The following is a 57,671-nucleotide window of genomic DNA, read 5'->3' as shown; positions in this document are numbered from 1 at the left end:
GATCATAAACTTCCACGCCAATGAAAAGCCGTGCGAAAAGCAGGATCAGTTCTGGGTTATCTCGGCTTTTCTTTTCCTATGGAGTCCGCTGGAATTCCACCATTTTTCCTTCCGTTGTCCTGGCGGTAGGTGATTTTCCCCATTTATTGTGCCGAAAAAGGGAAAAAGTATGGCATCACAAAAAAAGTGAGTGCCGTTATGTTGAAAAGGAGTGGCATCACAAAAAGGGAAGGTTTTCATGATAAAAGACCCCTGCTATTCTAAGGTTGCAAACGACAATTGATAACTGAATGGGGGGATGGCTTTGCAGTCTGTATGGAAATATACTTCACGGAACCGCTTCTTGTATATGCTGCTGGTACCGGTTGTTATGTATTTAATTATTTTTAAATATGCCCCTATGGCGGGTGAAATTATCGCTTTCAAAAACTATCGTCTGGCCGATGGATTATGGGGAAGTCCCTGGGTGGGTTTGGAGCAGTTTGAGAAATTGTTCTTGAGCAGAGACTTTTATATTGTGCTGAAAAACACGCTGCTCTTGAATCTATTTACACTTATATTTGCTTTTCCTGCACCTATAATTCTGGCGTTAATGCTGAACGAAGTACGGGTGGAATGGTATAAACGAACGTTGCAAAATTTGTTGTATATTCCCCATTTCATCTCATGGATCGTACTTGGCAGCATCATTTATGCCTTGTTGTCCCCATCTACCGGTATTTTGAACTACGTGCTGAAAGGCATTGGCATCGAACCGATTTATTTTATGGCGGATAAGTTATGGTGGACCATTTCCTTTATTTTCTCGGGCATTTGGAAAGAAGCCGGATTCGGCACAATTCTTTATTTGGCGGCTATGGCATCGATTGATCCTACCTTATATGAAGCGGCCAAGATGGACGGTGCGGGCAAAATCAGGCAGATTTGGCATGTTACGCTCCCGGGCATTCGCAGTACGATTGCCATACTGCTTATCCTACAAGTTGGGAAGATGATGGATGTAGGGTTTGAACATGTGTATGCATTGAGCAATCCAACGGTCATCAGCGTTTCCGAGGTGATCAGTACTTACGTGTACAAGCACGGGATTGTCAATCTGCAATACAGCTATACGACGGCTCTGGGCTTATTGCAATCGGTTCTTGCTTTGATCCTCATGGTATCTGTGAATCGGTTCATTAAGGTGTTAGGAGAACGTGGATTATGGTAAAAACTTCTCGTTGGTTCAATTACTTATTATTGGCACTCTGTGCATATGTAACTTTATTTCCTTTTATTAATATATTTGCAGTTTCGATGAGCAGCACGAGAGCGATTACCGCAGGTGAAGTGTTCATGTGGCCGATTGAATTCAATCTGGATACGTATAGCAATTTGCTGCGTGACGGGCAGATGATAGTAGCCATGAAGAATACGATTGTCATTACCGTTGTAGGCACAACGCTCAATATGCTATTTACGATCATGGCGGCTTATCCGTTGTCCAAGTCTAGGCTCAAGGGGAGAAACATAATCCTGATGGCGATTCTGGTCACCATGCTGTTCAGTGGAGGTATTATCCCTAATTTTCTAGTGGTCAGTAGTTTGGGGTTAGTTAATACGTATTGGTCTTTATGGCTGCCGGCACTGATTAGCGCCTATAACATGTTTGTGATGAAATCATTTCTGGAGGGTCTGCCAGAGGAGTTGGAAGAGTCTGCGTCGATTGACGGCGCCAGTGAGTTAACGATTCTCATGAAGATCATCCTACCGCTTTCTAAGCCTGTAATCGCTGCATTGACGCTATTTTATGCAATCAGCTGGTGGAATTCTTACATGAACGTTCTAATTTATATTCGCAGTACGGATAAGATGTCATTAATGGTCAAGCTCTATCAGATGGTTCAATTGGTTAGTCCTGAGATGCTGCTCAGCGGAGAAGGCGTGACACAGACGATGGTAACACCGGAAGGGATTCGAGCGGCGGCGGTTATTCTAGCCATCATTCCGATTCTTTGTATCTATCCGTTTTTGCAAAAGCATTTCATAAAAGGTGTGTTACTAGGTTCAGTCAAGGGTTAACTCAGCTGGATATATGGAAGCGAACTCGCGAGCGCTTTTTTATAATATAATAGTACTATCATGGGAGGTTGTGTATGAAAGGCTTTGGTAGAATGAAGGGGAAAATGGTGCTCGTTTTAAGTATGATTATGGTATTGCTTGCTGCGGCGTGCTCTAATGAAGGCGCAACAGATCAGGCAAATGTAAAAAATCCTGCGGCTACTTCGGATGCTAACGCTGCTAAGGATCCTTACAGTAATCTTCCGAAAAAAGTTAGTATTTCCATGTTCGATAGAGGCAAAGTGTCCAGTGATGAAGGTACGTATGAGAAAAACCGCTGGGTGGATTATATTCGTAAGGAATCAGGAATTGATGTATCGATCGTCCCTGTGCCGCGCAATCAGTCTAAGGATAAATTAAATGTACTCATCGCTTCGAATCAGGCGCCTGATTTGATTTGGGAGTTCGATCGTTCATATATTGGCAAGTTAGTTACACAGGGAGCGCTCCAACCCATTAATGAGTATATTGATAAATATAGCACCTCATATAAGAAATACTTGAAAGAGAATCCAGATTTGCTCCCATATATTACGTTCGACGGCAAGATCTATGCGGCTGTTACGAAGCGTCCAATTACAGCTGTTGCGAATCATGGGATGTGGATTAGGCAAGATTGGCTGGATGAGTTGAACCTTAAGGCGCCTACGACGGTGGATGAATTAATTACTGTGGCGCAAGCTTTTAAGAACAAATATCCAGGAAGTACGCCTATCGTAGGGGCAAATGCCAGTGATATCTACGCTGCCTTGTATGGGGCTATGAATTCTCAGTGGTATGTGGAAGAGGGCAAACTGAAATACGGAGCAACGTTGGACCGCTTTGCTGATGTCATTAGTCTAGAGAAGAAACTGTTCAGTCTTGGACTTGTAGATCGTGAGTACTTCACAGATAATAATAACCAAAGAAGCAATCAGCTATGGACGACTGGCAAGGCGGGCATAATGCTTGGTCAGTGGCTTACTCCGCTAAATACAGACCTGCTCAAGAATGTTCCAACTGCTAACCCTGTACCCCTAGAAGCAGTATCCACCAAATACGGTAAGTATGGCGTGTACCAGGAAGCATCACCTTTTATTTATGTGGCCTTTAATAAAAGTATGAAAAATCCGAAGGCCGCCATAGAGTATCTGGACTGGATGGTCGATAAGGGATGGTTCCCTTTATTAAACGGAGAACAAGGCGTTCACTATGAGAATGTTAACGGAGTTGCCAAGCGTTTAAATATGGATAAGTACAATAAGGAAGTATCCTATGCAGCGGAGTATGCCGTATTGCGTCAAGAAGTTGTTAAGCCAGAGGATTTAATTCTTCAAGCGGCGGATACCCCGTTGGCGCAGCGTGTTGCCAAGCTTGATGCGAAAGCACTGGAAACGGCGCTCAAAGTTGATTTCAGACGCGATATTCCTTATCAGCCGAACTTTGACGAGATCAATGCCATTCGCGCCTCATTCGACACCTTCATTAAGGAAATCCGTGCTGAAGCAACAACGCAGGGAGAGAAGTATAGCGGTGAATGGGCACTTGGTGAAATTCGCAAGGAGTGGGCTCGTTTGGGCGGAGCCAAAGCAGAAGAAATCGCCAATAAGTGGTACCAAGACAATAAAGCCAGCTTGAAATAACAACTGAGAAGAGGGGGATGGGACGATGAAGTGGATTCAGAACAAACGGCTTACCAAAGCGGTTGGTATGTTGTCGATTCTTTTGTTCCTGCTTGTCTCGTCCTCTACTTTTTCAACATATACTTTCTTCAATAAGGAATTAAAGCGGCAGTTGACGGATACGAATATGGAATTGCTCAGACAATTGGATCATAAGCTGGAGCTTACGATGGAGAATATCGATAAGCTTACGATCCAGATGTTAAATAATAAAGATGTCACGCAGTTCTTCAATTATGAGTTAAATGAGCAGGAAAGTCATAGCAACTCCTTTCGGATATCGAATTATTTCGCCAGTGCGGTGAGCAGCAACGACTATATGTTTTCAATCGATTTATACGCCTACAACAAGCGTCAGCTGGTATCAGGTTCTGTGCTGAATGAACAGGAATTCATGCAGAACTATCAATGGGTGAATCAATTCGAGCGTTACGAGGGATATTCCAAATGGATGCCTACCCGTAAATTAATGCTGGATCAATCGAATTATCCGATTTATCGCAACGTAGTTACATTTGTCAGAACCTATCCGCTCATCTCTGATCCCAATGTGAGAAAAGGTGCTATTGCTGTCAACATTAAAGAAGAATTGCTGTACGACCTGATTAAGAAAACGTCGAATCAGGATGAGGGAGAGACGTTTGTTATCGATCCTAACGGAGTTATTGTCTTGCATCAAGACAAGAAAATTCTGGGCACAAATATTAACGGTTTGCCGTATATCGAATCGATTCTGAATAGCTCCCAATCAGAAGGACATTTCTCTAGTAACGTGGATCAAACGCCATCTTCCTTATTTTATGTCAATCAAAATTATACGGGCTGGAAGATCGTGCGCTTCATTCCTGAGGTCCAATTAAATCAAAGGTTGTCAGTCATTCGTTATGGATTTTTAGCGCTGGCGGTTGTGTTGTTCGTCATGTCCATGGTGTTGGTTGCCGTAGTTGGCGGTTGGACGTTCAAGCCGATTAACCGCTTCGTTCAGTCGATGACCGGACGGTTGACGGTTCATCCCAAAGGGCATCCGGTACCCAAATATTCAGATGAGTTTCAATATTTCGAATCAACCGTGGAGCATATCTTGCAAGACCGGGATCAACTGCACAAACAGGTCAACGAGAGTAAACCATTAATTAAATGGAAGCTGCTTACAGAGATATTGTCCAACCCCCCACAGAAATGGAGCTCATTGCAGACCTACATGGATAAGCTCGGTATCCGTTTGCAGAATGGCCAGTTCGTGGTCATGAGTGTCGAATTTGATAATAAGAACAAAATCGCGACTGCACGAGATCTGCATTTATATGCTTATGCGCTATGCAATGTAGCAGAAGAATTAATGAATGCGGAAAGTCAAGGCTTCGCGGTCGAAGCTGAGAACGGCAAATGTGCCGTCATTATGAATTTCGACGATCAGGAAACCGCAGAGTATAACGTGATGCGAGCGGTAGCGGTAGCTGATTTGATGCGGAATTTCGTCCGTGAATATTTCAATCAGACCATTACAGTTGGCATTGGAGATTCCGTAAGCTTTAACGACATCCATCTGTCCAACAAGCAATCAATTGAGGCGCTTCGCTATAAGTTGGTTATGGGTGGAAATTCCATTATTACAAATGAAGATATTACGAGTGGCCAATCTCCGCAGTTTCACCGCTTTTTTGCGATGACGGATGGGATTGTTGACTCCGTAAAAATGGTTGACAGCGATAAGCTGCGATATCAGGTAAGCAAATGGTTCGAATTATTCGCGGAGCAAAATGTTCCACCGGAGATGATCATGCAGCTGATTGTCCAGTGCCTGATGAAGGTTGCGACTGTCGCTGCGGAAATCGGTGTAGAAGTGGGGGAAATACTTCCCGGACACGAGATGTATGACATGCTGAATCAATATGAACAGCTAGAGCATCTGCAGCAATATACAAGGGAAGCCTTGGAACATATCATTGAACGAATTAAACAAAAACGAAACATACGGGAAAAAAATGATGTGATTGATAAAGTACTGCTGTATATTCAGCAGCATTACAAGCGTAATGATATGTCGCTGAACTTATTGGCCAGCGAGTTTCGTCTTAGCGTCTCTCATTTGAGCAAGCTGTTTAAAGAACAGATGGAATGTAATTTTATCGACTACTTAATGGATGTCCGAATGAACAAAGCGATGGAACAATTGGTTGGTACGGATGACATGATCCGCACGATCGCCGAGCAGGTAGGTTATTCGAATGTAAATAGCTTTGTGAGGATATTCAAGAAAATAACAGGTTTGACGCCAACTGAATATCGGGCAAAACACAAGGAGTGATCCGCTGGAATGATAATTGCACATTCTATCGGCCAGCTCTTTGAGGGTTGCCTATACCTCGATAATGTAAAATTTTAACATTAAAGGAATTAAAAGTTATATGAAAAACGATGAGCTGTACCACATGCTCTCTCAGGTATATTCCTATATGATCCAGGATCATCGTGGTGACTGGGGGATGGATATCCATCAATGGGACTGGGTACCGGGTGTTGGCATCATTGCGATTGCAGATTATGGAAGTAAGCTGAAGCAAGAAAGTGTCATTCGTTATGCGCTGGATTGGGTTGAGATGAACAAGGATAAGGCGGATGTGAAGAAGACGATTAATTCCATGGCTCCATTCGCTGTCTTCCCTGCCTTATATCGTGCAACGCAACAAAACTGGTTTCTGGAAAAGTCACGGGAAATCGTGAAATGGATGATCGAGGAAGCGCCTCGGACGCGCGAGGGAGCCTTCGAGCACACCGTTACAGAGAACGTTGAGTTTCAGGAGCAAGTATGGGCCGACACGATCTATATGGCTGTTCTATTCCTAGCTCGATATGCTGGCTTAACACAAGATCGGAAGGCTGCGGAGGAAGCTCTTCAGCAAACGATGCTTCATCTTCGATTATTGCAGAACCCTGATACTGGGATGTTGTACCACGGTTGGAATTGCGAGGCAGGAAATCATATGTCAGCTACCCAGTGGAATCGTGCCAATGCGTGGATCATGATCGCGGTACCGGAAATTGTTATGGAAATAAGATCCATTATTGAGATTCCAGATGAGCTCTATACACGCTATTCGAAGCTTGCAATAGCACTGTGTGAATGTCAAGCAGAAGATGGTTTGTGGCATACCGTTCTGGATAGACAGGATTTCTACAAGGAAACGTCTGGTAGTGCCGGCATTGCTTGCGGTCTTATCAAAGCGGTCAAAGCAGGCATGCTGGATGCTTCTTATTTAGTAGTGAGTCGATTGACGCTGGAAAGCGTACTTCCGTTAATTACTTCCAAGGGAGAAGTAAGCGGTGTATCCGGAGGGACGGCGGTTAAGCCGGCCATTGAAGATTACAACCGTGTTCGGATATGTCCAACACTCTATGGGCAAGGCTTAACGATGCAATTGTTAATAGAGTCGCTGATAGAGTAAGTCTACGCGATGTGAATAGGATACCTGAAAGGATGAACCCCTCATGCAACAACTAGATCAAAAGCAAATGCTGCTGAATGTTGTAAAATCCAGAAATGATGCGTACAATTCGGAGTTTCGCTTGCTAAGATCGCCATTCAGCAGCCCTGGTTATCACACCACGATTAAACAAGCCGATTATATTCATGCTACTCGTGAGTCTATGCGCTACGCGCTTGCCTTGTTGGACACAGAATTGAAGGAGTACGAGCAGCGAGCTTTCGACATCATTGAGAAGATTGTTTCTTTGCAGGATACCGACCGCAGCCGCAGCACCTTCGGTATCTGGTCTTGGTTCTATGAGGAGAGTCTCGACCAGATGTCCCCGCCAGATTGGAATTGGGCCGACTTCATTGGGAAGCAGCTTGTCCTCGCCATATCGCGACATGGGGATCGATTCCCGAATCAACTACGTGATACGGTCACCCAAGCGATATATAACGCTTGCGACGCTATCATCAAACGGGATGTAGGCCCGCATTATACGAATATTGCCATCATGGGCGCATTTGTAACACTAATTGCCGGAGAACGGTTCGGACGGAGCGATTATGCCGAATACGGGTTAAACCGTTTGGCGAAGCTCCATCGGTTTACGATGGAACGCGGAGCTTTCCAGGAATACAATAGCCCGCCTTACACGTACATTGCGATTTTGGAATTATCGAAGATTCGCAACGAAACAACGGGAGAGGAATCGAAGAGATTAAGCGATGAGCTTCTCCATCTTGCATGGAACTCAGTTGCCGAGCATTTTCATAGTGCCTCCAAACAGTGGTCTGGCCCGCACGCCCGCTGTTATCAGACTTTGCTCAGTGTGGAGAATCAAGCATTTCTGCAATTGGCGACGAATGGCGAATTGATGTTCTTCCCGTGGGAAGAGCTGCCTTATGAGGAGGAATGGTATGAGAGTGGGTTTTACTGTCCCGAGCCATTGGTGGCGTTATTCTTCTCTTCGCAGGAAAGGGAAATTCGGCAATTGTATGCCGTGAATGCAACCACGCAACTGGAGAGTTGGGCCACGACGTATATGACTAAGCAATACTCACTCGGCAGCCATAGCAGAGAGGTAATGTGGAATCAGAAACGTTCGCTATTGGCTTACGTTGATAACGGAGGTCAGGCGACATATCTACAATTGCGCTGTCTGCATGATGGTTATGATTATTGCTCGGCCGTGTTCAATGGTAAACAGGACCGTCAGCACGTTCTATTTGGTGTCGAGTTCATAACCAATGGGGGGGACACGCATCCGAGCTTAGATAAGACGGGCGGTGTGATCGAAGCCTCTGACCTTCGCTTGCGATTGGAAATAGGCGGGTGCCTTGACAATGTGAGCGGAGATTCTAGTGACAATGGTGCCCTAATTTCGATTGGTAAGCTCCAGATGTTGCTGCGGACATGGTATGCAGCTTTTACGGAAAATAACATTCCTCAAGCGCCACTGAAATGGGAAATTCAGGAGAACGGTCTGACGTTCAATGTAGATCTCATTCTATATTCGGGTGAACGGAGAAGTATCGATTTTCGATTAATAGAAGAAGCAGCCTTCCTGTTCTCGTTCGTGATGGACAGTGCTGAGGCACCTCAAGCACCAATGATCGATCATGACGACAATCGGTTAATCGTAAGAACTGGTAATAAAGATGAAGAAACAGCATTCATTTTACACAAGAGACCTGTAGAAGTGTAGTCAACAAATGATTCAAACAAATTGGGGGTTTCAACATGACATTACCGGTCATAGGTCTATTAACATCAAGCCAGGTTATCCGGCGCCATCCATTAAATCCGATCTTGGACGCTGAGAAAGTTCCCTATCCGACGGCACTTGTATTTAATGCTGGCGTAACGAAGTTCAACGGCAAGTATGTTATGGTCTTTCGAAATGATTACGGCTCTCTTCGTGAGCAAAGGCTGGAACCATTCTCAACGACGGACTTGGGAATCGCCTACAGTCAGGATGGCATCCATTGGGAGGTTGGTCCGAAGCCTTGTTTTAAAATGAACGATGAAGAAAATATCCGCGCCTACGATCCACGGCTAACGGTTATTGATGGACGATGCTATATGTGCTTTGCCGTCGATACCAAGCATGGCATTCGCGGTGGCATAGCGGTTACCGATGATTTTGAACATTTTGAAGTGTTGAGCCTGTCGACACCTGATCTTCGGAATATGGTCCTTTTTCCTGAAAAAATTGGCGGTAACTATGTTCGTTTGGAGCGCCCATTCACAGTCTATAGTCGAGGCGGCATAGACCGCTTCGATACATGGATTTCGGAGTCGCCAGATTTCGTTTACTGGGGAAATTCGAATTTGCTGCTGGCTGTGGAACAAGTACCTTTCGCTAATGATAAAATAGGCCCAGCGGCGCCACCCATCCGAACAGATAAGGGATGGCTAACGACATTCCATGCCGTAGATATCGACCCTTCTAGAGGCAAGAATGGGTGGGAGCCTGCTTGGAAAAAAAGATATACAGCCGGCCTCATGCTGCTGGATCTAGACAATCCCAAAAAGGTAATCGGTTTGTACCAAGATCCTTTGCTTGCTCCGGAAACCAGTTACGAAACGGATGGCGGGTTTCGGAATCATGTAATTTTCCCTGGTGGCATGATTCATGAGCCTACAGGAGAAGTCAAAATATACTATGGTTCTGCGGATGCGGTCGTCTGTCTTGCAACAGCACACGTGGATGATCTAGTTCAATTATGCTTGAAATAGCATGAAATGCTTATATTTGGCTGAAAAAGTGAAAAAGCATAGCGTCACAAAAAGAGAAGGTTTCCAAGGTAAGAGAACGCTGCCATGGTAAGGAGAAACAGCAATCGACCGGAGGTAGGAGAGTGGTTTTACCGCCCCGAGCGATTGCTGGAATCCTTCCTGATTTCGTAGGAAGAGAAATGGGGGAGATGAAATAGGACTCTCATCAAGGATTTATTCCAATTGTACGCCCTTATTAGCACGAGAAAACATATGGGTTGCCATCCATGTATTCATCTTCAACAACTTATTCTTTGAAAGCGGATACAACGGGAATTCCCGTCGTTGGCTATACCAGTGGTGCAAGAAACCTTTGTAAAAGCATTTCGTCATATCGACGAGTTAAGCGATGAGAACATCCAGCAAGCTTGGTTAGCAGTTACGTCCAGAAATGCGGCAATCGATGTGTACAGGAAACGTTATCGACGGTTGGAAATCATGGGCGATTGGACAGAATTGCAAACTGGAACGGCTAGAAGGGATATTGAAATGTTTGCGGAAAAGGAGTACATTCGTGAATTGCTTCTTCATATAAAGCCCTTGCACAGACAGGCCCTATTGCTTATTTATAAAAACGGCTTAACATATGAACAGCTTGCTTGTATTCAAAAGTCCTCTGTCAACACGGTGAAAGCAAGGACGCATCGGGCAAAACTAAAATTGAGATCCATGATTCAAGTAGAAATTGTTCGATAGGTGGGACAGCAAGCAGAACATTTTGCTGAAATATGGATCGCGGTCATTATTTCCCTCCATCAACATTTGATCGTTTTCGTTATAGAAATGGCAGTCCCGACGAGGGCTCTGTCATTTTTTTGGTAAGTAAGGGGAGTCATTGCCGTCCAAGTAATGTGAAGATCGTCAGATCCAGTGGACTGTAGAGTTGAAGGTGCGTTTGCCGTTATTTAGAAAGACTTTAAAGCAGGTTTTTTGAACATAATGTCCGTCAATGACTACAAATATATCAATAATGGATGCACGTTGAAAGTCTATAGTTTGAAGATATGTTTTGTCAGCTTGTGCGCGTAGCTAGGTCATTTGGCGCGTGTTAAGTGCTAATCAGTTTTGTTTATCAATCAAACCTATGGAAGCGTATTCAAAGTCACAATTGAACGTAGTCAATGATCAAACGTCTTGGACGCTTGAGAATGATGCGCTTTGTACGAAAATTGCGTACATGGATAATGGCAGTATACGCATGACAAGCTTCTATAATAAGGCAGCAGGTGTGGAGTATTTACCGCAGATTGCAGCGGACAATGACTCCACATTATTCCACTACAATTACTCGGGGGAGATCTGAATCGTTCCGCCTGTGGAAGGCCATGCGCCGTTGGATCTTCATCGCTCCTGCGGCTCCTTCACCAGTTTGTAGCCGAGCCCGCGTATGGTAAGCAGCAGCTTTGGGTTGCCGGGATCGATCTCGATCCGCTCCCGGATGCTCCGGATATGCACCATCACGGTCGAGTCATCGCCCAGTCCGTTAATCCCCCAAACCTTGTCATAGAGCTGTGTTTTGGAAAATACGATCCCGGGAAACTTGCAGAAGTGCAGCAGCAGCTGGAAGACCTGCGCTGGGCAAGGAATAGGCTGCCCAGCTACAATCAGTTCGCCCTCCGCCTCGTTGAGGGTGAAGCGGCCGAATCGGTAAACGCCTGGTTCGGCCCCCTTCAGCGGACAGGCTGCGGGGGCTTCCGGCTCCAGACGGCGAAACGCGCTTGAATTCTTGCGGCCACCTCCAGGGGATTGAAGGACTTCGTGATATAATCGTCCCCGCCCATGGCGAAGCCCCGCAGGACATCGAGATCGGAAGCTTTGGCTGTCAGAAACAAAATATGCGGATTCCCGTATTCGCGGAGCTTGGAGATGAGTTCCAGGCCGCTGCCGTCGGGAAGCATAATGTCGAGCAGGACGACATCGGGGGCCTCACGCTTCGCTAAATTAAGAGCTTCCGCGCAGGTGGAAGCCGAGTACAGTTTGATGAAACCCTTCCCTGCGAAGCACCATTTGCAGCATCATGATAATCGAAGGCTCGTCGTCGACGATTGCGATTCTAATATCAGATAGACTTGTCATCGTGTTCACCCTTTTCCATTTCCATAGTAGCATACTCACATGAACAGAACCTAAACGGCAGTAGCATAGTTAAGCTGATGTTTATTTATCCGTTTAGGTTCTGTTTCATTGGGGCTGGTAGGATAGGAAATGAGTGGTTTTTGAGAAGATTATCCCTCGCCGCCACCGCTCTGGTTGTACTCATCGTCATTTTCTTTCCCTGCTATTAGGATTCCGTATTGGGGAATAGTCCGTCCCACGGGTAACGGGGTTCAAGGAGGTTGAAGCAAAGTTCAAATTGGATAAATCAGAAATAGGTTTAGAACAACAGGCAACAACTCTATTTGTTTTTAGGAGGAAAACACTTGATTATTACAACAACTGCTATCGTTGAAGGTTCGTTCCCGCAGTATATCGGCGTTGCAACCGGTGAAGTCATCATGGGTTCTAATGTCGGGAGAGATATTCTCATTTAGAGATCTTATCGGAGGGCGTTCGAAAGCGGATGAAAACCAAGCTTAGGAACAGCAGTTATTATCTCAGCAGCCCCTTATTTGAGAATAATCGATTCATACAAGCGATAATAACTAAAAGCAATTTTGCGAAAATCGATCAACCTATTGATCGAGATGAGTGGAGAATGGCCGCAAATGTTGCTAATGCGTCTTATCAACCGCTGACAAACACGATTACGTTCCCTGCGGCGGCCCTTCAAGCGCCATTTTATGATAAGAATCAAAGCGCAAGTCGGAATTATGGTGGTATAGGTACAATTATTGCGCACGAAATCTCACACGCCTTTGATACAAATGGAGCAAAATATGATGAGGTTGGAAATATGGTAAATTGGTGGACAGCAGAAGACCATAAGAAATTTGAAGCAAAAGCAAAGGCTGTTGTTGACCAATACAATAAAGTTGAGTATCTGGGCAAAAAAATCAATGGACAAATGACAGTACCGGAAAATATTGCGGACATTAGTGGACTAAAGGGTGCGCTTGAAGCGACAAAAAAATTATCAGATGCAAATCTTGAAGAGTTCTACAAGTCATGGGCGACCATTTGGAGACAGAAAGCTCGTCCTGAATTGGAAGAGTTACTATTAACAATCGATGCTCATGCACCAAATAAAGTTAGGGTTAATGAAGTTGTTGCTAATACCGATGACTTCTACTCAACATTTCATGTAAAAGAAGGCGATGCTATGTACATAGCCCCAAAGGACAGAATTACTCTTTGGTAAATTGCTATATTAATCATCATGCATGCTCCAGTCGGTTTTCTTCAATAAATCAATCAATCAAACAAAACTTAAAACTTTCGAAGAATGAAGGGAACGAATGGAAATGAACATAAAAACTTCAACACAACCTAGCCAAGCACGGAGGCGGATTCTCTTATCTCTCTTGGCAGCTGCAGCGTGGCTCGTTGGAATCGTCTGGGTCAGTTCACAGATTGGGGTAGGCGGGATATTCGTCGGGCTGCCCGTGTCCGTGCTGGTCACTCTGCCAATGGTGGGCGTGTTCGTATGGCTCGGCCGATGGAAACAAGAACCGGCGCAGCGGCTGCTCCCCGCGTTTGTGTGGGGGGCGGCTGGCGCTACGTTTCTCTCGCTCGTATCCCAAGAAGGCCTTCTGTCCCTCCTGAATGCCAAGGTCGGCACCGACTTCACTTCGTGGTTTCAGCCTCTTGTAATCACCCCGGTCACCGAGGAAGTATTCAAAGGACTCTTCCTGATCTGGCTGCTGATCTACTGCCGCCGGCACATCATTGGGCTGCTTGATGGTGTCATCTATGGTGGATTTGTCGGCGCGGGTTTCGCATTCACCGAGCAGATCCTGTACTTCGGCAAGATAATCACCCAGTTCGCAGGCAGCAATCCGACTGATAGTGGTGCGGCCGGCTTGCTGATCGCCGGTCTCGCTCTCCGAGCGCTGTTTGTGCCATTCATGCATTCATTCCTGGTCGCGATCTTCGGACTCGGGATCGCTGCGGCCGCGGGCCAGCGCCATCGTAGCGCGCAAGTTGGTTTTGCTGGCGTTGGTCTGGTGTTCGCAGTCGCGCTGCACGGGGTGTGGGATTGGGCGGCACTCGCAGGCAAAGACCCGCTTATGCTCTACAAGATTTACGCCGCCGTGATGGTTCCGCTGTTCCTCTCGATGGTGATCCTTGCGCTTGTGCTTCGACGTCGTCAGGGGAGAGCCGTCGTCACCGCGATGCCGATTCTCGCCCGCGATGGGGAGATATTGGCTCATGAAGTTGTGTCACTCTCTTCACTGAAGCAGCGTCGGCAATTGCGCAGGAATACGCGTAGGCGTTATGGCCGACCCGCCGCCCGCGCAATTGGCCGTTACCAGGCAGAAGTGAGTGCGCTCGGGATCATGACCCTGCGCGCTGAGACGACGGGAAACCGTGATGGTCTCGCAGAACAGGCCAACGCTGTCGAAGATGCCAGATCGACGATGCCCGAGAGCGGGCTCAGACGCTGACGCCTAACGCTCACCGAGGTCCGCACACTTGTACCAGTTGTCGCGTGTATGAGTGGTGCAGCCGTCCATGCCATGCGGGTTTCGGCGGTACCGGTACCGCTAAGGATTGGAGGACGTGTCGTTGCGGCAAATGACGTTCAGTTCCCATGCGGTATTGCTTTCAGAACATTACGCGGTTTTAATGAGTTTATAATTTGCACTTTGATCATAAAATATTATTATCGGTCTGATGCGGTGGAAAGTGCGGCAGCACATATTCTCCAAGTTCTTGTATAACCTCGTTTGCGGGACGAAGGCTATCAAATAGGGCAAAGAAAAGATGATTCACACCAATATCCTGGTATGTTTTTAATAATTCAATTAATCGGTTCCGTCCAATTCGAAAACCAAGCCGAATGGGGGAGGCTTCTTCGTCGGGATTCTCCGCTAAATCGAGATGCATGGGCATGGAGAAAGGACGGAATGCATGCTTGTGTTGACGAGCTGCTGAATCTCGCCATGCGGTGATGGCTTCTAGCTGGCGCAGCGGCGTTTGTGGGTAATACATCCATCCATCGCCGTTCAGTCCGAGCCAATTGAGATCCTGCTGTGCAAAGCCAGTCACCATAGTCGGGATTTTCTGTTTCAGTTTTGGGACCAGTGTGGCTTGTTCGATCTTTCCATAGATGGAGTCGATGACAGGATAATGCTCATAGAGCGCCTTTTCGAGATAAGAAAGTGCTTCACGGAACTGTGTACCGCGGCTCGGATGATCGACGCCAAGACCTTTGCAGTCAGCCCTTCTATCTCCGGAGGATATCCCCATAATGAGCCGTTCCGGGAAAAGGGCTTCAATCGTTGCAACCTGCTTGGCCAGTCTCAATGGTTGGTGAAGAGGCAGAACCAGTGCAGATGTTCCAATGGCAATATGTGTTGTCTGACTGAGCAGGTGCGTGCCGTAAATCAGAATATCATAAATTTGGCCGACAGCAGGATCTCCGAAATTGGGATCCTCCAAGATAACATCTCTGAGCCATAGTGTAGTAAATCCGTAAGCTTCAGCTGCCTGAGCCATTTCGACTTGTTGAGCCATTGTTGGTCTATTCATTTGATAATTTTCTAATGGAATATGGAGACCAAGCGTTAATTCGCCTTCTCTATACATTCGTTGATAGGTATGATGATGATCAAACATGCGAATTACCCCCTTAGCTTATTTGCGTTCAAGTTTGGCAGAAATGCCGCTGAGTATGATGGCAATGACAACCATGAGAGCACCAATCCAAGGGGTATGAATAAGTCCAAGAGAGTCGATAACAACCGCGCCGATGATTGAACCAACCGCAATACCGACATTGAAAGCCGCAATATTGAGTGCGGAAGCTACATCGACTGCTGAAGGCACGTACTTCTCAGCGAGTTGAACGACGTACAGCTGAAGACCAGGCACATTCATGAAGGCTAGCAAGCCCATTAATAAGACGCCAATTACGCCAGCGATTTTAAATGGAACAAGGAATGTCAACAGAACGAGAACGGCCGCTTGAATAATAAACATCCAGAATAGCGCGCGAATCGGGTTTTTGTTGGCTAATTTACCTCCAACGGAATTACCAAACGCCACCGTAATACCATATGCGATCAATAGGATGTTAATAAATCCTTGGCTTAAGCCAGTCACATCGTGCAGCAGCGGTGTTAAATAAGTGAAGGCAACAAATGTTCCGCCGTAACCGAATGCTGTGATCAGAAAGCCGAGCAGCAGGCGACCATTTGTAAGAAGTTTGATCATATCCGATATTTTGGCAGGAGGAGATTGCTTCAAATTTTTGGGAATGAGTGCGGAGCTGGAAATGATTGCAATAACACCCAGCAAGGCAACTCCCCAGAACGTAGCTCTCCAGCCAAATGCCTGGCCGATAAATGTTCCGAGAGGAACACCAGTAACAATAGCGATAGTTAAACCTGTGAACATGAGGGCAATGGCACTGGCCTTCTTCTCAGGAGATACTAGCTGCACTGCGATGGTTGCTCCAATGGAGAAGAAGACACCATGCGAGAAGGCAGTGATGAAACGTGCTATAAGAAGTATTTCAAATGAAGGGGAGAGAGCGGCGACAGCATTTCCGATGATGAAGACAACCATCAGCAGCATGAGCAGTGACTTGCGGCTCATGCGATTTGTGAGAGCGGTTAGGATAGGAGCTCCGACTGCGACCCCGATGGCGTAGCCCGAGATAAGCAGACCAGCCAGTGTGATACCGATGTTTAAATCATCAGCGATGGAAGCAAGCAAACCTACGGGAACAAACTCTGTTGTTCCGATTCCGAATGCGCTGATCGCTAGGGCAAGAAGAGCCCACGTTCCTGACTTTGGCGCGACTTTATGGTTAGACGCTGATTGTGCAATAGATTGGCTCATAATAACCTCCTAATAGTGTATATTTAATAGAAGCAAGCTTTACTTCCTGTTCACGAGTGTTATTATATAACCATGAAGCACTTATTGATAAGTACGCACTTTTAAGGTATATAGGCACTTAAAAGTACTCTAAATGGAATAGGGAGGTGCTCTAATGGTATATAATATTCCCGTTGAAGCAACACTTGATGTTATCGGCGGTAAATGGAAAGTGGTTATCATGTGTCATTTAATCAAGGGAGAGAAACGTACTAGCGAGCTGAAAAAATTGATGTGTGGCATTACGCAAAAGATGCTTACCCAACAATTGCGTGAACTGGAACAGGACGGCGTTTTGCAACGAACAATTTATAACCAGATACCGCCCAAAGTGGTGTACTCTCTAACAGAATATGGATGGTCGCTTAGACCCATTCTCGATGCGATGTGTGCATGGGGGGAACTGCATGTTGAGCTAACTCAGAGTAGGAATGTACTCGTCGAGAAATGATGAAAGAAGTCTCTAGACAAATAAAAATATCTGTGATATCGTAATATCTAATCGATTAGATGAAAAGAATTAGAGCATTTTGATCATGGATGGTGGTGTTGAACGATGACGACAATTAAAGATATCGCTCACAAGTCAGGTGTTTCGGTTGCCACCGTATCCTACGTTCTCAATAATACGCGTTGGGTTCATGAAGAGAAACGCAAACGTGTTTTGGAAGCGATTTCTGAATTGAACTATGTGCCCAATGCGGTAGCCAGAGGTTTGCGGGTACAGAAGAGCAAGGCGATCAGTTTTGTTGTTTCGGATATTACGAACCCGTTCTATCCCGATTTGGCCAAGGCATGCGAGGATGTGGCTCAAACCAAAGGTTTCACCATCAATATTTTGAATACAGATGATAAACCTGACCGAACACAACTTGCGCTTAACCAAGTAAGAGAAGGGAAAGTGGATGGGATAATCGTCACTTCCGCTTTGGAACAGGATAGAGAACATTTTCTGAAATTTATGGAGCAAGGTTATGTGCTTGTGCTCGCAAACCGCTTTATAAAGGGGCTTCAAGTGGACTCCGTTGTGGCGGATAATTTCAATGGTGCTGTCATGGCTACAAATCATCTAAACCAGCTTGGACACCAAAAGATTGCTTTCATGCCCGGTATTACCGGATCTTCCATTACGGAGAGCAGAATGAATGGCTATGTGAAAGCGATGGCAGATGCTGGGTTAACGATCTATCCGGAATGGTTGACTTCGGGAGGGGCAAGATATTCAGGAAGCTACGATACAACGAAATTTCTACTAGGCCTTCCCGAAGAGAAGAGACCCACGGCTATCCTTAGCTTGACTGACATTGGTGCGCTGGGTGTGCTGGATGCAGCAACTGATCTTGGTGTATCAGTCCCGGGAGATTTGGCGGTTATTGGATTTGATGATTTGTTTATATCCGGGACACGCAGTATTCAATTAACGACAGTTAGTATTCCCAGGTACGAAATGGGGAACATGGCTACTACTTTGCTTTTGGATAGATTGGAAAAGACGGCAAAGCCAGAATTTCAGGAAATAGTGCTTCCTGTACAATTAATTGTTCGTAAAACCTGCGGTAAACAGAAATAAAAGGCATGTATGAAGGTTGTAACCAACTTCATGCACTTTATTTCAGTAATATCTAATCGATTAGATGATGAATATTTTTAGTGGAGGGCAATATGAAAGCGATAGTGAAAGAAAAATCGGGCTACGGAAATGTCGCGTTACTGAATGTTCAAGAACCTGTTTGTGATTCTGACTCTGTAAAAATTGAAATTAAGTACACGGGTATTTGCGGTACAGACTTGCATATTTATCACGACACTTATAAAAGCAATCCGCCTGTCATACTAGGCCATGAGTTCTCGGGAATCATTACGGAAGTAGGTAAAAACGTACAGCGTTTTCAGCTTGGCGATAAAGTGACAGCGCTTCCTTCGACGGCTGTAACCTGTGGAACCTGTATACATTGCCGGACTGGAAACTATATGTTTTGCTCGAAACGAAAATCCCTGGGATCAGGTGTAGATGGGGCTTTTACGAAATATGTGGTGGTTCGTGAAGATATGGTTTATCGAATTCCGGATCATATCTCGCTTGAGGAGGCCGCTTTAACCGAACCGCTGGCTTGTGCAGTCAAAGCAATTGAAGAATTAACGCCTATCCATGTAGGAGATTCCGTTTTGCTCTCAGGTCCTGGTCCTATTGGTCTGATCTGTTTAGCTTTGCTCGTTATGAAAGGGTGCAAGGTCATCGTGGCAGGGACGACCGCAGATGCTTCAAGACTTGAAATTGCCAAGGAACTTGGAGCTGACGTCATTGTCAATGTTAGCGAAGAAAACCTGCACGAAGTGATTGCAAGAGAAACGGAGTCCCAAGGGGTTGATGTTGCGGTGGAGTGTGCGGGAGCAGGGCCATCCGTATCAAGCTGTTTGCGGGCACTTAAGAAAAGAGGCGCCTACATTCAAGTTGGGATTGTGGGGAAAGAGATCACCATTGATTATGACACCATTCTGTTTAAACAACTACAATTAGTTGCTTCTTATGCGCATTCTATCGAAACATGGGAGCGTGTAATGAACATATGGAAACAAAACAAAATACGTTTGCAGCCGATCATTACGCATAAGCTTGCTTTAAGTCAGTGGAAGGAGGCGTTTGAAATCTGCGAGCAGAAAATCGGTGGAAAAGTGCTTTTATCATACGATGAATAATCATAAAAAATGGCAGGGAAGGGAGCAAATAAAATGAAAAGTTTGATTGTTGACAATAGTGGAACACTATCCGTTCGTGACATTGCTAAGCCCACATACGGTGAGTATCAAGCGTTGGTCAAAATGGTAAGTTGCGGAATTTGCCGCGGAACCGATATGAAGCTGATTTCCAGGGAATTTAAAGGCTTTGACACGTATCCTGCAGCTCTTGGACATGAGGGGGTTGGTCGTGTAGTGGAGAAGGGAGCGCAAGCTCGGCATCTGAATGTCGGCGATCTGGTTATCCTGCCCTTCTTGGAAGGTGAGATCGACGGAGTTTATTCCGGGTGGGGGGCTTTTTCCGAATACGCAGTCGTAGCGGATAGCAAGTCTTTGCTTGAGGATGGCAAAGGTCCAGGAGCTCCCGAGTTCTCCGAAGCCTACTATGCCCAGCAGGTACTTCCGAACGATATCGATATCGTGGCTGCGCCAATGATCGTGACATTCCGTGAAGTGTTAGGAGCTTGTAAGCGCTTTAACTTCCGACCTAATGCAAGTGTTGTTGTTTTTGGCGCAGGGCCCGTCGGATTGACCTTTATGAAGTTCGCTAAACTGCTCGGCATGGGGCCGGTGATTGCTTTGGTGACTAGCGACGCAAGGATAGATGAAGCTCTTGAGGCTGGAGCCGATTATGCTTTCAACAGCAAGAAGTGTGATCTGGTTGCCGAGGTAAGGAATGTTTGCAAGGATGGCGTGGATTTCGCCGTAGATGCCGTCGGTAAAAATGAAATTATTAATCAAAGCATGGAATTGCTAGCACCATACGGACATATTTGCGTCTACGGCATCTCACCCGAAACCGACATGCGATTAGATTGGAGCAAAGCGCCCTATAACTGGCATTTGGATTTCAATCAATGGCCATCGAAGCTGGATGAATCGGAAAGCCATCTGCAGGTGATGAACTGGATTGAATCTGGCGTTCTGAAGCCGGAAACATTCGTCTCGCATGTGTTTGGCTTCGATCGGATACTGGAAGCATTCGAGGTGATTAGCCAAAACAGCGGCTTGAAGAAAACCATTATTACATTTGAGTGATTAGGCGGGTTGATTAAACAATAAGGAGAGTTGAACGATGGACATGTATACGAATGGAAAATGGAGAGCTAGCAGAGATGGGAAAACGGTTGAGGTCTGCAATCCGACCACGAAACAAGTTATTGATACTGTACCTTTTGCAACAAGTGAAGATGTTCAAGATGCTCTGGAGGCAGCACAGTCGGCCAAAAAAGGATGGGCGCGCACACCGCTCTGGAAAAGGGGAGAGACGATGCTTCGTTTTTCGGAACTCATCCTTCAACATAAAGAAAGATTGTCTTCTTTGTTGAGCCAAGAGGTAGGCAAGCCTATCGGCCAATCGGAAAGCGAGATTGAAACAGTAGCACGACTATTCAATTCATTTGTCGGGCAAGCCAAAACGATGTACGGCCTGAATATCCCGCTTGATCAGCAAGCTGGCGTAGAAAATGATATCTATCTGACACGTAAAGAGCCGCTTGGCGTCATTGTCGGAGTAGTTCCCTTCAACTTTCCTGCGGAGTTGTTTTCCCAAAAGGTCGCTCCTGCCATCGTGACTGGCAATGTTGTCATTATCAAACCAGCGAATGTTGCGCCTCTTACCATTCTGGAGATGACCAAACTGCTGTATGAAGCGGGCTTACCGGATAATGTGCTACAAATCATCACGGGCGCGGGCAAAGTAGTTGGAGAAATGCTGACGCAAAGTCCTTTGGTCAATGCGATTAGCTTAACGGGGAGTACAGAAACAGGGATCAGAACCGCTATGAATGCTGCCAAAAACTTGAGTCGGTTGAAGCTTGAACTTGGCGGGAATGATCCGCTGATAGTATTCGAGGATGCGGATCTTGAACTGGCTGTGGAGCAGACGGTTTTCGGCAGAACATTAATGAATGGCCAGACTTGTTGTGCGAATAAGCGCATGATTGTTCATCGTTCAAAGGTTAATGACTTCACGGATCTTTTAACGGAGCGCTTGAAGCGAATTCAGGTTGGCGACCCGCTAAATCGTGGCATAGGCATGGGACCATTGATTGATGAAGAAGCGCTGCGAACCGTTCATAGCCAGGTGCAAACAACGATTGGTCAAGGCGCCAAAGTAGTTCTAGGCGCAGAGATTGTGGACAATACATGGTATTTGCCGACTGTATTAACGAATGTCGGGCCAACTTTCGAAGTGGCGCGTGATTTGGAAATTTTCGGTCCTGTGTTTCCTGTCATTTCTTTTAACACGGACGAAGAGGCTATTGAGATTGCCAATAGCTCCATTTACGGTTTGAATGCTTCCGTGTTCACAAGAGATATAAATCGCGCGATGAGTGTGTCTTATCAAATCGAATCGGGGATCGTAGCAGTAAATAATACAGGTACCTATCGACCAGATGCAGCTTTCTTCGGAGGGTATAAGATGAGCGGCCTCGGCAGAGAAGGACTCATTGGGGCATTGGAAGAAGTAACGCAAACCAAGAGTGTGGCCATTAGAAATTGCCTGAAATTTTATGAATAATGGAAATGGAGGAATCTCTTTGTTTACATGTTTCTTGCCCAAGGTGGAATTCGGCGCCGGCAAAGTAAATCATATTGCAGATTATGTGCAGGGAATGGGAACGAAGGCGGCAATCGCCATTGATCCTTATATGAATTCTATTGGCTTAGGGGATCAAATCGCAGCTCAATTGAAAAAGGTGTTTATTGAGAGCGTCATATTCGCTGATATTGAACCGAATCCCAGTTGCTTTAAAGTGGACGAAATGGCTCAGAAAGCTAAGGCTGAACGGTGTGATTTCGTAATCGCGATAGGCGGCGGAAGCGCAATCGATTTTGGAAAAGGATTGGCTGTCATGGTTAATGGTCAAGGATCTTCCTGGGAGTATACAGAACGCAACGACCATGACGTCCTGCGGCCTGGAAGTAATACGCTGCCGCTTGTTGCGATCCCGACTACTTCGGGAACAGGTTCGGAATCTACGCCTTTCTCTGTTTTGAATAACCCTGTATTGAAAGAGAAAAGCACGATTGTCAATGAGCGGATATTCCCGAGGCTTGCGATAGTGGATCCGGAATTGATGGTATCCATGCCTTCCAAAATTACCGCATCGACAGGATTTGATGCTTTTGCCCATGCGCTTGAATCTTTCATCAGCTTAAAGGCGAATCCCTATACGACAATGGTGAGCAGGGAAGCTATGAGCATTGTTGTTAGAAATCTTCCTGAGGCTGTGGCGAATGGTGGCAATGTGAAAGCCAGAGAGAGTCTGGCTTGGGCAAGTACGCTTGCCGGTTCTGCCATCGCTCATATTGGCGTGACTTTGCCGCATTCCTTAGCTCAGCCCGTGGGCGGCATGTTTGGGGTCCCGCATGGTGACAGCATCGCCGCATGTATGGTCAATGTGCTGGAAGTAAGCTGGCAGTCTGATTTGGAGAAATTCGCTGCTATTTCTACGCTTATGGACCCTTCAATAAGCTCGTTATCGCTGCGACAAAGAGCCGAGAAATGTCCAGATTTAGTGAGCAAATTGTTGTCGGATATCAATCTCCATGTCAAATTCTCAACCTTCGGCATGACGGAGAATGATATTGATAAAGCAACTTCGATCGCTCTGACAGGCTATTATTTCGATATTGAATGTCATCCCAAGAAAGTGACCAGAGAAGAGATTCGTCAAATTTATAAAGCTTGTTTATAAGTATGAAGACAGGGGGTGTAAGAAGTTCAAATGATAATCCCCTTTTTTTAATCACATATCTAATCGATTAGATGACGTGAAAACCTATAGAGGAGTGAAGAGAATGGAACATCTGACAAATGAAAATGTAGAGAAATTGAAGGTGCTCGCAGCAGAAATCCGCAGAAATGTGGTCAAGACGGTATATCACGCGGGAGCGGGGCACTTGGGCGGCCCTATGTCGGCTATTGACATCTTAACGGCGTTATACTTCGAAGTCATGACGATTGATCATGACAATCCAGCTTGGGAAGAAAGAGACCGGTTTGTATTATCCAAGGGGCATTCAGCGATAGCCTTATACAGCACACTAGCAGAAAGAGGCTACTTTCCAAAAGAGGAGCTTCATACGTTCGATGAAATCGATTCACGTTTGCAGGCGCACCCGGACATGAATTTGCTGCCAGGTCTGGATATGTCAACTGGCTCGCTGGGTCAGGGCATTTCAGCAGCTGTCGGCATGGCGCTTGGAGCCAAGCTTAAACAGCAGTCATTTCGCACCTATTGCATGATTGGCGACGGTGAATCCCAAGAGGGCCAAGTCTGGGAAGCCGCGGACATTGCCGTGAAGTATAACCTCGACAATTTAACGGTAATCCTGGATTATAACCATTTACAGCAATATGGATGGAAGGGGACGGAAGGAAGAACGAGGGAAATCCCTGTCTTCAGCCCAAGTTCCCGCTGGGGAGCGTTTGGCTTCCATGTTATTTCGATCGATGGACATGATTTCAAACAGATCGTCAAAGCCCTTCGTGACGCACAGCGAATTTCTGGAAAGCCAACGATTATTGTGGCGCATACCGTCAAAGGCAAGGGCGTTAACTATATGGAGAACAATTATTTGTGGCATTCCAAGATACCTACCGATCAGGAGCTGGCTCTTGCTTTAACTGAACTTCAAGGAGGCAACGTACAATGAGTCAAATGACAACTTCCCCTCAATTCGTTTCCATGCGCGACGTATTCGGCGACAAATTGCTCGAATTATCGAAGCGGGATCCGCGAGTATTCGCTTTGGATGGTGACTTAGCCAACTCAACCAAGCTGGATAAAGTGGCAGAAAATAATGAAAGCAAATTTCTGCAAATGGGCATTGCCGAGCAAAACATGCTGGGTGTCGCTGCAGGCTTGGCGTCCGTAGGGCTGCAGCCGTGGGTATGCTCGTTTGCAGCGTTTATCGTCAAACGCGCCTTTGATCAAATTGTGGTAAGCATTGCGCAGCCAAAGATGAATGTGAAGATGATTGGGGCCTATAGCGGTCTTCTGAATGGCTGTACAGGAAAGACTCACCAATCGCTCGAAGACTTGGCAATTATGCGTACACAACCTGGGATGGTCGTATTGGCGCCAGCCGATTCCGTCGAACTGCGGCAAATGATGGAATATGCCAATCAGTATGACGGCCCCGTCTATATTCGAGTGGCTCGCGATTCGTATCCCGATCTGTTTGATGAGCAAAGCTACCGATTTCAAGTTGGGAAAGGGGTTACCTTGGTTTCTGGAACGGACGTTACGATTATTTCGACCGGAACACAAACCAGTCGCTGCCTGGAAGCTGTTGAACTATTGAAGCAGGAGGGGATTTCAGCTGAGCTGCTTCACTTGCCATCCGTGAAACCATTAGATGCCGAAGCGATTATCGCCTCCGCAAGGAAAACCGGGGTCGTTGTGACTGCTGAAGAGCATAGTATTTATGGCGGATTAAGCAGCAGCGTGGCAGAGGTATTGGTGGAAAACTTCCCTGTTCCCATGGAGAGGATCGGCGTACAGGATAGAAATTCAGAATCGGGTTCCAACAGCGCATTGCTGAATAAGTACGGTCTGACTGCTGAACATGTGGCGGAGAAGGCAAGGAAAGTGATAGCAAGGAAGTGACAGCAAGTAAGAAGATGACCTAATAGATGCCAAGATGACTACAAAGGAATGGAGTGAAAACCATGTCTGGTAAAGTGATGCATGCAGGTTCAATCATTGATGGACAGGAGCTTAAAGGCGGCAGCCGTCAGACGAAGGAAGTTCGAAATCCCTATGACGGCGAAGTTGTGGGGAAAATCGATTACGTGGAAGATGGCGATCTGGACCGCGCGATTGCAACCGCTGAACGCGTATTTCATGAGACTATGCGCCATATCCCAGCCTATCAGCGCTCTGCCATTTTGCGCAAGACCGCTGATTTATTAGAGGCGCGAAGCGAAGAATTTGCTATAACGCTAGTGCTTGAAGCGGGTAAACCGATTCGTGATGCGCGGGGGGAAGTCGGCCGCGCGGTGCAGGTCCTTCGATTTGCTTCGGATGAGGCCAAAGCGCTGGGTGGCGAGCTCGTACCGATGGATGCTGCTGTCGGGGGGGAAAACCGGATCGGGATGGTACGACGTTATCCGTTGGGGGTTGTGGCTGCCATTACCCCATTCAATTTTCCATTGAATCTGGTCCTTCATAAGCTGGCACCGGCCTTTGCAGCAGGCAATACCGTTGTTCTAAAACCTGCGGATAAGACGCCATTGTCATCCATTGCGTTGGCACGCTTGTTCGAAGAAGCAGGACTGCCCACAGGGGCGCTGAATGTCGTACTTGGTAGAGGCTCGGCAATCGGGGAGCCGCTCGTTACGGATCCTCGTGTTGCCAAGGTGTCCTTTACAGGCAGCGTTCCGATCGGACTTCAGATTCAGAAATGGGCAGGGCTCAAAAAATTGACCCTCGAGCTCGGCTCGAACTCCCCGAACCTTATCTTCGACGATGCTGATCTGAATGCAGCCATTGCAGGCTTGGTAAGGGGAGCGTTCGCTTTCTCCGGGCAGGCATGCATCTCGGTGCAAAGGATCTACGTTCAATCTACTGTCTACAATGATTTCTTGGTTAACTACGTGAAACGAGTTAAACAATTACAAGTTGGAGACCCCATGTTAGAGTCGACTGATATTGGGCCGATGATCAGCGAGGACGAAGCGAAGCGCGCAGAGGCTTGGGTGAAGGAAGCTGAACGCGAGGGGGCGGCTGTTCTAACGGGCGGGAGACGAAACGGGACGGTTATGGAGGCTACGGTATTGGCTAACGTTACAGCGAGCATGAAAGTCGTCTGTCAGGAGGTCTTTGCGCCAATCGTGTCCATCATTCCATTCGATACGGAAGAGGAGGCGATCCGCATGGCGAATGATTCGGATTTCGGCCTTCAGGCCGGCGTATTTACGAATAATATAAACCGCGCCTTGCGCTTGGCTGATCAGTTAGTTACCGGGGGCGTCTGGATTAATGAGATTTCCACGTATCGACAAGATAACCATCCTTACGGTGGCGTTAAATTAAGCGGTATTGGCAAGGAAGGCGTCAAATATGCGATTCAAGATATGATGGAAAGCAAATTTATCGGGATTCATATACGATCATGACGCTCCATATAGAACGGGTTGAATATAAGGGGGAGTAGCTTAGGTGGCGTACAACAGTATAATCCTTCGTTTGGAGCTGAACCATGAGCTGAATCATTTTGGTGAGGTCGCGACCGCGATCAGTAAGGCAGGGGGCGATATGACATCGATCGATGTGATCCGGACGACCCCCGAAAGCTCGATTCGCGACATTACGGTTCAGGTATCGGATCAAGGGGAATCACGCGTCTCTGAATTTCTGAAAGAATTGGCTGGCGTTAAAATTATCAATATGTCCGACCGAACATTCCTGGCTCACTTGGGTGGGAAAATATCGATTCATCCGAATATGCCGATCAAGAACAGGGACGATTTATCAAGAGTCTATACTCCGGGTGTGGCGAGGGTGTGCAAGGCTATCCATGAAGATCCCCGCAAAGCTTATTCACTTACCATCAAACGAAATACGGTAGCCGTTGTTACGGATGGAACAGCTGTATTAGGCCTAGGAGATATCGGTCCACAAGCTTCCGCGCCGGTTATGGAAGGAAAGGCTATGCTGTTCAAGCAGTTGGCGGATGTTGATGCGTTCCCAATCTGTCTAGACACCAAGGATACGGAAGAAATCATTCGTACGATCGTCACGATTAGCCCGATCTTTGGCGGTATTAATTTGGAGGATATCAGTTCTCCCCGCTGCTTTGAAATTGAAGCCAGATTGGCCGAGCAGTTGACTATTCCTGTCTTTCATGACGACCAACATGGCACAGCCATTGTTGTCCTCGCGGGATTGTTGAACGCACTCAAGCTCGTTGGGAAACGAATCAACCAGATTCGGGTTGTGGTCAATGGTATCGGTGCCGCGGGTGTTGCTATCTGTAAAATGCTGCTGTCCGCAGGTGTCACGCAGTTGGTTCCTGTTGATCGGGAGGGGGCTATTGTTCGTGGCGAACAGTATTCACAGCCGATGTGGCAATGGCTCGCTGATCAACCACAGGTGGAGGATCAGCCTGGCAGCTTGAAAGAAATGATTCGCGGAGCGGACGTATTCATCGGGGTATCAAGAGGCGGGCTGCTTCATGCGGAGGATATGCAGCAAATGGCGGTGGATAATATTGTATTTGCCATGGCCAATCCTGATCCGGAAATCGATCCGCTGGAAGCGGGGCCCTATGTTCGGGTGCTCGCGACCGGTCGAAGTGATTACCCGAATCAAATCAACAATGTGCTTGTCTTCCCAGGCATTTTCCGAGGCGCTTTGGACTGCAGGGCCCATCAAATCAATGAGCCGATGAAGCTGGCGGCAGCTCGTGCGATTGCCGCTGTCGTTTCGGAGAGGGAATTGAACGAACTCTATATCATTCCAAGTATTTTTAATGAGCAGATTGTAGCCAAAGTCAGACACGCAGTTATAGAAGCGGCTATTCTTACGGGAATGGCAAGACGTATACCGCCTGACTTTCGCTAGATATCGGCATGCCAGACAGTGAGAAGAGGCAGATCTACGCAGATCGAAGATCTGCCTTTACTTGTAAATATAAAATAAAATTTTATTTTATATTTACAAGTAAAGTATTTAATTCTATAATGAAATCGTGATGGAGCTCATCATTTACGATAAGGATTAAGCGTTTACAGGGGGTGACCGCTACGGGAATTATTCGCACCGTTTTAGGGGATATCCCTAACGAACAACTAGGATTCTGTCATAGCCACGAACATCTCTTCATTGCGGAAGGAACGCCTTCAAGGCTAAATCCCGTTCTGCAAATTGACGATTTTGGCCAGACGAAGGACGAATTAATGGTATTCAAGAGCCTGGGTGGCGAAGCCATTGTGGATGCCCAGCCTATCGGGTGCGGCCGGATGGCAGATATGTTGACTGAGGTATCCAAGCAGACAGGCATTCATATCATAGCCTCTACCGGTTTCCACAAGAGAAGCTTTTATTCCGACAATCATTGGCTGTTTCGCGGGGATGCCGAGCGCTTGGCGAATACCTTTATTGCTGAGATTGAAGATGGCATGTATGTCCATGCAGATAATCAGGATCCGCGGTTCCAAATTACCGCCAAAGCTGGACTAATCAAAACGGCAATTGAGGAGGACTCTCCGGGTTCAACTTGTATCAACCTGTTGAATGCCGCAGCCATGGCCTCCCTCGCTACAGGGATTCCCGTCATGTGCCATACGGAAACCCATCGCCAAGGGATGGTTGTGGCCGAACACTTGATGAAACGTGGTGTTGTTCCCAAGAATCTGATCATCTGTCATTTGGATAGAACACTAGGCGATTACAGCGTTCATCAGCAGCTTGCACAAATTGGTGTTTATCTGGAGTACGATACAATCGGCAGATTTAAATATCACAGCGATGAGGAAGAAGCGGATCTGATCGTGCAGATGCTGGAATGGGGCTATGGGGAATCCCTTCTCCTGGGATTGGATACGACTCGGGCTAGACTGAAGAGTTACGGTGGCGAGATCGGATTGGATCATATGAAGATCAATTTTATCCCTCTATTGCGTCAACGCGGTGTTTCGGAGTCTGCGATTGCTGATTTGATGATTCATAATCCTGCCCATGCTTTCAAACGAAAAAAATGACAGCCAGAGAGGTGAAAACAAGTGACTTATAAAGTAATGGTAACCCCTCGTTCCTTTGGTAAGGGAAACTCTCAACCGATCGACATGTTAAGGGAGTATGGCTGCGAACTTATTCTTAATCCGTACGGCCGCATAATGAATAAACAGGAAATGCTTGCTTTGATCAAGGAGGTAGATGCCATAATCGTTGGGGTCGATCCCATTGATCAAGAAGTGCTTGAGCATGCGTCTAAATTAAAGGTCATTTCCAAATACGGTGTCGGTACCGACAATATTGACCTGAATTATGCGCGGGAGAAAGGGATTCCCGTAACGGTGACTGCTGGAGCTAATAAGGATGCCGTTGCTGATTATACGATAGCTCTTATGCTCGCTGCTGCCAGAAGAATGCTTCCGATTGATAAAGCTTGCAGGCAATTGAATTGGAATAAGATCACTTCGGTTGATGTATGGGGCAAAACGTTGGGTCTCGTTGGTCTTGGAGCCATTGGCAAAGGCGTTGCCGCAAGGGCGCGGGGGTTTAATATGAACATCCTTGCTTATGATTTGATCCAAGATGAAGCCTACGCGGCTGAACATCAGATCGATTATGTAGGTTTAAATGAGCTTCTGAGCACCGCTGACTTTATCAGCTTGCATCTGCCTTTAACGGAACAAACGCATCATTTGATAGGCGCGAAGGAGCTCGCAAGCATGAAAGAAACCGCTGTCATCGTGAACACGGCCAGGGGTGGGCTTATCGATGAACAGGCGCTTCTTGCGGCTTTGCAGGAAAACCGGATATGGGGAGCCGGAATGGATGTATTCGAACAGGAACCCCCGCAAGATAAAGGTTTTCTGGAACTGGATAACCTAATTATCGGATCGCATTGTGCCGCTTCAACGTATCAAGCGATCGAGAACATGGGCGTCATGGCTGCGGCGAATGTCCTTGCGTATTTGAGGTAATGATTAAAGAACAAGGGGAAATGATAAATGGCCATGAATAAGCTGCGAGTGATAAGCAGATTGTGTGAGGATGGCATTGTCGCCGTTATCCGCGCTGACAATAGTGAACAAGCAATCAAGATCGCTGAAGCGTGTCTGCGCGGAGGTATTTCCAGTTTGGAAATAACATTCACGATACCGTTTGCACATCAAGTGATCGAGAAATTATCGCATCATTTCTCGCCTGGAGAAGTTACGATTGGTGCAGGGACAGTACTCGATACGGAAACTGCTCGTATCGCGATTCTATCGGGCGCGCAATTTGTTGTTAGTCCGTTTGTTAACACAGAAGTGATTCGCTTATGCAACCGCTATGGTATTCCCTGTATGCCGGGAGCCATGACCGTCAAAGAGGCGATTGAAGGGATGGAAGCGGGCGCAGATATCATCAAATTGTTCCCAGGTGAGACGTATGGCCCATCCATGATCCGCTCCCTGAAAGGACCGCTGCCTCAGGTGAATCTGATGCCTACTGGCGGTGTAAATCTGACTACCATCACAGATTGGTTCGAAGCGGGCGCCGTTGCTGTAGGTGTCGGTGGTTCTTTGATTAGCTCTGCCAGTCAAGGGGATTATGCCTCCATTACCGAGAAGAGCAGACAGCTCGTGGATAAAGTGAAAGCCTTCCGAGGGGGGTAACGATGATGAGAATCGCTGTTTTTGGCGATCCGCAGCAAGCTGATCGCATTGGCGCGGAAGTCCTGGAAAGGGTTGTTCTGGACAAAGCCCATCCCAAGCTTGGCCTTGCCACGGGTTCATCGCCTGTAGGGATTTACCAAGAGTTGGTTGAAAGACTCAAACTCAGACCGGTTAGCTTTAAACATGCATCTACCTATAATCTAGACGAGTATGTCGGTTTGTCAGTTGATCATCCGCAAAGTTATTCGGCCTATATGCGAGAACACCTATTCCAGCATCTGGATATGCTTCCTAGTCATTGCCATATTCCAAATGGAATGGCCCCTTCGCTTGAAGCGGAAATCATTCGCTATGAAAGGCTGCTGAGGGAAGCCGGGGCGCTCGATGTCCAACTGCTGGGTATTGGGTTAAACGGACATATTGGTTTCAACGAACCGGGACAGCATCTTTCCAGTGAGACGCATATTGTGGCGTTAACGGAGGACACTCGAAGTGCTAACGCTAAATATTTTTCTGCTGAAGAACCTATTCCTAGCCATGCTATCACCATGGGAGTGGGGCCAATTATGAAGGCAGAATGCGTGCTGTTTATCGCGCATGGCGAGTCAAAAAGCAGCATTATTCAAGCAGCATTTACGGGACCCGTTACGACAAGTTGCCCGGCATCCTTCCTTCAATTACATTCGAATGTGATTGTGTTGTTGGATGAAGAAGCGGCAGATGGCCTGCTGAATGGCGGCAAACCGCGATATCGGATGATAGGGAATAAACGAATAGAATTTCTTTATGATCCGAAAATAGAGGAAATAATCGGTGAAAAGGGATTGTAATTCATTTTTGTAAACCCTTTATCGAATAAAATTTTATTTTTGTATTGACAGTGAAAAATAATATTCTATAATAAGAGTATAAATCCTTATTCCATTCATCAACGCAACCAGAACAGAATTCAAAACTAGAGAGGAAGAATTATATGTATCCTAAAGGAACTCAATTAGAAGGTAAAGTTGCAATCGTCACTGGAGCCGCTTCAGGCATCGGTGAAGCTGTATCGAAAATTTTCGCTGCCAATGCCAGTAAAGTGTTATTAGTGGATATAGATGAAGAGCGTATGAAGCAGGTTGCTGCTGAGATCGAAGCTGAAAATGGCATCTGTGATTGGATTGTCGGCGATGTAACAGAAGAAGATGAAGTTGCTAATTTCTTCAAGTATGCCAATGATAAATGGGGCAGTGTTGATCTTCTTGTGAATAGTGCTGGACGTGATTCTTTGTCTCCGCCAATCGGCCAGACTACGCTCGAAGAGTGGAACAAAACAATTGGCCCCAACTTGACCGCGGTCTTCCTGTGCTGTCGAGAAGCATTCCGCTACATGGAAAAACAAACGACGGGTGGCAGAATCATCAATATGGGTTCATCTTCAGCCAAAGTAGCATCCTGTCCAGGACATAGTCCATATCGCGCTTCGAAGCATGGCATGATGGGCCTTAGCAAAAATATTTTGTTGGAAGGCAAAGATAAAAATATTGGTGTAACCGTAATCAATCCTTCTCACGTGAAGACGCCAATGACCAAAGTCATCGATTCAGGGATTTATGACGGTGATCTTGCTGCTTATACGGATGGCTGGCTGGATGAAAAAGAACTGAAAGAGGGAATCTATAATAGCTGCATCGATGTAGAGAATGTTGCAGAAGCGACTCTCTTCGTTGCAACAAGAACACCTGATGTTACGATTCCTTCGTTCTCCTTTTATCCAACGCATAAGGTACACCGTTATGGCATGGAAGTATAAAGGATTGCGGCATTGCTGACAGTGTAAAAGAATAACGTACATGATTAGCTCGAAGTCCTGCATGGCAATTATGACAAGTTGCAGCGGATCATAGAGCTAATCATATATAAGCATTTGTAAGCGGTTAAATCGTGTGGCTCCAAGCTATAAATGCACAGGAAAGCGGGAGGTTGGCGTGGCAGAGAAATATGTGATGTCATTTGATTGTGGAACAACAAGCACAAGGACGATATTGTTCGATCACAATGGCAATATTGTTTCCGTAGCTTATCAAGATTTTGCCCAAATCTATCCCAAGCCAGGTTGGGTAGAACACAATCCCATGGATATATGGGAAGCGCAATTAAAAACAGCCAAAGAGGCTCTGAAACAAGCGAATGCGAGTGCGTCGGATATCGTAGGGATCGGAATTACCAATCAAAGAGAGACCACAATTCTATGGGATAAGGCTACAGGCAAGCCTGTCATGAACGCCATCGTATGGCAGGATCGCCGAACAGCAGACGTTTGTCAAGAATTGAAAGAACAGGGATTAAGTGAATATGTCAAAGAAAATACGGGGTTGTTAATCGATTCCTATTTCTCAGGTACGAAGATTAAATGGATCCTCGATCACATCGAGGGGGCTAGAGAAAAGGCTGAAAAGGGAGAACTGCTTTTCGGAACCGTGGATACTTGGCTGATTTGGAATTTGACGGGCGGCAAGGTGCATATTACGGATTATTCCAACGCTTCACGAACGATGCTGTTTAACATTAATCGAATCGAATGGGACGCTAAAATGTTACATGAGCTGGGCATTCCACTGGCCATTCTTCCCGAACTCCGCCCTTCAAGCGATGTCTATGGCTTGACGGACGAGTCGCTATTCGGAGCCAGCATTCCAGTTGCAGCAGCTGTTGGAGATCAGCAAGGCGCTCTATTCGGCCAGGCTTGTTTCCATGAGGGGATGGTGAAGGCCACTTATGGAACAGGGGGTTCACTGCTAATGCATACGGGATCTAAGCCAATCCGCTCCGATTCCGGCCTGCTTACCACAGTGGCATGGGGGTTGAACAACAAGGTGGAGTATGCACTCGAAGGTCTGCTATACGTTGTGGGTGCTTCTGTACAATGGCTGCGGGACGAACTGAAACTTATTTCCGATGCCAAAGAGACAGAGCAGCTTGCCCAAGAAGTTGCAGATACCAATGGCGTTTATGTTGTTCCCGCTTTTGTCGGACTTTCGGCTCCTTACTGGGATCAGTATGCGCGCGGCGCTATCCTTGGCTTAACGCGTGGTGCCAATCGCAACCACATTGTCCGCGCAACACTTGAATCGATAGCCTATCAGATTCGTGATGTCATTACGTGTATGGAACAGGATTCAGACATCAAGAATAGCGAGTTGAAGGTCGATGGTGGTGTTTGCTGCAATAATTTCGTCATGCAGTTTCAAGCCGATCTTCTCGGCGTGCCCGTGATTCGACCTAAGGTTGTAGAATCAACCGCGCGTGGAGCCGCATTTCTAGCGGGTCTTGCAACGGGGTTTTGGCAGAGTCAAAGCGAGCTGCTGGATACTTTTGAATTAGATCGCAGGTTTGAACCAACATTTGATATTTGTAAGCGCAATCAGCTATATGCTGGCTGGCAAAAAGCGGTTGATCGAGCGAAGGATTGGGAAGAGCATTAATACCATTTATATTTAAAAAGGGGGATTTATGCAATGAAAACTAGTAAAAAAATGAAGTCGGCTTCTCTTATTCTCACATTGATTCTAATTATGGTTACGATGGTTGCTTGTGGAAGTAAGACGCAAGAGACGAGCACGACAAGCAGTTCGAAAGAGACCAAAAAACATACATTTGCCGCATCGTACTTCACTTTGAATAACCCGCATTTTATCGATTGGAGCAAAGGTTTGAAGTCCGAGATCGTTGATAAACACGGCGACAAGCTGATTGAAGTCGATGCACAGTTGGATATTAACAAACAGATCTCGGATGTGGAAGATTTCATCCAACAGAAGGTAGACGCCATCTTTATTGCTCCGGTTGACAGCAAAGGAATCAAGACGGCGCTGCTTTCGGCCAAGAAAGCCAACATTCGGGTTATTATTATGGATGTCCCGCCTCAGGATACAGATCTGGTTACAGCTATGGTGACGACGGATAACTTCATGGCCGGCAAAGTGCTTGGCGATGCCATGGTTAAAAATACAGGCGGCAAAGCCAACGTGGCCATTATCGATTGGTCTGTCGTGCAAGCCGTTGTGGACAGAACAGATGGCTTCACCGCTGCGGTCAAAGCATCTCCCGGCATTAAAGTTGTCGCCAGACAAGACGGTAAGGCATCAACGGAATCCGCGCTTCCGATAATGGAGAATTTCTTGCAGTCCAACCCTGAAATCAATGCCGTCTTTACCATCAATGATCCATCAGCTGTAGGAGCGTTGGCGGCCATAGAAGCAGCGAAACGAACGGACATCAAGATTTATTCCATTGATGGTTCGCAAGATGCGATCAAACTGGTCAAGGATAATAAGATCGCAGGTACTTCCGCGCAGTTCCCTGTCAAGATGGGGCAAGTTGCTGGTGATCTAGTTTACAAGATTCTAAACAAAGAAAATGTTGAAAAGTGGGTTAAGGTCGAAAGCTTGTTCATTGACCAGTCCAACTATCAACAATATTTGAAATAAATAGCCATTTGTACGCCGTAATAAAGGAAGGTATCCTATGGAAAACAATATGCCTCTTTTGCAAATGAAACATATCAGTAAGAGCTTTCCGGGAGTCAAAGCGCTTGATCGTGTGAATCTTGAAGTCCATGGAGGAGAAGTTCATGCTCTGCTTGGCGAGAATGGAGCGGGGAAGTCTACACTGATCAAGATTCTTGGCGGAATATTGGTTCCAGACGAAGGTGAGATCATCTTTGACGGTAACAAAGTAGAAATTAAGGATGTTAGTTTTTCAGAGAGCATCGGAATCAGTGTTATTCATCAGGAGTTGTGTCTCGCGCCGAATATGACGGTAGCAGAAAATATTGTACTAGGCAGGGAGCCCTCCAAGGGCCCTTTGCAACTAGTCAATAGGAAAGAAATCATGCGATATGGGCAGAAGATTCTCGATCAGTTTGAATTAGATATCGACGCCGACGAGTATGTAAGCCATTTGACGGTTGCCCAGCAGCAGATGGTTGAAATCGCTAAAGCTTTATCTAAGGATAACCGAATTATCGTGATGGATGAACCTACGTCATCGTTAACCGAGAAGGAAGTTGTCAAACTGCTGGATACGATAAGGGGATTGAGACGGAAGGGTGTCTCTGTCATTTATATCTCCCACCGTATGGAAGAATTATTTGCAATCGCAGATAAAGTGACTGTATTAAGGGACGGTACTTATGTGGCGACCCGGGAGATGAAGGATACCAGTTACCAAGATCTCGTTCATTTGATGGTTGGAAGAGAGCTGTCAGAGATCTATGCCAAACCGGTTATTCAGGCCGGAGAGAAAATTCTGGAGGTGCGGAATCTTTCCAGCGGTACGAGAGTCAAAAACGTCAGTTTTAGTCTCTACAAGGGAGAGATCCTTGGGTTTTATGGTTTGGTGGGTTCGGGAAGGACGGAACTTATGAGGACCATTTTTGGCATCGACAAATCCAGCAGCGGCAAAATCTATTTAAATCAGAAAAAGATACGGATCAAGAACCCTAAGGATGCCATCCAAAGCGGTATCGGATTTGTTCCAGAGGATCGCAAAGAACAAGGGGCCATTCTGATTCAAAGCATTTCCTATAATATAAGTCTCAGCGTGCTGGACTCCATGGTAAAGTTCTTCCAAGTGGATAAGCGAAAAGAAGAAACGTTGGTGGACAAATATATTGAGAGGCTTTCCATTCGCACCCCCTCTCCAGAGCAGCAATTGATGAATCTAAGCGGCGGGAATCAGCAAAAGGTGATCATCGCCAAATGGCTTGCAATGAAACCGGATATTTTGATTCTTGATGAACCTACGCGAGGTATTGATGTAGGTGCCAAAAAAGAAATCTATTCGTTCATGTCCATTTTGGCGCAGTCGGGGGTCAGCATCATTATGGTCTCATCCGAGCTTCCGGAAATCATTAATATGAGCACGCGGGTTATGACCATGTATCAAGGGGAAATCAGCGGTGAATTAACGATGGAAAGCGAGATCACACAAGAGAATATTCTAATTCATGCAACAGGAGGTGTGAGAAATGAATCAAGTTCTTAGCGAGATGGAACGAAAGAAAAGTGATTCATGGCGAAAATGGCCCGTTGTACATTATGTCGTATCTAATTCGGGAATCTTGATTGCCCTCGTGAGTTTGATTGTATTTTTCGCTTTGACGACATCGACATTTTTGTCTACTAGCAATGTATTGAATGTTTTGAGGCAAATATCGATTAATGCCATCATCGCATTTGGTATGACTTTTACCATACTGATCAATGGAATTGACCTATCTGTTGGCTCGATTCTAGCTGTTTCACAAGTGATAACCATCGGTTTATTATTTATGGGTGTTCCCATTGTTCCGGCTCTTATAGTCGGGTTGTTGATAGGTGCTGTTCTAGGACTTATAAACGGATTTGTGATCACCAAAGGCAAGATTCCGCCCTTTATCGTAACGTTGTCGATGATGATCATGGCCCGCGGATTCGCGTATGTATTAACCGGCGGCAGACCGATGAGCTTTAATAATGAGATCTTATCCTTCATTGGAAATGGCTACATCGGGCCGATTCCAGTGCCCATCCTTATTATGGTTATTTGTCTGATCATCACTTCTTTTATTTTGAATAAAACGAAATTTGGAAGACATGTCTATGCGGTTGGCGGCAATCGGGAAGCTGCAAGGTTCTCGGGTATTCAGATCTCAAAGATTGAAATGCTCGTCTATACCATATCGGGTCTTCTCGCAGGATTAAGCGGGGTTATTCTAGCTGCGAGAATGTCATCCGCACAACCAACGTCTGGCAGTGGATTCGAGTTAGACGCCATAGCAGCTGTAGTCTTGGGTGGCACAAGCTTCTCCGGAGGAATTGGTAAGATAGGTGGAGTTTTCATAGGTGCATTGATTATCGGGGTTCTCAATAACGGGTTGAATTTAATGCATGTATCGTCTTATTGGCAGATGATCATCAAAGGACTTGTTATTGTAACGGCTGTTTACGTCGATTCACTCAAGAAGAAAAAGCGGGCTTAGTTGAAAAAAAGTTCCTACTTGAATAGAATAGGCTTATCGCCTCCTTAGGATTAACGTAAATCCCGGTGAATATTCATGATACGAGGTGCACCGCCATTGGAAGAAGGAAATCATACCCTACACCAGGATGTTTTTAGACTTATTAACAAAAAGATTGCCTATCTGAATCCTGCTCTTCGTCGGATTGCTGATTATATTCTGGAAAATCCGAGTCAGTGTAAGATCATTACCACCAAGGAATTAGCTGCCGCTTGTAATGTTGCAGAATCCACCATCACGCGATTCGTCAAAGAAATCGGCTTGGATAGCTATCAAGAGTTGAAAATCGGTATCGCCGAGGCATTAACGATGAACGATACGTCCAGTTTGTCCACGGAAGATAATTATGTCTATGAGGACATTACTCGCACGGATACACCAGAAATGATTCTGGAGAAAGTTCTGTACCGCAATGTTCAAACGATGACAGAAACCAAGCAGCGCCTAAACATCGGGGAGCTTGGCAAAGCTGTGGCAGCAATCGACCAAGCCAATACGATCCTCTTCAGCAGCATGGGTTCTTCAAGGGCAGCAGCGGTATCAGGCGTAATGCGCTTCACGAGGGCCGGCAAGAAAAGTATGCTGCTTGGCGACACAAGCTCGCTGCTGATGAGTGCGGCAATTGCAAGCCCCGAAGATGTCCTGATTGGGATCAGCAACTCGGGTCGTTCTAAGGATGTTGTCGATTCAATGAAACTCGCGCAATCCAAAGGAGCACGAACGATTGGTATTACTTCGTTTGAAGATTCACCTTTAACGAAGTATTCGGATATTATCTTGTTCACATCAGCCAAATCGTCCAATGAGGGTTCTGCGCTTTATTGGGAAGCGGCTGCATCCAAAACAGCGCAAATTCTGGTGCTGGATTTAATCTACGCCTCGTACGCAGCCAAAAATTTCACGAAAACGATGAATTATATGGAAGAAACCTTTAAGGTGCTTCGCAGTTCAAGAGAGAAATGATAACAGAATCTCTTAGTTGACTCTGTCAAAGTAAGCGAAAGTTACTTTGATAGGGGGCCTTGCGCCTTGAATCGAATAAAATAATATTTTATCTAATTTTTTTTAAAATAAAATTCCCGACAATTAATTATTCCAAATGTTGACCAGAGAGGAGCTTACAAATGAAAGCAGCGTACTACTACGGTATTGGTGATATTCGTATAGAAGATGTACCCATTCCGGATATACAAGACAACGAGATGCTTGTAAAGGTTAAGGCTTGCTCGGTTTGCGGAACGGACAATCGTATTTATAGATACGGGCATTTCAAAGTTCCAGAGGGTGTAAAGCGTGTGCTTGGACACGAAACTTCCGGAGAAGTCGTCCAAGTTGGTTCCGCGATCAAAGGCTTCCAGGTCGGAACGCGCGTTGCTCTGCCGCCCAATGTGGGATGCGGCACATGTCATATGTGTATACGAGGTTATAACCAGCTTTGTCCAAATTATCAAGCTTTCGGAATTAGTATGGATGGCGGCTTTGCGGAATATGTCAAAGTTCCTTCCTTTGCCGTAAGCAACGTAATTAAAATTCCGGACCATGTAAGCTACGAGGAGGCAGCCATTGCAGAACCGCTTTCTTGTGTGCTGCATGCCTATGAAGCTCATCGAACAGTTCCTGGCGATACGGTGCTGATTATTGGCCCCGGACCTATCGGCGCCCTTCATGTGATGATGAATAAAATGGCCGGCGGACGCATTATCGTTGCGGGGAGATCGGACGCGCGTCTTGAACAAATCAAGCAATACGGAGCGGACATTGTTATTAACAACAGAGAATCCGATTTAAAAGAAGAGATTGACCGAATCACGGATGGACGCGGCGTAGATGTCGTGATTACATCCAATTCCGACCCCGAGATGCAGAAGGTCGCGCTTGAAGTCGCAGGTTATCACGGTCGTGTCTCGTTATTCGGAGGATTACCTAAAGGCAAGGAATTCGTGACGTTGAATACGAACCTCATTCACTATAAGGAACTTCTCGTAACGGCGACTACAGGCTCTAGTTTGCTGGATGTAAACAAGGCTATGGATATGATTTCTACCGGTAAAATCGATGTGAAATCGCTCATTACTGCCAAATTTTCAATTGAAGATACGGTGGCTGCTTTGGACTATGCGGCACAGGGCGCTGGTATGAAGGCACTGATCACATCAGAACTTTAAACTTTAGGAGGAAGCTTATGAACAAGCTCATGAATGCTGCAGTCTTACATGCACCTGCCGACCTGAGATATGAACAGGTAGCTGTGCCGTCCTATGAAGACAATGAAGTTCTGGTGCGTGTCCGGGCAGCTGGCGTTTGCGGCTCCGACTTGGGACGCGTCATGAAGACGGGAACGTACAGCTTTCCAACGATTCCAGGCCATGAATTTTGCGGCGAAGTTGCCGCGGTCGGCGCTGGTGTGAAGGATTTCAAACCAGGCGACCGCGTGGCCGTCGCTCCTATTCTCCCATGTGGAACCTGCGAGTTTTGCGAATCAGGAGATTACGGACTCTGCGATAACTATAACTATCTCGGTTCCAGAACGCACGGCGGATATGCCGAGTATACGGTCGCTCCATCCAGAAACCTGATCAGGCTGCCAGACAGCTTATCATTCGTCGAGGGAGCCATGGTTGAACCGGCGGCTGTCACTTTGCATGGCATGATGCGTGTTGGCGTTAATGTTGGCGATACGGTTGCTGTTCTTGGATGCGGCACAATCGGTTTATTCGCGATACAATTCGCCAAAATTATGGGTGCGACCCAGGTGATAGCGGCGGATGTCGCTGTGGATAAGCTGGAACTCGCGAAACAGCTCGGTGCTGATGTCGTGATAAATTCAGGTGAGCTCGACGCTGCTCAGAAGATTAAGGAGTTTACTGGCGGCAAAGGGGTTCATGTCGCTGTAGAAACGGCCGGGGTCGTACAAACTCAAGAGCAATGTTTGAGAATAACGAAGAAAAAAGGACGCGTTCTCTATTTAGGAACTGCACATAGGGATGTCGTTTTACCTCCCAAAAGTTTTGAATGCATCGTCAGAAATGAATTGACCCTTGTCGGCTCATGGAACTCTTACAGTGCCCCCTTTCCAGGCGTAGAATGGCAAGCAACTATCGATTATGTGAAGAGCGGCGCTTTAAAGCTGCAACCGCTAGTAACTCATACCTTCAGGCTTTCTGATGCTCCCAGCGTGTTCGTTGATCTTGTAGAACGCAAGTATCCTTTCACCAAAGTTATTTATGAGATCTAATAAAGGAGAATAACCATGAAACTTCCCTCAAAAGCAACTCAGCCGACCATGTACTTCATTGGGGTAACCACAACAAAGTCCTCCATTATGAAACTTTTTCCGCTTTGGGCGGAGGCCCTCGGGCTGAAGGACGCTGTGATTAAAGGAATCGATATCGACATTCATGCCAAGCCGGAAGTGTACAGAGAAGTCGTGGAATTTATCAAGAATGATGAATTATCTCTCGGCGCTTTGGTAACTACGCATAAGATCGATTTATATGACGCTGCCAGCGACCTGTTCGACTATTTGGATCCCCATGCGCAAATGTTCAAAGAGCTTTCTTCCATTTCCAAGAAAGAGGGGAGATTGGAAGGTTACGCCAAGGACCCGATATCCAGCGGATTGGCGATGGAGGCTTTTATTCCGGATCATTATTGGAACAACGGCGGTGAAGTATTGATTCTTGGATGCGGAGGAAGCGCACTGGCGATCAGTTCTTATTTAACGGAAAAAGAGCATGGCAGTCACCTGCCATCCAAAATAATTCTTACGAACCGAAGCAAGCCGAGGCTGGATTCAGCCAGAGAGCTGCTCTCGCAGCTCGATACCAATGTTCCATTTGACTATCATCTATGCCCCGATCCAGCCCAGAATGATGAAATCATGGAAGCACTAAAGCCATATTCGCTGGTTATTAACGCAACGGGCCTAGGTAAAGACAGACCTGGATCACCGCTCACGGATGGAGGCAAATATCCGCCGAATGGGTTGGTGTGGGAGCTGAATTATCGCGGCGAACTTGATTTTATGCATCAAGCTTTGAGACAGAAAGAGCAGTTTAATCTGCATGTCGAAGACGGATGGATCTATTTTATCCATGGCTGGACGCAAGTTATTGCGGAAGTGTTTCATGTGGATATCCAAGGTGAAGTCTTGGAGAAATGCGCCAAAATTGCCGAAAGTATCAAATAACAAACTCAAGGGGTGCTCAGAATGAGTCAGGAACTAACAGTCAAGCCATTTTCCATGTATTTTGATTTAATCAGCGGAATGTCGAACGAGAGAAGTACAACGAAGCGGCATCTTTCCAATATGAGAGGCATGTTTTCAAATGGTGAAGCGTTGGAAGCGATGATCGAAAAAGAGAATTCATTGATGTATGAATTTTTCGAACTCGAAATGCCTGAAAAAGACGGTCATTTACTATTCGGCACCAGTATCGTGTATCCAGGCAAAGTGGGCAATGAATATTTCATGACCAAGGGCCATTTTCACACAATCTTGGATACCGCTGAAGTCTATTACTGCTTGGGTGGCAAGGGCTATATGCTCATGGAAAATCCTGAAGGGGATTGGATCGCCGAAGAGATGACTCCAGGAAAAGCCGTGTATGTACCAGGTCGCTATGCGCATAGAAGCATTAATGTAGGCGATGAGCCTATGATTACTTTCTTTGTTTTCCGAGCAGATGCCGGTCATGATTATGGAACCATTGAAACCAAAGGCTATAGAAAATTGATTGTGGAAAATGAAGGCAAGGTTGACATCGTAGACAATCCCAAATGGGGAATTTAATAAGCAAATAGCAGTCAGGGACCTGAATCAACGCTCAGGTCCCCCCCTCATGGGGGATTTGTCTAAATTTAAGACTAGGGAGGGCAATATGTTATTCATCCGTAAAATGTAAGCGCTTTAAAAGTATTTCCAAAAAAAGGGGGAATGAATATGAGTAAAATCCAACTGCATAAATCGTATTTGCTGCTTATCTTCACAATGCTTACGGCTTTATTGTCATCCTGTTCGAATCAAGCCAACCCTGTGAACCCAGATAGCAAAGCAGGGCAAACTCAAGTCACCACTGCCACTGATGATGCTGCCAAAAAATTGGGCAAAATCGTGATCGGTTGGGTACCGCCGGATATTACGGGTGTGTACAAAATCGCAACTACATACATGGAAAAGTCAGCAGAAGATGCTAAGAAATCGGGGCTGGATGTTGAAATCCTGACGAAAGCGAGCAATAACCATGGGGATGCCAATGCTCAGATTCATAACATCGAAGATATGATTCAAAGAAAAGTCAGTGCGATTATTATTTCTCCGGCAGATGTAGAACCGCTGAAACCTGTCCTGAAACAAGCCAAAGATGCTAAGATCCCCGTGATTATCGTTAATCTGCTAACACCGATTGAGGGAACCCAAGTTGATACTTATATTGGTTTTGATAATGCGCAGGCGGCAGAAGTATCCGCATATGCCATGTTAAACGCGCTCGGCGGGCCAGGTGTACTGGATGGAAAAGGAAAAAAAGTGGAGGTTAAGCCCAATCAAGAACTGGATTTGAAGTGGTGGCAGAACGTGTATAAAGACGTTGATCCTAATTCAATTAAGGGGAAAATTGCTATCCTTTCAGGAGTTCCGGGGAGCTTCTATGATAACGAACGCCAAAAAGGCTTCGATAAAGTGTTGAAAATGTTCCCGAATGTTCAAGTCGTTACCAAGCTTCCAGCGGATTGGAATCGGCAAAAGGGCGTATCTGTCACAGAAAACATTCTGCAAAAGCACAAAGACATTGATGGCATCTGGGCTGCTTCTAATGAAATGGGATTAGGCGCCATTAATGCGGTTCAAAACGCAGGGCTTACTGGAAAAGTATTCGTTACAACGAATGATGGGACGTCCGAGAGCGTTGATCGAATTAGAGAAGATAAGATCTTGTCGGAAACTTGGCACGGGTTCCCTGAATGGGGCTGGTACGGTGTGAAATTCGGGGTGATGCTCCATCTTGGAGAAGAGACGCCGAAAACCTATGATATCAGACCAAGAACAGAGTATAAAGCCAACGCCAATGATTTCTACCCGAATCCTGTGTTGGAACCGATCGACTGGAAGCAAATTATCACCAATGCGAAGCTCAAATAATTGCATGATGAAATTTGGAAACAGGAGGGGTGGAGATGGCGGCAACCCTATTGAAAATGAACAAAATCAAAAAGCGATTTTATGAAACAGTGGCCTTGGCTGAAGTGGATTTGGAAATCAAAAAAGGTGAAGTTCATATCCTGTTAGGTGAAAATGGTGCCGGCAAATCGACGTTGATGAAGATTCTATCCGGCTCCTATGTACCCGATGAAGGGGAGATTTATTGGGAAGGCAGACCTGCTGCGATCAAATGTCCCGCGGATTCGCTAAATTTAGGTATTGGTATGGTATACCAGGAACTGACGATGATCAAAGAGCTCAGCGTGATGGAAAATATCTTCTTGGGGCGAATGCCTAATCGCAAGGTTCTTCCGTTCGTCGATTGGAAACAGGTGATCAAGAATACCGGCAAAGTTCTGAGTACCTTAGGGCTGGATATTAATGTTCATGAAAAAATATCTCAGTTTGATTTAGGCATTCAACAATTAGTAGAGATTGCAAGGGCGATTTCCAGAGACGCCAAATTAATCATCCTGGATGAGCCTACCTCCGCTTTGACGGATAAAGAGGTCAGATCTCTATTTACAGCAATCAACCGTTTAAAAAGACAGGGAATTTCTTTTGTTTATATTACGCATAAGCTTGATGAGGTTTTTGAAATAGGCGATACGGTAACGGTATTAAGAGACGGTCATTCCATTGATACGATCAGCGATATTACAAGTGTTACACAAGACTGGCTTGTACGCATGATGGTTGGCCGCTCGATTGATGAGCAGTATCCCAAAATGAATCATTGCACCTCCAAAGAAGTATTGAAAATAAGTGATCTTGGAGATGGAAAGGCCATAAAGGATATTTCTTTCACGCTCCATGAAGGTGAAATCTTGGGTATTGCCGGTCTTGTCGGTTCAGGTATTACGGAATTGGTCGAAACCTTATTCGGTTTAAGGAAAGCTGCGGAAGGGAGTATTCAATTAAATGGTGAAGCGTATTCACCTCATAATCCGAAAAGCGCAATTGACCGTAAGCTGGGTTTTGTTACTAAGAATCGTAAAGAAGGTCTTCTCTTGCATATGTCAGTGGCCGAAAATATTACGGTTTCCAGTTTTTCGGGCTTTAGCAGATGGGGGTTCAGGAACAAGAAAAAGGAGCATGGCGTGTCGGAGGATTATAAAAAGCTGTTGAAAATCAGTACGCCTAGCGTGTTCAATCCTATCGGCAAGTTAAGTGGCGGCAACCAGCAAAAAGGCGCCATAGCCAAATGGCTCTGCAATCAAACCAAGATATTTATTATGGATGATCCGACCCGCGGCATTGACATTGGGGCCAAAGTGGAAGTGTATAAATTGTTAAATCAAATAACCGAGCAGGGTGGATCTATTCTCCTGGTATCGACAGAACTGCCAGAATTAATCGGACTGTCTGACAACATTGTCGTGATGAACAGAGGCAGGCTGGTGGCCAGCTTTGATGCGCGTGAGTGCAGTCAGGAACTTATTATGGAGAAAGCGGCAGGAGGGTTGTAACCCATGCAAAGTCTGGATTTAAACGTGAATCAACATGAAAAAGCCCAAGTGAAAAAGAAATCAATGATGCATTACATCAACAAGATTAGTCCTGTAATCCCGTTATTGATATTAATTGTTTATATGGCGATTGCTAATCGGGAATTTTTTACGGTGAACAATTTCTTGAATATTTCCAAGCAATCCTCGGTTATGGGGATTTTGGCGATAGGCCAAACCATGGTGATTATTGCTGCGGGAATTGATTTGGCCGTAGGTTCAGTAATGGCTCTTACTGGCTGCATTACCGCAGTAGCCATCATCAATTGGGGTGTCAATCCAGTCGCTGCCGTCTTGATCGGCATTGTGTGCGGAGTGATAACCGGCTCATTGATTGGTCTGATCATTACGAAAATCAAAGTTCAAGATTTTATTGCGACGCTAGGAGCGCTTACTGCGATTCAAGGCTTTGCCTTGTTAACGAGCGGAGGATTGCCCATTTCGGGGCTGCCGCAAGGGCTGCTGGTTATAGGCAATGGGAATATCGCCAAAATCCCGATTTCATTTCTGGTGTTCGTCGGTGTTGCCCTATTGGGTTGGGTCATATTAAAGCATACGACGTTCGGCCGAAATGTCTATGCGCTGGGCGGAAACCGCGAAGCGGCATGGGTTTCGGGGATTAATGTCAATCTAACGAAAACACTCGTGTATGCGTTCTCAGGATTCTGCGCATCGGTTGCAAGCATCGTTATGTTAGGCCGTCTTAACTCTGCCAATGCTTTGATGGGGGACGGGATGGAACTACTCTCTATCTCGGCAGTCGTTCTTGGGGGCACAAGTCTCTTTGGCGGGGCTGGAGCAATCGGTGGAACGATTATCGGTGTCATCACGATGGGTACGCTCAGCAATGGATTGAATTTCCTGGATATTTCGGCTTTTTGGCAAAAAGTGATTTTGGGCCTGGTTATTATTACGGTCGTAGCGCTGGATACGTTCAGAAGAAGAGTCTCGAAATAAAGGTTTCCCTATCATTGAGGAGGTTGTTTTCATGTATAAATATGGCGTACATAGTTCTTTTGGTGAGAAAGATTGGAATTTCGACTTATTTAAAGCTGTGAAAAGACATGCGCTAAACGGGTTTGATGTTGTGGAAATTTTTATTCCTACACTTTTGAGCAGACCCAAGCATGAGTACCAAGCACTGAAACAACTCGCCGATGAATGCGGCATTGAAATGACTTACTCAACAGGCTTAGCGAAAGAGCACGATCTGTCATCCAAGGATGAGCATGTTCGCAGACAAGCGATTGAGTACGTCAAAAATGTGCTGGAGATCATAGCCAGCATGGGCGGTAAAGCTTTTGGCGGTGTCAATTATGCGGCCTGGGCAGGGAAACTTGAAGCAAGCGAGCTTGGTCGCAATGATTATGTCGAGAATAGCCTCAAGAGTATGAAGGAGCTGGCGACAACAGCGGAAGATCTCGGCATTACGTATATGTTCGAGGTTGTAAATCGCTTCGAGACGACGGTGATGAACACAGCTGAAGAGGGCTTGGCTTTTATTGACAAAATCGGAAGTCCGAATTGCAAACTCTTGCTCGACACGTTCCATATGAACATCGAAGAGGTTAGCCTAACGGATGCGATTATCAGGGCTGGGGATCAACTAGCATGCCTGCATCTGGGGGAATGCAATCGCAGCCTTCCGAGCAGGGAAGGAAGAACGGATTGGATGGGCTTATATCGAGCGCTGAAATCAATTCAGTTCGATGGCATTCTAACGATAGAATCTTTTATTACCACAGGTGGAGAGATTGGACGGGATATCGGGTTGTACCGGGACCTTACATTCGGCCAAGATGAGCGTCAGCTTGATATGTCGATAAGAGAGTCCTTGCAATTCCTCAAGTCCCTTGAAAACTAATTCATAATCAATTGGAGGCTATCAACAATGGACACTGGTTTAAAAGGAAAAAAAGTATTGGTAACGGGATCCACAACTGGGATCGGCAAAGGGATTGTAGAAGCCTTCGCGCAAGAAGGCGCAGATGTCATCCTTAACGGCTCAGTGGAAGAGCGCGTTAATAAGGCCGTAATTGACTTGCAGGCCAAGTATAAGGACGTAAAGATTTCCGGTATCGCAGCTAATCTGGCCATTCCCGAAGAAGCCGACCGACTCTATGATGAAGCGAGTGAAGACGGCCAACTTGATCTTTTGGTTAATAATTTAGGTATTTTCCCTGTCAAGCCATTTGCGGAGATTACAGACGACGATTGGTACCATATTTGGAATGTAAATGTGATGAGTACGGTTCGTCTTTGCCGAAGAGCGCTTCCCGACATGCTGAGGGCTAATTCGGGCAAGATCATTAATATCAATAGCGAAGCAGGCTTTCGGCCAAACGGCGACCTCGTCCATTATTCGACGACGAAGTCAGCACTTCTTGGTTTAAGCCGGGCAATGGCCGAACTTACCAAAGGCTCCAAGGTTACTGTAAACAGCGTATTGCCTGTGACAACTTGGACACCGGGAATCGAAACCTACCTGCAAGGCTACGCGGAACGTGGAGGTATCAGTCTTGAACAAGCGAAGATTAATTATTTCAAGGAAGGCAATGACAGCACTTCGCTGCTGCAAAGGTTTCTGACGGTAGAAGAAGTTGCAAAAACGGTCATTTTCGCCGCTTGCAACGATGGCGTTAACGGCAACTCGATATTAATAGACGCCGGGGTAATCCGTCATATTTAAGAAAGGAACTACGATGAGGTTGACCATTGGCAGAAAAATATTGGCCGGATTTCTAATCATTTTGCTATTATTGGCTGTAGTTAGCGGGATCAGTGTTCTGAGAATGTCGGATATGGGGCAAGAGGCAATCGCGATCGAAAATAAATGGATGCCCAGTGTGAAAACCTTAGCTGCGATGCAGGCCACTCTGTATGACATACAGCATTCATTGTTGGCTATTATTCTGGAAACGGATGATCAAAAAACGATTCAGTATCAAAGCAAAATGAATGACTCGATAGCCGAATTGAAAACGATTCAAAAGAGATATAATATCGCGTATACTTCGAATGACAATGAAAGAACGTTATTCAAACAATTCATTGATTCCGAAGAGCAGTATTTAAAGTCCTTTCCGGAGGTCATTCAAGCTAGAAAAGGCCATGATTCCATAACGGCTAATTTTCTTATAGCCCAGTCGATCCCGCATTTTAATCAAGCCATGCTTTACTTATCACAGTTAATAAGCCTGAGTGATTCAGGTTCTAATCTGGCGACGGGCAGCTCTATTCAAACCTTCAAATCTGGACGGATTGTTGTGATTGTTTTAAGTCTAAGCACAATTCTAGCAGGTGTTGGCTTGGCATACTTGATTTCCAGGATGATTTCCAAACCGCTTATGAGGGTAACAACAGCCGCAGAGCAGTTGGCAAGCGGTGATTTGACCGTCCAAGATCTCAACATTAGAAGCAAAGACGAAATCGGAGAATTAGCTAACTCTTTTCATCATATGGCATCTAATTTGAGAGAAATCATGTTGCAAGTCGGCCTCCATTCGGAGATGGTTGCTGCATCTTCGGAAGAACTAACCGCTAGTGCGGATCAGACCAGCGCAGCTTCCGAGCATGTGGCCGTGCATGCACAAATTGTGGCAGCTGACAGCTATAAGCAGGTTCTGGATTTAGCGGATAGCAAACAGACCCTTGGCGGAATGTTGGAAGATAGCAAGCAAATTGTCATAAGAGTTCAAGATGCTTCTTCTACGGTAAACCGAGCAACCCAATTGTCATTGAATGGCAATGAGGCGATTCAGGATTCAATGAAACAAATGGCTATCATTCACAGCTCCGTTCAGCAATTAGTGGAGAAGGTGAAGAAATTGGGTGACAACTCCAAGGAAGTGGGCAAAATCATTCATGTTATAACCGACATCGCTTCTCAAACGAACTTACTTGCTCTTAATGCTGCTATTGAAGCAGCGAGAGCGGGCGAGCATGGCAAAGGATTCGCTGTTGTGGCTGATCAAGTGCGTATGCTGGCAGATCAAACAGGCAAGTCGGCCAAACAAATTGCAAACTTGGTAACTAACAATCAGCATGAGACGCAAATAACCATACAGTCTATGGAGATGAATGCCAGGGAAGTAACCGAAGGTATGATTAGGATCAATGAAGCAGGAACATCATTTACGGCTATTCAAGAGGCTGTTCAATTAATAGAAATTCAGACGAAGGAAGTATCTACGGCTGTGGTGCAAATGGCCACTGGCGCTGAACAAATTGCAAGCTCGATCGCTGTAGTAACCGGCTTGGCCGAACAATCAGCAGCTAATACACAAAGCGTATCGGGTGCTGCAGAAGAACAACTCGCTTCAATGGAAGAGATTAATGCCTCTGCAACGGCGCTTTCAACGATGGCAGCAGAACTGCAAAGCATATTAAATAAATTTAAAGTTTAGATGAAATGATCTAGTCAATGCTAAGCCTTCCATCATGAGGCTTAGCATTTTTTTTGAGTAAAAGTAAGCTCGGATTGATTTTATTTGGTAAAAATGGGCATATTAACTTCATTCGTAATGGTAAGGAGGATTGGAGTGACAAAACCAAACGATGAGAACATGATTTCGGGGAACTTAATCAGGGATGAGGCACGACTGCGTGCCCTTTTTGACAAATGTGATGATATCGTGTTTCGGAGCTTTCGATTGGGAGATGACAGCGGAGCACTTCTTGTATTTATTGACGGTATGGTGGATGAGCAGCGGATCGAATCCGAATTGCTCAAACCTTTACTGTCCTGTCAGCAGCCAAGTGAAGTTTGGAAAAAAGATAAATGGGCTTGGTTGGTTTACAAGGTGCTTCCAACGGAAAAGATCGCAATCAAAATGCGGGAGGATCAGGCAGTGGAAGCGCTATTAAGCGGGGACGTACTTCTGCTGGTCGATGGCGTGCCAGGTTCTCTCTTGATTGGCATGTATGCGATCGTTACGAGATCCATTGAAGAGCCGGAATCAGAACCCGTTATCAGAGGTCCCCGGGATGGCTTTACGGAGTGCTTACAGATTAATGCGACATTAATCCGGCGCAGGTTGAGAACGGCCAAGTTAAAAAGTGAATCGTTTCATGTAGGTACCCTATCGCGAACCAAAGTAAGTGTCATGTATGTGGAGGGTATCGCGAAGCACCTACTCATTGATGAAGTGAAAGCAAGGATCCAGAGTATTGAAATCGATGTGGTGCTAGAAAGTGGATATATCGAAGAATTGTTGACGGATAACCGGTACTCCATCTTTCCGCAATTAATGACCACCGAGCGCCCGGATCGGGCTACCGCCATGCTGGCCGAAGGAAGAGTGGTAATACTCGTTGATAATACGCCATTCATCCTGATAGCACCAGCGACTTCGCATGAGATGATTCAAGCCGCGGAAGATTATAGTCAGAATTTCATCGTGGTTACAGCAACACGTTGGCTGCGATTATGTTTGTCGTTAATAGCCCTAATCTTTCCTTCCATGTATATAGCGATAACTACCATGCATCAAGAAATGCTGCCGAGCGATCTTCTGCTGAGCATTGCTTCTTCCCGCGAGGCTGTCCCGTTTCCAGCTATTGTGGAAGCCGTTATTATTGAACTTGCTTTTGAAGGATTAAGAGAAGCTGGCATACGACTTCCTCGCCAAGTGGGGCAAGCGGTTAGTATTGTAGGAGCCTTGGTCATTGGACAAGCAGCTGTGCAAGCTGGTCTCGTAACATCCTCTCTCGTTATTGTTGTGTCTGCGACAGGAATAGCCTCTTTTATATTCCCAACTTACAACTTAGGTTTATCGATCCGCTTTCTACGTTTTCCACTCATGATCATTGCAGGAATCCTTGGCCTTTACGGCATTTTTCTTTTCTTGCTTGCTTTGCTTATTCACTTGACGAAATTGAAGTCTTTTGGTGTGCCCTATCTTTCCTCAGCAGCAGCTACGAACAGCGCTGGACTGAAGGATGTCCTGATGCGTTTACCCTGGTGGAAACGAACAAAAGGTAACTGACCATGATCAGATTTCCGGAAGGAAAAACTGCAGATGCTTCCAAACATTAAGCGGATTTTTATTTTATTACTTTGTGTTCTTCTACTCAGCGGGTGCTGGGGACGAAGGGAAGTCAACGATATCGCTATCGTAACTGCCATTGGTATCGATTTGATAGAGAAAGATTTGATTCGGGTGACACTGCTGCTGGCGATTCCTAGGCTTATTGGCACGACTTCCGCGAATGGCGGAGGTGAATCGAAGTTGGAAGTTACCGCCGGGTGGGTCGTTGGGGAACAGGGGAAAACTGTCATGGATGCCTACAACAAACTACAAGCTAAGCTCCCGCGCAAACTATTTTTTTCGCATAATCGAGTTATCGTATTTGGGGAAAAGCTTGCCAGACACGGCACATTGCCGACACTCGATTTTTTTGTACGCAATAGACAGTCTCAGCTCAAGAGCGCCATCATAGTCACGAAATTAGAAGCGGCGGATGTGCTTAAATTCAAACCCAAATTTGAGAAATTAGCTTCCGAAGTCATTAGGGGAGAATTACATGAAAACAGCGGTTCAACGGTTGAGTTAGGACGCTTTTTAACGATGTTAACAGACGAAGGGCAAGAAGCTTATGCGTTACAAATCTCGGTTGTCCCTTCAGAGAAGAGCGCGGACCGGGATGGTTCCAATAACTTAATGGTTTCCAAAGGTGCTGCCGTTTTCCAAGATGACCGTTTGATAGGCTGGCTTAACGATACGGAGCTTATGGGCCTGCTATGGATTCGAAATGAGAAGCACGAAGGGGTCGTCACAGTGGAAATTCCTGAGAATTTAGGCGGAGGACATGTAAGCGGGGAAATAACGAATGTTCATAGTAAAGTACTACCGCGCATACAGAAGGACAATACCCAAATGGATATCCAAATTTCTGCTTCCATTAACATCTCTGAGAATACATCGGAGCTTGATTTGAGCGCTTCCTCCAATAAAATTCTTCTAAGCGGTTTATTTGTTAATGAAGTAGAGGATATGATCCAAATGCTTTGTAAGAAAGTCCAGACAGAATTAAAATCAGATATATTTGGATTTGGCCAAAACATTTATAAACAGGATCCGCAAATATGGAAAAGCTTTTATTCCGCTAATTGGAGAAATACGTTTCCAGGCATTGAAGTTCATACTTCAGTGAATCTGCAGGTTGTTCAGACGGGATTGATAGGCAAAGGTGCTATCAAGGAGGAGATGCGGTAATGACCATTTCTTCTTATCATTTTTTTTCACTGATGGTTTTGTTTGAGCTTGGAACAACGGTCATTTTTGGCTTTGGCACTGACTCTGGACGAGATGCCTGGCTCTCTGCCCTACTATCCTCTTTACTTGGAGGGATACTCATTGCGGGCTATGTCACGATCTCAAAGTTAAATAGTTTCGGCTCGTTGGTTGGCGTATTTACAAAGTTGTTTGGCAAATGGCTTGGCACACCGATCGCTTGGCTGTATCCCATTTTCTTTATTTACACAGCTGCACGAATTATTTGTGACCTTAGGTTCCTAGTCCCGCTTACACTGCTTCCCAAAACACCGGCATGGTTCTTCATCGGAATGCTTATCCTGTTATTTTTATACGTTCTGTATGCTGGAATTGAGGTTTTGTTCCGAATAACAGGTGTGCTATTACCTATACTTATTATTTTTATTATATTCGAAACCATCGTTCTTCTGGCCTCGGGGAGTTTGCATAGCGACTATTTGAGACCTATGCTTGCCGATGGATTTGGCAAAGTAGGGAACAGTTTATGGCCAGTAGGTGTTACTACCACTTACGGTGAGTGTTTTGTGATGTTTGTATTTTATTGCTTGTTAAACAAGAAAGGAAATTTAGGGCGTGTCAGTGTTGGGGCAGCCCTGTTTGCTGGTTTACTTGTTGTTCTGTTTGATGTGTTAGCGATAACGGCTTTGGGCGAGAATCTTTTTCAGAAGATGATATTTCCCGCGTATACGATTTTAAAGCTTGCAAGTGTTGAAGATTTTCTGGAAAATTTAGAAGTTCTTGGTGCGATGTATTTTATGTGCTCGGCGTTTATCAAGGTAGCTGTTTACTTGTTTGCCGCTGTATTTTGTATGCGAGAATTGACACACGCCTCTAATGATCATCCTGCAATCTGGATCACGGTTTTATTAGCCTTTTTCATTTCAATGACAATGGCCAATAACTTATCTGAGCATTTACAAGTTTGGTTAGGAAGTTTAGCGAATTTCGTAGTGGTCCCGATGTATGTTGTTCTACCTGGGATCATACTTGTGCTTTCACTGTTAGGAAAAATGAAAACGAGGAGTGCGCTGCCATGAGATTTCAATTGCCTTGGGATTCCAGTCTTGTACTTCAAGCTCCTTGGGTGCTGCCCGTAACGCTGGTTGTGGCTGCTGTACTCCTTTCAATAATAACTTGGTTTAAGCCTAGGAAAAAGTAATCGTTTTTCACCCAAATGCGATGGATTTTGAACATGCGATCTATGGATTTTACATGATCGAGCCAAAAGGTGCGTGATATATTGGGGGAGAAGCACATTCCTACGTTCTATGATTACGACAGTATACATGTATGCAGGGGGCAACTAATTCTGGCAATCCCGCTAGCTTTTCTGGTTGCCGTTGTATTGAACGGCAGATTTAAAGGGAGCGGGGTACTTCAAGCGCTTATTTTTAGTCCTACGATTATGAGTTCAGCCGTCATGGCGTTAATGTTTTTCTGTTGTTTAACGTGTATAACGGTGATGTTAATCATTTCAGAGTATTGGGAAATATTCGCATTATTGAAATGAGAAGGATAAGGCATAAACAGGAGGTGTCTAATGCAGTTATATCTTCGGCAGACTTGACAGTGTGTATGCTCAAGATAAACATTACCTAAGTGTTTTTCGACGGTATAAACTGCACCGAATGGCTGGCTTTTGGATGATTCGTTACAGTTACGAAACAGAAACCGTCGTTGACGGAGAGTCTTCATCAACTCGCTAGGAGCGCCTTTACACCATTAAGGATTAAATACCATTGATAACTACAAAAAGGAGTGCATACTCATGACAAAAGTGTATGATAAAACAACGACAGGACTTCTATTGGTTGATCCGTATAATGATTTTTTGTCAGAGGAAGGCAAGCTTTATCCTCGTACAAAAGAAGTATCGGAATCCGTAAACATGATCAAACATTTAAAAGAGACTGTTGAAGCTGCTCGTAAGGCCAGCATTCGCGTTTTTTATGTGCCTCATCACAGATCTGAACCAAATGATTTTGATACTTGGCTGCATCCGACGCCGTATCAACTTAAAGCAAAACAAGGTCAGGTGTTTGCTAAAGATTCATGGGGAGGGGAATTCCATCAAGATTTCCAACCTCAACAAGGCGACGTGATTATTAAAGAGCATTGGGGCAGCAGTGGATTCGCGAACACAGATCTGGATCATCAGCTAAAGATGCATGGCGTGCAAAAAATTATCGTTGTCGGCATGTTAGCCAATACTTGCATCGAAGCAACCGCGAGATTCGGCATGGAGCTGGGCTACAATGTTACGCTCGTCAAAGATGCGACATCGGCTTTTACAAAAGAGGCGTTACATGTGGCACATGAAATTAACGGCCCTACATTTGCCCATGCAATACTCACAACGGAAGAACTTCTTGCCAAACTATAAAATTACTGGTTTTCAAGTTACTCGATTGGCTATGCCTTATCGACTATGATTTACAGTAGGCTCTCTGACGTACTATCAATCCGAAGATTGTTGACGGTTGGATTAGTGATATTGGGTCTCGCATCTGTCTTCGGCGTTTTTGCCGCAAATTTTCAAGCGCTATTATTTGCTCGAATTGCGCAGTCTGCTGGCGCAGGTGTGACGCCGGGACTTGGTCTTGTTATCGCCAGCCGGTATATTCCATATGAAAGACGAGGCCGAGCAATTTCTATGATCTCGGCGGGATCTGCCATGGCATTCGGCCTGGGACCGACTTAAACAAATCGGGAAATATGAGCATCCTGCAAACCCTGTTAAATAAGATTAGGTACAAAACAAAGGCTCTGATCGCATCGAAAGCGAAAGAGCCTTTCTCCATTTTTCTCCGGATTTCTTGAAATATCAAGGAAGTCACTTAAAAAGAAGGTTAGCGAAAATATCCCTCGGCTACCGTCTGTTCGGTTTTATCATTAATCGCCTATTGCTGACTACGCATCAGCTGAAAAGGAATATCCCGGCCAATCCACAATCCATATACTGGGTCATCGAATAGATTCATGTCTAGATAAAAAGTGAGCATATTGTAGTGGACGCTTATAGACATTTTTTTGTTCTCGGATTTTATCATATAGATCTTTTTGCGGCTTGCCATTTACTTCAATTATCCAAATATGACCAACGTTGTCCAACGCAAAGTCAACGCTAAGCTCACCAAGATGGTAACCAGCATGTAATTCCATAATTTCTGCGCTTCTTAAACTGAGGTCATAAATTGATTGAAAAATAGCATTAACCATACCGGGAGGATAGAAAAAGTTGAGTACTTCTTCTGATAAACAAACTTTTTCACAGATGCTTGTATTAAAATAACCCCTATGAGCTATACGACTGACGACATTCGTTACAGACCATAAGCCCTTCATATTTTTTTGCACAAGCACTCGGATATCGAAGTTTTTATCATTTATTTTCGGGGTATTGATTCCCTTTTGAATAATGTAGGGAGTGGATCCAAGAAGTTCCTGAATTCTCACTTGAAATTGCAGAATGTCTCCTACAAGATATTCTGGTAAAAAATGGTTGTGGCCAAATTGAATTTCCCCTGAATTCTTCAACTCCACACGATATACACCTATCCCGCTATGTCCGTAAAAAGGTTTTAAGTATAAAACTTTATGAATTTTTAGTAGACGGGCAGCGTTCTCCTTATCAAAGGGGACAGTTTCCGGCAAATGATGTACAAGCCATTCATTTAATTTTTGATAAGTTTCATATTTGTTAAATTGGTTTATGTGATTGAAGCACTTATTAATGCCAATTACTTTCTCTAACCGTTCAATAAAACTGGGATTCAAAGTGTAACAACGGTTGTAAACAACCTGGGGAAAGGGAAATCTACTCACTATCCATCTTCGATTAACACGGTGATATCCGATAATGCTCTTCCGTTCCCAATCGACATCAGAGGGGGTAAAACAGAACATCTTAATACTCTTCATATTGCAATCAAGATACTTTTTAAGAACATACTTTCTCTCATTACCTTTATTAACCATAATTCCTATAGAACTATATTTCGTTTTCACTATTTTCCTCCTTACTTATTACTAAGGGACATGTAAGTATGTTATGTCACGAGAAGGAAAATGCATGGACAACAATGTAATTCAATAATAAAAATTTGTTGTGTTTCCATAGAGTACATTTGTCATTAGAGTACAATTGTAACAATCGAAGGCGGTTATGAATAATTTAAATTTAGAACGTAACCTTAAAGGAGTGTGAGCACATATGGGTAGATTACCAGGCCCTCCAGGCCCTCCAGGAGCCCAAGGACCAGCGGGTCCAGCAGGAGCCCAAGGACCAGCGGGTCCAGCAGGAGCTCAAGGACCAGCAGGTCCAGCAGGAGCTCAAGGACCAGCGGGTCCAGCAGGTGCCACAGGAGCCCAAGGACCAGCGGGTCCAGCAGGTGCCACAGGAGCCCAGGGACCAGCGGGTGCCCCAGGGCTTTTAACTGGATTTAATTGTGAAAAGTTTTCTGGCACCCCAACCATTACTTTGACCGCAACAACACCAACCGCCACCGTGTTAACTGTAGCAGCAACTGTGGCTGCAACTACTAACGTAGTTTGGTTGACCGCCTA

52 protein-coding genes and 2 pseudogenes (2 of these 54 cut by a window edge) are annotated in these 57,671 nt (G+C 45.6%); 50 read left to right on the top strand and 4 right to left on the bottom strand.

What is annotated here, in order from left to right:
* The 10 genes from LOZ80_RS23330 to LOZ80_RS23285 form a co-directional block, all read left to right on the top strand.
* Positions 1-2, top strand: partial view of a hypothetical protein gene (locus LOZ80_RS23330; RefSeq protein WP_238166944.1) — a 2-nt sliver only. 151 nt of this gene lie to the left of the window's left edge; only 2 of the gene's 153 nt are visible here; its start codon lies beyond the left edge, outside the window; the stop codon is cut by the window's left edge — 2 of its three bases fall inside, at positions 1-2.
* 302 nt (positions 3-304) lie between these two features.
* Positions 305-1,210, top strand: coding sequence for an ABC transporter permease (locus LOZ80_RS23325; protein ID WP_238166943.1), 906 nt, complete (start codon positions 305-307; stop codon positions 1,208-1,210).
* Entirely contained in the window at positions 1,204-2,061 is an 858-nt protein-coding gene (locus LOZ80_RS23320; protein ID WP_238166942.1) for a carbohydrate ABC transporter permease, read from the top strand. The genes LOZ80_RS23325 and LOZ80_RS23320 overlap by 7 nt, the downstream gene beginning before the upstream one ends.
* A gap of 74 nt (positions 2,062-2,135) precedes the next feature.
* A complete protein-coding gene (locus LOZ80_RS23315; RefSeq protein WP_238166941.1) occupies positions 2,136-3,722 on the top strand; it encodes an extracellular solute-binding protein in 1,587 nt (528 codons plus the stop codon).
* Between the two features lie 25 nt (positions 3,723-3,747).
* Entirely contained in the window at positions 3,748-6,069 is a 2,322-nt protein-coding gene (locus LOZ80_RS23310; protein ID WP_238166940.1) for an AraC family transcriptional regulator, read from the top strand.
* A gap of 100 nt (positions 6,070-6,169) precedes the next feature.
* Positions 6,170-7,207, top strand: coding sequence for a glycoside hydrolase family 88/105 protein (locus LOZ80_RS23305; RefSeq protein WP_238166939.1), 1,038 nt, complete (start codon positions 6,170-6,172; stop codon positions 7,205-7,207).
* Between the two features lie 43 nt (positions 7,208-7,250).
* Positions 7,251-8,939: a DUF8769 domain-containing protein gene (locus tag LOZ80_RS23300; RefSeq protein ID WP_238166938.1), complete on the top strand. Its 1,689-nt coding sequence runs from the start codon at positions 7,251-7,253 to the stop codon at positions 8,937-8,939.
* Positions 8,940-8,974: 35 nt separating this feature from the next.
* Positions 8,975-9,973, top strand: a complete 999-nt coding sequence (locus LOZ80_RS23295) for a glycoside hydrolase family 130 protein (protein ID WP_238166937.1) — start codon at positions 8,975-8,977, stop codon at positions 9,971-9,973.
* Between the two features lie 324 nt (positions 9,974-10,297).
* A complete protein-coding gene (locus tag LOZ80_RS23290; RefSeq protein ID WP_238166936.1) occupies positions 10,298-10,708 on the top strand; it encodes an RNA polymerase sigma factor in 411 nt (136 codons plus the stop codon).
* A gap of 388 nt (positions 10,709-11,096) precedes the next feature.
* Positions 11,097-11,315: a hypothetical protein gene (locus tag LOZ80_RS23285; protein WP_238166935.1), complete on the top strand. Its 219-nt coding sequence runs from the start codon at positions 11,097-11,099 to the stop codon at positions 11,313-11,315.
* Positions 11,316-11,353: 38 nt separating this feature from the next.
* On the opposite strand, the pseudogene LOZ80_RS23280 reads toward LOZ80_RS23285, so the two are convergent.
* Positions 11,354-12,088, bottom strand: a pseudogene (locus LOZ80_RS23280) (response regulator transcription factor).
* A 344-nt stretch (positions 12,089-12,432) separates the two neighbouring features.
* On the opposite strand from LOZ80_RS23280, the gene LOZ80_RS23275 reads away from it, so the two are divergent.
* The 3 genes from LOZ80_RS23275 (at position 12,433) to LOZ80_RS23265 (ending at position 14,556) form a co-directional block, all read left to right on the top strand.
* Positions 12,433-12,543: a heavy metal-binding domain-containing protein gene (locus LOZ80_RS23275; RefSeq protein ID WP_238166934.1), complete on the top strand. Its 111-nt coding sequence runs from the start codon at positions 12,433-12,435 to the stop codon at positions 12,541-12,543.
* Positions 12,544-12,572: 29 nt separating this feature from the next.
* Entirely contained in the window at positions 12,573-13,310 is a 738-nt protein-coding gene (locus tag LOZ80_RS23270) for a M13-type metalloendopeptidase (protein WP_238166933.1), read from the top strand.
* A 97-nt stretch (positions 13,311-13,407) separates the two neighbouring features.
* A complete protein-coding gene (locus tag LOZ80_RS23265; protein WP_238166932.1) occupies positions 13,408-14,556 on the top strand; it encodes a PrsW family intramembrane metalloprotease in 1,149 nt (382 codons plus the stop codon).
* 205 nt (positions 14,557-14,761) lie between these two features.
* Here the strand turns inward: LOZ80_RS23265 and LOZ80_RS23260 are convergent, their stop codons facing one another.
* Positions 14,762-15,730: a TIGR03571 family LLM class oxidoreductase gene (locus tag LOZ80_RS23260; RefSeq protein ID WP_238166931.1), complete on the bottom strand. Its 969-nt coding sequence runs from the start codon at positions 15,728-15,730 to the stop codon at positions 14,762-14,764.
* Positions 15,731-15,748: 18 nt separating this feature from the next.
* A complete protein-coding gene (locus tag LOZ80_RS23255; RefSeq protein WP_238166930.1) occupies positions 15,749-16,957 on the bottom strand; it encodes an MFS transporter in 1,209 nt (402 codons plus the stop codon).
* A gap of 154 nt (positions 16,958-17,111) precedes the next feature.
* Between LOZ80_RS23255 and LOZ80_RS23250 the strand changes: the two genes are divergently transcribed.
* From LOZ80_RS23250 to LOZ80_RS23080, 36 genes and pseudogenes are all read left to right on the top strand, one after another.
* Positions 17,112-17,447 (top strand): winged helix-turn-helix transcriptional regulator, encoded by a 336-nt coding sequence (locus LOZ80_RS23250; RefSeq protein ID WP_238166929.1) that lies wholly within the window; start codon positions 17,112-17,114, stop codon positions 17,445-17,447.
* 105 nt (positions 17,448-17,552) lie between these two features.
* Positions 17,553-18,566, top strand: coding sequence for a LacI family DNA-binding transcriptional regulator (locus LOZ80_RS23245; RefSeq protein ID WP_238166928.1), 1,014 nt, complete (start codon positions 17,553-17,555; stop codon positions 18,564-18,566).
* Positions 18,567-18,658: 92 nt separating this feature from the next.
* Entirely contained in the window at positions 18,659-19,693 is a 1,035-nt protein-coding gene (locus LOZ80_RS23240) for a zinc-dependent alcohol dehydrogenase (RefSeq protein ID WP_238166927.1), read from the top strand.
* Positions 19,694-19,726: 33 nt separating this feature from the next.
* Positions 19,727-20,770: a zinc-dependent alcohol dehydrogenase gene (locus LOZ80_RS23235; RefSeq protein ID WP_238166926.1), complete on the top strand. Its 1,044-nt coding sequence runs from the start codon at positions 19,727-19,729 to the stop codon at positions 20,768-20,770.
* A 37-nt stretch (positions 20,771-20,807) separates the two neighbouring features.
* Positions 20,808-22,256 carry an aldehyde dehydrogenase family protein gene (locus tag LOZ80_RS23230; RefSeq protein WP_238166925.1) on the top strand — a complete coding sequence of 483 codons (1,449 nt, stop codon included), beginning with the start codon at positions 20,808-20,810 and terminating at the stop codon, positions 22,254-22,256.
* Between the two features lie 19 nt (positions 22,257-22,275).
* The gene (locus LOZ80_RS23225) at positions 22,276-23,436 is read left to right on the top strand and encodes an iron-containing alcohol dehydrogenase (protein WP_238166924.1); all 1,161 of its coding nucleotides are present in this window, start codon (positions 22,276-22,278) and stop codon (positions 23,434-23,436) included.
* Between the two features lie 103 nt (positions 23,437-23,539).
* Positions 23,540-24,397, top strand: a complete 858-nt coding sequence (locus LOZ80_RS23220) for a transketolase (RefSeq protein ID WP_238166923.1) — start codon at positions 23,540-23,542, stop codon at positions 24,395-24,397.
* A complete protein-coding gene (locus LOZ80_RS23215) occupies positions 24,394-25,353 on the top strand; it encodes a transketolase family protein (protein WP_238166922.1) in 960 nt (319 codons plus the stop codon). The genes LOZ80_RS23220 and LOZ80_RS23215 overlap by 4 nt, the downstream gene beginning before the upstream one ends.
* 62 nt (positions 25,354-25,415) lie before the next feature.
* Positions 25,416-26,864 carry an aldehyde dehydrogenase family protein gene (locus LOZ80_RS23210; protein WP_238166921.1) on the top strand — a complete coding sequence of 483 codons (1,449 nt, stop codon included), beginning with the start codon at positions 25,416-25,418 and terminating at the stop codon, positions 26,862-26,864.
* A gap of 43 nt (positions 26,865-26,907) precedes the next feature.
* Entirely contained in the window at positions 26,908-28,311 is a 1,404-nt protein-coding gene (locus LOZ80_RS23205) for an NAD-dependent malic enzyme (protein ID WP_238166920.1), read from the top strand.
* A gap of 173 nt (positions 28,312-28,484) precedes the next feature.
* Positions 28,485-29,450, top strand: coding sequence for a phosphotriesterase family protein (locus tag LOZ80_RS23200; RefSeq protein ID WP_238166919.1), 966 nt, complete (start codon positions 28,485-28,487; stop codon positions 29,448-29,450).
* A gap of 21 nt (positions 29,451-29,471) precedes the next feature.
* Complete coding sequence (locus LOZ80_RS23195) at positions 29,472-30,398, top strand: phosphoglycerate dehydrogenase (RefSeq protein ID WP_238166918.1); 927 nt, start codon at positions 29,472-29,474, stop codon at positions 30,396-30,398.
* A gap of 27 nt (positions 30,399-30,425) precedes the next feature.
* Complete coding sequence (locus LOZ80_RS23190; RefSeq protein ID WP_337950972.1) at positions 30,426-31,076, top strand: bifunctional 2-keto-4-hydroxyglutarate aldolase/2-keto-3-deoxy-6-phosphogluconate aldolase; 651 nt, start codon at positions 30,426-30,428, stop codon at positions 31,074-31,076.
* A gap of 2 nt (positions 31,077-31,078) precedes the next feature.
* A complete protein-coding gene (gene nagB / locus LOZ80_RS23185) occupies positions 31,079-31,906 on the top strand; it encodes a glucosamine-6-phosphate deaminase (protein WP_238166917.1) in 828 nt (275 codons plus the stop codon).
* Between the two features lie 143 nt (positions 31,907-32,049).
* Positions 32,050-32,871, top strand: a complete 822-nt coding sequence (locus tag LOZ80_RS23180) for an SDR family oxidoreductase (protein WP_056615486.1) — start codon at positions 32,050-32,052, stop codon at positions 32,869-32,871.
* 175 nt (positions 32,872-33,046) lie between these two features.
* Complete coding sequence (gene glpK, locus LOZ80_RS23175) at positions 33,047-34,543, top strand: glycerol kinase GlpK (RefSeq protein ID WP_283214686.1); 1,497 nt, start codon at positions 33,047-33,049, stop codon at positions 34,541-34,543.
* A gap of 33 nt (positions 34,544-34,576) precedes the next feature.
* On the top strand, positions 34,577-35,548 hold the full coding sequence (locus LOZ80_RS23170) for a sugar ABC transporter substrate-binding protein (protein WP_238166916.1): 972 nt from the start codon (positions 34,577-34,579) through the stop codon (positions 35,546-35,548).
* A gap of 37 nt (positions 35,549-35,585) precedes the next feature.
* Positions 35,586-37,106, top strand: coding sequence for a sugar ABC transporter ATP-binding protein (locus LOZ80_RS23165; RefSeq protein ID WP_238166915.1), 1,521 nt, complete (start codon positions 35,586-35,588; stop codon positions 37,104-37,106).
* The gene (locus LOZ80_RS23160; protein ID WP_238166914.1) at positions 37,090-38,082 is read left to right on the top strand and encodes an ABC transporter permease; all 993 of its coding nucleotides are present in this window, start codon (positions 37,090-37,092) and stop codon (positions 38,080-38,082) included. The genes LOZ80_RS23165 and LOZ80_RS23160 overlap by 17 nt, the downstream gene beginning before the upstream one ends.
* Before the next feature lie 75 nt (positions 38,083-38,157).
* Complete coding sequence (locus tag LOZ80_RS23155; protein WP_238166913.1) at positions 38,158-39,084, top strand: MurR/RpiR family transcriptional regulator; 927 nt, start codon at positions 38,158-38,160, stop codon at positions 39,082-39,084.
* 161 nt (positions 39,085-39,245) lie between these two features.
* Complete coding sequence (locus LOZ80_RS23150; RefSeq protein ID WP_238166912.1) at positions 39,246-40,286, top strand: zinc-dependent dehydrogenase; 1,041 nt, start codon at positions 39,246-39,248, stop codon at positions 40,284-40,286.
* Positions 40,287-40,303: 17 nt separating this feature from the next.
* Positions 40,304-41,356, top strand: a complete 1,053-nt coding sequence (locus LOZ80_RS23145; protein WP_238166911.1) for a galactitol-1-phosphate 5-dehydrogenase — start codon at positions 40,304-40,306, stop codon at positions 41,354-41,356.
* Between the two features lie 15 nt (positions 41,357-41,371).
* Entirely contained in the window at positions 41,372-42,310 is a 939-nt protein-coding gene (locus LOZ80_RS23140; RefSeq protein ID WP_238166910.1) for a shikimate dehydrogenase family protein, read from the top strand.
* Positions 42,311-42,331: 21 nt separating this feature from the next.
* On the top strand, positions 42,332-42,913 hold the full coding sequence (locus LOZ80_RS23135; protein ID WP_238166909.1) for a glucose-6-phosphate isomerase: 582 nt from the start codon (positions 42,332-42,334) through the stop codon (positions 42,911-42,913).
* 150 nt (positions 42,914-43,063) lie between these two features.
* The gene (locus LOZ80_RS23130; protein ID WP_238166908.1) at positions 43,064-44,260 is read left to right on the top strand and encodes a sugar ABC transporter substrate-binding protein; all 1,197 of its coding nucleotides are present in this window, start codon (positions 43,064-43,066) and stop codon (positions 44,258-44,260) included.
* A 35-nt stretch (positions 44,261-44,295) separates the two neighbouring features.
* Positions 44,296-45,789, top strand: coding sequence for a sugar ABC transporter ATP-binding protein (locus LOZ80_RS23125; RefSeq protein ID WP_238166907.1), 1,494 nt, complete (start codon positions 44,296-44,298; stop codon positions 45,787-45,789).
* 3 nt (positions 45,790-45,792) lie between these two features.
* Entirely contained in the window at positions 45,793-46,785 is a 993-nt protein-coding gene (locus tag LOZ80_RS23120; protein ID WP_238166906.1) for an ABC transporter permease, read from the top strand.
* A 31-nt stretch (positions 46,786-46,816) separates the two neighbouring features.
* On the top strand, positions 46,817-47,692 hold the full coding sequence (locus LOZ80_RS23115; protein WP_238166905.1) for a D-psicose 3-epimerase: 876 nt from the start codon (positions 46,817-46,819) through the stop codon (positions 47,690-47,692).
* 27 nt (positions 47,693-47,719) lie between these two features.
* Positions 47,720-48,517, top strand: a complete 798-nt coding sequence (locus LOZ80_RS23110) for an SDR family NAD(P)-dependent oxidoreductase (RefSeq protein ID WP_238166904.1) — start codon at positions 47,720-47,722, stop codon at positions 48,515-48,517.
* 13 nt (positions 48,518-48,530) lie between these two features.
* A complete protein-coding gene (locus LOZ80_RS23105) occupies positions 48,531-50,234 on the top strand; it encodes a methyl-accepting chemotaxis protein (RefSeq protein ID WP_238166903.1) in 1,704 nt (567 codons plus the stop codon).
* A 135-nt stretch (positions 50,235-50,369) separates the two neighbouring features.
* A complete protein-coding gene (locus tag LOZ80_RS23100; RefSeq protein WP_238166902.1) occupies positions 50,370-51,815 on the top strand; it encodes a spore germination protein in 1,446 nt (481 codons plus the stop codon).
* 33 nt (positions 51,816-51,848) lie between these two features.
* Entirely contained in the window at positions 51,849-53,045 is a 1,197-nt protein-coding gene (locus LOZ80_RS23095; protein ID WP_238166901.1) for a Ger(x)C family spore germination protein, read from the top strand.
* A complete protein-coding gene (locus tag LOZ80_RS23090) occupies positions 53,045-54,142 on the top strand; it encodes a GerAB/ArcD/ProY family transporter (protein ID WP_238166900.1) in 1,098 nt (365 codons plus the stop codon). The genes LOZ80_RS23095 and LOZ80_RS23090 overlap by 1 nt, the downstream gene beginning before the upstream one ends.
* Positions 54,139-54,264 carry a hypothetical protein gene (locus LOZ80_RS39200; RefSeq protein ID WP_283214685.1) on the top strand — a complete coding sequence of 42 codons (126 nt, stop codon included), beginning with the start codon at positions 54,139-54,141 and terminating at the stop codon, positions 54,262-54,264. Before LOZ80_RS23090 ends, LOZ80_RS39200 begins: the two co-directional genes overlap by 4 nt.
* 609 nt (positions 54,265-54,873) lie before the next feature.
* Positions 54,874-55,488: a cysteine hydrolase family protein gene (locus LOZ80_RS23085; RefSeq protein WP_238166899.1), complete on the top strand. Its 615-nt coding sequence runs from the start codon at positions 54,874-54,876 to the stop codon at positions 55,486-55,488.
* An 18-nt stretch (positions 55,489-55,506) separates the two neighbouring features.
* A pseudogene (locus LOZ80_RS23080) lies at positions 55,507-55,806 on the top strand (MFS transporter); the annotation flags it as partial.
* Positions 55,807-56,069: 263 nt separating this feature from the next.
* Here LOZ80_RS23080 and LOZ80_RS23075 read toward each other — a convergent pair.
* Positions 56,070-57,113, bottom strand: coding sequence for a YheC/YheD family endospore coat-associated protein (locus LOZ80_RS23075; protein ID WP_238166897.1), 1,044 nt, complete (start codon positions 57,111-57,113; stop codon positions 56,070-56,072).
* A gap of 205 nt (positions 57,114-57,318) precedes the next feature.
* Here LOZ80_RS23075 and LOZ80_RS23070 point away from each other — a divergent pair, with 205 nt between their 5' ends.
* Positions 57,319-57,671, top strand: partial view of a hypothetical protein gene (locus LOZ80_RS23070; protein ID WP_238166896.1) — the 5' portion only. 259 nt of this gene lie beyond the right edge of the window; the window shows 353 of its 612 coding nt (coding positions 1-353); the start codon lies at positions 57,319-57,321; the stop codon falls past the right edge of the window.

This window comes from Paenibacillus sp. HWE-109 (assembly GCF_022163125.1).
In the GTDB taxonomy this organism is placed as follows: domain Bacteria; phylum Bacillota; class Bacilli; order Paenibacillales; family NBRC-103111; genus Paenibacillus_E.
This window is presented reverse-complemented; position numbering and strand designations above follow the sequence as displayed.

What these genes read in the sequence shown, in the direction of transcription:
- LOZ80_RS23300 (WP_238166938.1), top strand. Translation starts at nt 7,251, where the DNA reads ATGCAACAACTAGATCAAAAGCAAATGCTGCTGAATGTTGTAAAATCC.
- LOZ80_RS39200 (WP_283214685.1), top strand. Translation starts at nt 54,139, where the DNA reads ATGAGATTTCAATTGCCTTGGGATTCCAGTCTTGTACTTCAAGCTCCT.
- LOZ80_RS23095 (WP_238166901.1), top strand. Translation starts at nt 51,849, where the DNA reads ATGCTTCCAAACATTAAGCGGATTTTTATTTTATTACTTTGTGTTCTT.
- LOZ80_RS23130 (WP_238166908.1), top strand. Translation starts at nt 43,064, where the DNA reads ATGAGTAAAATCCAACTGCATAAATCGTATTTGCTGCTTATCTTCACA.
- LOZ80_RS23230 (WP_238166925.1), top strand. Translation starts at nt 20,808, where the DNA reads ATGGACATGTATACGAATGGAAAATGGAGAGCTAGCAGAGATGGGAAA.
- LOZ80_RS23085 (WP_238166899.1), top strand. Translation starts at nt 54,874, where the DNA reads ATGACAAAAGTGTATGATAAAACAACGACAGGACTTCTATTGGTTGAT.
- LOZ80_RS23140 (WP_238166910.1), top strand. Translation starts at nt 41,372, where the DNA reads ATGAAACTTCCCTCAAAAGCAACTCAGCCGACCATGTACTTCATTGGG.
- LOZ80_RS23210 (WP_238166921.1), top strand. Translation starts at nt 25,416, where the DNA reads ATGTCTGGTAAAGTGATGCATGCAGGTTCAATCATTGATGGACAGGAG.
- LOZ80_RS23285 (WP_238166935.1), top strand. Translation starts at nt 11,097, where the DNA reads ATGGAAGCGTATTCAAAGTCACAATTGAACGTAGTCAATGATCAAACG.
- LOZ80_RS23260 (WP_238166931.1), bottom strand. Translation starts at nt 15,730, where the DNA reads ATGTTTGATCATCATCATACCTATCAACGAATGTATAGAGAAGGCGAA.
- LOZ80_RS23090 (WP_238166900.1), top strand. Translation starts at nt 53,045, where the DNA reads ATGACCATTTCTTCTTATCATTTTTTTTCACTGATGGTTTTGTTTGAG.
- LOZ80_RS23305 (WP_238166939.1), top strand. Translation starts at nt 6,170, where the DNA reads ATGAAAAACGATGAGCTGTACCACATGCTCTCTCAGGTATATTCCTAT.
- LOZ80_RS23160 (WP_238166914.1), top strand. Translation starts at nt 37,090, where the DNA reads ATGAATCAAGTTCTTAGCGAGATGGAACGAAAGAAAAGTGATTCATGG.
- LOZ80_RS23270 (WP_238166933.1), top strand. Translation starts at nt 12,573, where the DNA reads ATGAAAACCAAGCTTAGGAACAGCAGTTATTATCTCAGCAGCCCCTTA.
- LOZ80_RS23295 (WP_238166937.1), top strand. Translation starts at nt 8,975, where the DNA reads ATGACATTACCGGTCATAGGTCTATTAACATCAAGCCAGGTTATCCGG.
- LOZ80_RS23120 (WP_238166906.1), top strand. Translation starts at nt 45,793, where the DNA reads ATGCAAAGTCTGGATTTAAACGTGAATCAACATGAAAAAGCCCAAGTG.
- LOZ80_RS23235 (WP_238166926.1), top strand. Translation starts at nt 19,727, where the DNA reads ATGAAAAGTTTGATTGTTGACAATAGTGGAACACTATCCGTTCGTGAC.
- LOZ80_RS23215 (WP_238166922.1), top strand. Translation starts at nt 24,394, where the DNA reads ATGAGTCAAATGACAACTTCCCCTCAATTCGTTTCCATGCGCGACGTA.
- LOZ80_RS23115 (WP_238166905.1), top strand. Translation starts at nt 46,817, where the DNA reads ATGTATAAATATGGCGTACATAGTTCTTTTGGTGAGAAAGATTGGAAT.
- LOZ80_RS23220 (WP_238166923.1), top strand. Translation starts at nt 23,540, where the DNA reads ATGGAACATCTGACAAATGAAAATGTAGAGAAATTGAAGGTGCTCGCA.
- LOZ80_RS23315 (WP_238166941.1), top strand. Translation starts at nt 2,136, where the DNA reads ATGAAAGGCTTTGGTAGAATGAAGGGGAAAATGGTGCTCGTTTTAAGT.
- LOZ80_RS23170 (WP_238166916.1), top strand. Translation starts at nt 34,577, where the DNA reads ATGAAAACTAGTAAAAAAATGAAGTCGGCTTCTCTTATTCTCACATTG.
- LOZ80_RS23180 (WP_056615486.1), top strand. Translation starts at nt 32,050, where the DNA reads ATGTATCCTAAAGGAACTCAATTAGAAGGTAAAGTTGCAATCGTCACT.
- LOZ80_RS23240 (WP_238166927.1), top strand. Translation starts at nt 18,659, where the DNA reads ATGAAAGCGATAGTGAAAGAAAAATCGGGCTACGGAAATGTCGCGTTA.
- LOZ80_RS23310 (WP_238166940.1), top strand. Translation starts at nt 3,748, where the DNA reads ATGAAGTGGATTCAGAACAAACGGCTTACCAAAGCGGTTGGTATGTTG.
- LOZ80_RS23125 (WP_238166907.1), top strand. Translation starts at nt 44,296, where the DNA reads ATGGCGGCAACCCTATTGAAAATGAACAAAATCAAAAAGCGATTTTAT.
- nagB (WP_238166917.1), top strand. Translation starts at nt 31,079, where the DNA reads ATGATGAGAATCGCTGTTTTTGGCGATCCGCAGCAAGCTGATCGCATT.
- LOZ80_RS23250 (WP_238166929.1), top strand. Translation starts at nt 17,112, where the DNA reads ATGGTATATAATATTCCCGTTGAAGCAACACTTGATGTTATCGGCGGT.
- LOZ80_RS23110 (WP_238166904.1), top strand. Translation starts at nt 47,720, where the DNA reads ATGGACACTGGTTTAAAAGGAAAAAAAGTATTGGTAACGGGATCCACA.
- LOZ80_RS23150 (WP_238166912.1), top strand. Translation starts at nt 39,246, where the DNA reads ATGAAAGCAGCGTACTACTACGGTATTGGTGATATTCGTATAGAAGAT.
- LOZ80_RS23255 (WP_238166930.1), bottom strand. Translation starts at nt 16,957, where the DNA reads ATGAGCCAATCTATTGCACAATCAGCGTCTAACCATAAAGTCGCGCCA.
- LOZ80_RS23265 (WP_238166932.1), top strand. Translation starts at nt 13,408, where the DNA reads ATGGAAATGAACATAAAAACTTCAACACAACCTAGCCAAGCACGGAGG.
- LOZ80_RS23165 (WP_238166915.1), top strand. Translation starts at nt 35,586, where the DNA reads ATGGAAAACAATATGCCTCTTTTGCAAATGAAACATATCAGTAAGAGC.
- LOZ80_RS23135 (WP_238166909.1), top strand. Translation starts at nt 42,332, where the DNA reads ATGAGTCAGGAACTAACAGTCAAGCCATTTTCCATGTATTTTGATTTA.
- LOZ80_RS23145 (WP_238166911.1), top strand. Translation starts at nt 40,304, where the DNA reads ATGAACAAGCTCATGAATGCTGCAGTCTTACATGCACCTGCCGACCTG.
- LOZ80_RS23190 (WP_337950972.1), top strand. Translation starts at nt 30,426, where the DNA reads ATGGCCATGAATAAGCTGCGAGTGATAAGCAGATTGTGTGAGGATGGC.
- LOZ80_RS23320 (WP_238166942.1), top strand. Translation starts at nt 1,204, where the DNA reads ATGGTAAAAACTTCTCGTTGGTTCAATTACTTATTATTGGCACTCTGT.
- LOZ80_RS23155 (WP_238166913.1), top strand. Translation starts at nt 38,158, where the DNA reads ATGATACGAGGTGCACCGCCATTGGAAGAAGGAAATCATACCCTACAC.
- LOZ80_RS23245 (WP_238166928.1), top strand. Translation starts at nt 17,553, where the DNA reads ATGACGACAATTAAAGATATCGCTCACAAGTCAGGTGTTTCGGTTGCC.
- LOZ80_RS23105 (WP_238166903.1), top strand. Translation starts at nt 48,531, where the DNA reads ATGAGGTTGACCATTGGCAGAAAAATATTGGCCGGATTTCTAATCATT.